We start from the raw sequence: 57150 nt of genomic DNA on the forward strand, positions 1-57150 counted from the left end.
GTTCCGTATCGTTGCGGCTGTACTGCATCTCGGTCAGACGGCGGATCAGCTCGCGCTGGTCGATGCGCTCGCCGCGGACCATGTGCAGCACCATGCGGAAGTATTCGTTCGGATCGCCGAGGCCGTAGATCGCCGAGACCGAGCACACCACGATCGCGTCGCGCCGCTCGAGCAGCGCCTTGGTCGCCGACAGCCGCATCTGCTCGATGTGCTCGTTCACCGAGCTGTCCTTCTCGATGTACGTGTCCGACGACGGCACGTAGGCCTCGGGCTGGTAGTAGTCGTAATAGCTGACGAAGTACTCGACCGCGTTGTGCGGGAAGAACGACTTGAATTCGCCGTAGAGCTGCGCGGCCAGCGTCTTGTTCGGGGCCATCACCAGCGTCGGCTTCTGAACCTGCTGGATCACGTTGGCGATCGTGTAGGTCTTGCCCGAGCCGGTGACGCCGAGCAGGGTCTGGTGCGCCAGGCCGGCCTCGAAGCCGCCGACAAGCTGCTCGATCGCCCGCGGCTGGTCGCCCGCCGGCTCGTAGGGCGCGACAAGCTGGAACGCGGCGGGGTGGATGACGTCGTTCATGGGCGGCACGGGTCTCGGGGGAGCCGGAAACATGGGGATGGATGCGGGCGCCGGCAAGGCGAAGCGCGTCCGGTTCAGGTCCGGTGCGCATCCGGGCCCGACGATAGCAGCCGGTAAATTCCGACCCGGTGATGCGTCCCTCACGCAGGGATCGGCCCGGCATGGCCACGCAGACTGCAGACTCCCGAACGGCAGGACGCCGTCATGTGGCAGATGCAGGGACGCCGACCCCACCCAGGATTCACCCTCGTCGAGAGCCTGATCGTGCTCGCGATCACGGCGCTGCTGCTCACGGTCGCCTATCCCTCGTTCCAGGGCACCGTCGCGCGCCTCCGCACCCAGACCGCGATGCATCTGGTCAGCGCCGACCTCGCGATGGCGCGCAATACCGCCATCATGCGCCGGGCCGAGGTGGTGGTCTGTCCGCGGACGGACACCAACCGCTGCCGCGACGATGTCGACTGGGGCAACGGCTGGATCGTCTTCGCCGATGCCGACCGCAACCGCCAACCGGACCTCCCCGAAGACCTGCTGCGCGTCGCCGACGCGCCTGCCGCGGCCGGGGGCGCGTTGCGGCTGGCCGCGACCCGCAAGTTCATCCGCTACAAACGCGACGGCCGCGCCGCTGGCACCAACCTGACGGTGCGCGTCTGCACTGGCGACCAGCTGCGTGGCGAAGTCGCCGTCAACAATCTCGGCCGCGTGCGCAGCCGGCGCCATGAGGCGGGGTCGGCCTGCCCGATGTGAACGTCGTGGTGGCTGCCGGAAGGTCCGGAAACTTCCGCTGTTACGGCCAGCGGGCAAAAGCCAGTCCGCGCATGCGCGCAGGACGCGGCACGTCGATCGTTGGCACGAAGCGCCGCTGCTACGTCTGATGCCGCATACGTCGGCACGCAGACCGACGACGTCTGCAGAGACCGATGCACGACAAGATGCTTGACCCGCAGACGGAAGCCACTAAAATGGCCGTCCCCAGCCCGAATAGCTCAGCCGGTTAGAGCACTTGACTGTTAATCAGGGGGTCGTTGGTTCGAGTCCAACTTCGGGCGCCAGGATTCAAGAAAAAAGCCGCGGATCGCTCCGCGGCTTTTTTCGTGGGTCACCAGCAGTCCATGCCGGGGCCAGTGGCGGTTTTCTGCCCCGCCTGATCGATTCGCAAGGTCATGCAACGCGCATCGTTGGCTTGGCCGCCTTGTGGGACCGCCTGAATGACGAATGTCGTTGTCGCGGAATCGCCGCCTTCGCGGGTCAGCAGATACCTTACTTCACCAGTACGGGGTGAATTCCGGTCGCCAGGCGGCACCGCGCGCTCCCAGAATCTGTCGTAGGACCCATTGATCGTCCGGTAGCGCTCCGCACGCTGCGCGAGCTCGACCATGTCCGCCTTGGCCTGGCCACGATGCCCCTTGCGCACCGCATCCTGGTACATCGGGAGCGCAATACCGACCAGGATCGCGACGATCGCGACGACGACCATCAGCTCGATCAGGGTGAAGCCGCGTTGTCGACCAGCCGCGCTGAGGGGGCGACGTTGAAAGTGCATCACTTGATCTGTCTCCATGATTGACGGCCACAAGGTCGGGGCAGGACGAAGGCACCCGGATACACGACGACCTGGCACTCCTCGAATGTCGGGCAGTCACCGGTGGCGGGATCGCAAACACTGCCGTCCGGATTGTTGATGACGGTATCGGTGGTGATGGCAGCGACCGAGTTGCTGGTCACCGGTGCGCCGCCGCCGTCGATCTGGATACCGCCGCAATCTGCTCCGGTGCAGGCAGGATCTTCGGACGGTTGCACCTGCACGTTGGCCAGTGCGCCCGACCCGGACAGCAGATCCAGACCATAGACGAAGTTGTCGCCACCCGGGTTGCAGCTGTCCTCCGACGGCGTGAACGTGGTGAAGAACACGCGGCCGCTCTGGATACGGGGGGTCGCAATGAAGCGCTCACCGATCGGACGGAAGCCGGGCTCGTCACCCGAATCATCGTAGACCTGGAGGTCGAGATACCAGCCTCGCTTCGAGCTACTGCCCGAGTAGGCCACCCGCGTTCGGCTGATACTGCGAATCACCTCGCCATTGTCACCTGCGCCCGTTCCGGTAATGGTCTGGGCCTGCAGTGCGTCCCGCCCGCCGTCTTCCAGATCGCTGCTGACCGCCGTGCCGTTGTCGAACACCGCATAGAGCGACTGCACCGACGGATCTTCCGGCACATCGTTGTCACCCGGCTGACTGCCGCGCTCGAACAGGTAGCGACCGGTTCCGAAATACACCATCACGCCGGTGCCAGGACCCGCCGCGACCCGGATACCACCGGTGATCGGCTGCGGCTCACTGTCGATCCGTGCTTCGAACAGCGGCTCGCCCGCATTCGCGACGCCCCAATCCGCTGCCAATGTCGAACCCAGATCGAACTTCCACAGATTGCCCTGCAGATCGCCACCGTAGATCGTGTCGACCTTGCCGTTGCCGGACTTGTCGATGGCCGTGATCTGGCCGAGGCCGTTGAACGGGGCCGCGCGCTGCGCACAAAAGTTGGCAACCAGCTCGAAACCGCTGGCGACCTGACAGAGCCACGCGGTAACCGGATTGGTCGCCGCGGCGCCCGAGTTGCCGTCGTTGGCCGTCAACTTGCGGACCACCGCACCCGTGTAGGCATCCAGCACGTAGAGCGAAGGATCGTTGAGATTGCCACCGTAGCCGTTGCCGAACAGCACGCCCCAGCTCCCATTTTCCAGCGGCACGATCAAGGGCTTGCCGTAGACATGGCCGATATCGTTGTCGACGCTGCTGTTGCGCTCCCAACGGATGCTGGTTTCATCCATGCTCGACGGGCTGCTGACGTCGAGCGCGAACACCGATCGCGCACCCGCACCTGTCGAACCGACCAGGATCGTCCGCCAGTCCTGGGCACCGCCCGTACCGACCTTGACGTCGCCGATGCTGATCTGCCCGTCGACGTAATACCGGTGATCGTAGAATTCGTCTGTCTTGGCCAGCAGCGCCATGTTCCGCAGCACCGCGTTGGGAACATAGGCGAACTGCTCAACGCCAGCCCCGGTTGCCGCGCAAGGCAGGCGCTCGCTGGGAATGGCACACGGCACGGTGCTGGCATTGAATCCGTGCAGCATGCCGTCATTGGCACCGACGAAGGCGGTCGTGGTACGGGTCGCCTTCAGGTCCAGGTAGCCCTCGCTGCCGCCAGCGGCCACATAGCCGGAAAACATCGGGTCGTCATGCATGCCGTAGCCAAGGTCGGCACGAGGCGACGACACCACCGGCTCGGAGTTGATGATGCTGCCGATCACCGAACCGCGTTCCCGGAGGTTCGCCGTGCTCCCGCCAGCGGACTCGTTCGACCGGTCACCGCGGAGATATGCGACGACATCCTCAGCGGACGTGTCCCGGCTGGTGCCGTAATGGCCATTGTCGATATCGGCATCGAACAAGCCGATGGCGCCTGCCTGATCCGCTTCGGTCGCGCCCAGTTCATCCGCCACGAAGGGCACACGGCGGTCCGCGGCGACTGCGCTGGTGCCATTGCCCGGGGACAGCAGGGTGACGATGTTCCGGGCCGCTGGCAGAGGCAGGTTTGATTGCGCATTCCACAGCGTGGCGCCAATCGAGCCGTTCGGGTTGATCGCCAATGCGCTCAGGTTGCCCGTCCAGTCCTTGCCATCGCGTTCGCGCTGGAACGTGGGCTGGAGCGTAAAGGATTCTGCGCCCACGCGCGCACCGTTCAACGTTCGGCTTCCCGCTACCACGTCACGGCTTGCGATGTCGTCAAACGCCTTGGACAGCTGGTTGCGCAGATTGAGCGGATTTGTGACCAGGAAGTAATTGTCGGGATCGCCTGCGCCCGGCGTGCCCGGCGCGCTGGTGTCCCAGTTGGCGGGATCCGGCGCACCGTACTTCGCCGCATACCAGAGCGGATCGCGCAGCTGGATCGCCGACGCATTGGCACTGGGCGAGAACTCGCGTGTCGAAGTGAAGCCAAGCCCCTGGTTACAAGGTGCGGACCCCATCTGGCCTACGCAACCGCCTGCCCACCGTATCGGGTTGCCTGACGGCGTATTGAGCTCGTAGGCCGACGACGCCTGATTGCCGTTGTCACGGTCGCGCACTTCAAGATACGCGCCATCGCGCGTCGTGCCGGAAATGACGTAGCCCATATTCTGGTTCGCGCTGCCTGCCGCGTATTCGGAGGTCAGGTTCACCGTCAGCGTATTGCCGGCGTTGGCGATGATTTCATACCGCACGATCGCGTCCATGTCGTGATCGTTGCCCTGCTCCACATCCTCGTAATTGATGCGGAAGACAGCGCGCGGACGGCCGCCATTGACCGTCGCGTTGATGGTCTGCCCTGGGAAGTTCTCGTACTCCTGGACGTAGAAGTCGACAATCGTATTGGTCGGCTTTCGCGTGGCCTCGCCAAAGGTGCCGCTGACCGTCTTGGCGAACGGAACCAAGGTCACCGTATTGCCGCCCACCGGGAACTCGATCCGCGGCAGAGGTGATGCCAGTGCGATCGAATAGGTATGGACGTTCTGATCTTCTGCCGCCGCGTTGATGTTCGTGGAATTGCGCGCAAAGCGGGCCACGCTTGCCGTGTAGTACGTGCCCATCTTGCCCGGCTCTTCTGGTGACAGACCTCGGATGTTGCCGAAGCTGGAGGCAGCCTTGACCGTCGGATTGGCGTCGTTAAGTGTGCCGACTTCGCCGATGAAGACGTTCCTCGCACCCGCACCGAATTCCGCATTCCAGATAGCCTGGCCTTCGGTAGCCGCGTTGAAACCCGAGATAGATGCAGGTGTATTGCCGGTAGTCGTAACTGCGCCCGTAAAAGCACTACCCGGAAGATCACCGTCATAGCTGGGATTGATGTCACTGATGATCGTCTGCACGGGACGCGAGCAGGCGGGATAGTTGAGCCCGGCGCCCGTGCTCGCGTAAGGATCGCGCCAGTCAGGCGTCGGCAGTCCAAGGACCTGGTCTTCGTTGCCGGCAGTACTGCCGCCCGTCGCGAAGCGAGGCGTGGCGCCGGTGGCGCCAGCAAAGTACCTCACGCTCTCGTAGAGCATTTCGGCAATCGGATTGCCCCACATCCGGCACTCGCCGTTGTTGATCGCGCGGTTACCGATTGACGGGCAGTTGCCGTTGCCGGCATTCCAGTTCCAGTTTTGGTCGCTGCTGATATTGTCGGTACCCGAGTTGTAGCCACCGCCGATCATCCGCAACCGGTCGATACTGCGGGCAATGCCTTCGACATCCGTTCGGAACACGCCTGAGGCAGGGTCGATCTCCGACGCGAAATTCGACACATTGCGGCGGAGTACACCACCTTCGAGATTGTTGCGCTGCGAGCCCGTGATCAGGCCGAAGTACATGCGCTGCGACTCGCCGTAATCGTGCAGGATGCCGGTGGGTTTCGCCTGGCCATTCGGGTAGACCTTGCACGTCGCATCCCGCAGCGCCTCGTTGGCCGGACAGGTCTCGACACGGACGAGGTAATCGTCGCGGGTCACACCACCCGTCGTTGGAGTAAGGGTATACGTGGACAGCGACAGATTGCGTAGCCCTGTCTGTCCCGAACCGTTACTGCTCGGGACGACCTCCCATCCTGACCAAGCTAGACCGAGCAGTCTGCGCCTGAAGCGCAGCACATACTTGTCGCCACCTGCCGCCTGCTCATGCCGGAACTTGATGTCGTAAGCAACACCCGACTGAAGACCCAAAACACCGGTCGCATACGTCTGGCAGTTGCAGACGTCGTGCCCGCCGTAATAGCCAGCCTGACCACCAGGCACCACCACGCCATTGCGTCGAATCTCGAAATCAACCGCATCGTCACCGTCGACAGCAAACTGGAATTCATCCGCGGTTCCCGCACTGTTACCAACCTGGAATCGGCCGGTGATGATGCTCATGTAATTGGTATTGGCGCCGACCGGATTACAGTTATTGCCAAGACAGTTGATATTGCTACGCGTCACATTGACGGCAAGCGCATTTGCGGAAATCCCGAAACTCGCCTCCCTGGTATCGAACTCGGCCCGGTTCGCCGGGTGCCCAGGATGCCCGGGCGTCGTGCCACCAGACGTGCAACTGACCCGCTGATCGGAGGCATTAAAGCAGTTGTTCCCCGCCACTGGCCCTTCAATCGACAGCCAGTTCCACACCCGATACGGCGCCTGATAGTTGGGGAACAGGAACGAGTTGCCAATGCCGGTCGTCGTTGTTACCGCAAACAGGTGATAGCGCCCGGTATTGGGAATCGTCAGTGGTGCGTAATTGCTGATGTCATAGCCGTCGCGCGCGACGCTCTGGTATTCCTTGCCCCAGCTGTGGGCATCCTGCGGGAAGAACGCGCCCTGCAGGATGGTCTGCGACGCGGTATCCGTCTGCCGCCAACCGCCCTACGGCACACGACGCAGCGCGTCCATGCGTGACGTGGTCAGGTAGTTGAGGAAGTCACCGCTCCATTCACCGGATCGGCCTCCGCAGGTCTTGTTTGGCGCTGCCTGACTCGGGATGAAGCGATTGCCGCCGGTGCCGGACGTGGACCAGCTGTAGCAGGCGTAGGAATTGAAGTAACCGTAATAGTCGATCTTGTAGCGGGACTCACCCGCCGCGGGATTTGCCTTCAGTTCCCAGCCGCGGTAGCCGACATCCAGGCTGCCGTCCCCATCCAGGTCCGACGCATCGTTGTAGGCCTCGTAATAGATCTTGTGATCCTTGCCCATGACCAGCATGTTCAGCGGCGGCACCGAGTCCCGCAGGTACAGCGGCGACTGCGCGATGGGAGGCGCGTCTCCCGCGACGAACAAGGGATCCGATCGCAGGGACAGACTGGCCAGACCCGCGGCAACGAGAACGACGCCGACGGCGCCGAAACGGATGAGCTTTCCTGATTTCATTCGAATCTCCTCGCGCCTCACGGGATGAACACGGTATCGACGGTCGCTTCGGATGTCGGAAGCAGGTCGCGGTCCCGCGAGAATGCAGTGATCTGGTAGATCTGGTCGGTGCGCTCGGCTTCGTTGGACGGCACGTCGAGCGCACCCCAGGCGAAGCAGAGATCGAGGCGGCGCACATGCTGCTGGTCGGAGGACCAGCCCTGGAAATCAGGCGTCGCGGTGCAGTTGGTGGGTGGCACATTGGTCGTGGGATTGCCACCCGCGAGCACCTGGTTCTTCAGCGCGATTTCCCGCAGGCGCGCACCCGACTCCGCGTTCTGGAACGCGATGTTCGTCGCCTGGTAGTTCGCGGCCATGCGCTCCTGCAGGCCCGCGACCTGCAACGCGATGATGCCGATCAAAGCCAGCAGGATCAGCAGGATCAGCGCGACGTAGAGCACGGCGCCTGACTGGGCGCGAGGGGACTGGAGTGGATGCATCATCGGATCAGTTCCCGAACAGTCGGTTGCGCAGCGCGATGCTGTCTTCGTAGACGGCGCGATAGCGTGTGTCCTCAGGGGGCGTCATGATCACGCCGAGCGCAGACAGGCGCATCGTCCCCGCTTCGCGCTGGGAGGCGGCCGCCGCATCCGGGCTGCGCGCGACGACACCGACCTGCACCATGCCCACACGGCGCCAGGCGTGGTCATAGTTGGCAGCACCCGCTGGCAGTAGCGCATTGGCGACAACGCTTGCGCCGATATTGCCGGTCGGGCGCCCCGTGGTGGTCGTGTTGCTATCCTGGCCGAACTGCAGCTGCAGCGATTCGACACCTTCGACCATTTCTTCTCGTTCGACCTCGATCGCGCCACCCGGGTCCGCCCGGTAACGCAGGCGATACAACGCGGGATTGTCGAAATCGTTGAGTCCAACGTAGTAAACAAAGCTTTGGGCTCGATACAGCATTGCCTGCCCAACGGTGAATTGCGGCGTCGTGTCGAACGTTGACTCGTTGAGTCCGCCCGTCGCCACCGTGATATTCGAACCTGCAACCGCAGATGCATTGAACACGCCGGCCTGCATGCAATCGGCGATGCCGAACAGACCTGGATTGGCGTCACCTTCCATCAACTGCGTCATCGTATCGACTTGGATGACGGTGTTGGCGCCTGGTGTGAAGGAGGTGACCTGCGCACCAGTCGGGGCGAAGAATCGCAACGCGATGACATCGCTACCCGCCACCGGTACGCCGGGACCGGTGCCGTCGCCAACCAGATCACTGTAGAGAGTTGCCGGAAGCGCCGGCTCCCATGCACTTGCGTCAGCGGCAAGACTCGGCACAGCCGCAAGGGCTAGGGCGTTGCCGCTCGATGTGCCGACCGCGTTGAAGCCTTCGATTCCGAGATCGAATCGCAGCGCGTCGGGAGCAGCTGCATAGTCGGACGTCGGTGAAGCGCCGGTACCGAACTGTTCGTCTGGCGTCAGGAAACTTGAAATCAGCGCAGGTCGCGATGCGGTGACATTCGCCGGCAAGAAGCGCGACTGGTCGTTGACGCAGCCCATATGGCCCGCCATGCGGATATCACGCTGCAGAATATCGATCGCAAAGCGACCGTTCTCCTGGGTGCGCGCCAAGCCGGTAGACAGCTGATAGGCCGTGCGCGAAGCACCGAAAACCTGCACCAGTGCCAGGATAAGCAGAGAGCCGATCGCAAGGGCAATCAGAATTTCTATCAGCGACAGACCCGCCGAGCGCGCGCGTGATTGCGGATTCATAGCGTGGTCACCAACTCGATCTCACCTTCTCCTGCCAGCTCCGCCATGTTTTCTTCGCTCCAGACGATGTTGACGCTTACCTCCGGATCGTTCACTACGACGATGGCAAAGGCATCAGGCCCCAATGATTCACGGACCTCGCACTGCCAGCGCTCGATATTGTTGGCGTTGGACGTAATCGGAAACGTGGCACAGCCTGTTTCCGGATCGGGCGCGACACCCGCGAAATCGGCTTCGGCCATCTCGTACGATGCGATCTGCGAACGATTGGTGCGGATGGTGTCGAGCAGCTCACTCGCGAGGTTGACCGCCATGGTGCGCTGCTGCGCGCTCTGCGTGTAACGGAGGTTGGTGGTCTGAAGCAATGCCAGGCCGAGCAGGCCGACCGCAAGTACGACCAGGGCGATCAGGACTTCGATCAGGGAGAAACCCGTCTGTCGACGGATACCTGCATGCGGGGAATACGCACGCCGGCGCGCCTTCAAGGAAAGATTCATGGGCAAGCACTCGGCGCGGTGGTGAGCTGACCGACCAGATTCACGGTCATTGTGCGGATCAACTCCTGCCCTGTCGGGCAGTCGACTGGTTCCAGTGTGATCTCGGCCCGCGCATCGGGACGACCACGCGCATCGAACGCAATCGTGTCGACTGCGGCGCCGCCACCGACGGGCTCGACGGACAGCAAGAGCTGCGGATGGGCATCGATGACACGGATGACCGTGTCACCTGCCGTGAACTCTTCATCCGCCGCGCCGACGTTCGCCCAGACCAGCCAACCCGCGTTCCAGTCATCACCACAGCTGGTGCCATCGTCGGTCGCGCACATACCGCCGCCGAGTGTCGTGCGGATGGCCTCGCTGCGCGCCAGCGCCACGCTGCCGATCATCTCGTTGGTCGTCGTCGCGATGCGGTTGCTCCGCAACGCGCCCTGAAAGCTCGGCAGTCCGATGGCAAGCAGGATCGCGACGATCGCAATCGTCACCATCAGCTCAACCAGCGTGAAACCCCTTATCCGCACGCAAGGCATGCATGTCCCCATTCCCCGGGCGCATTGCGGCCCACTCGCAGTCTAGGGGGCGTCCCCGGGGACGCAAGGCCGGGGCGGACGAGCGGTCGTTCAGGCGTGATGAGCGCATCAATGCGGGCGGTGACCGACCCTGAGCTGGAGACTCAGGCAGCATCAACAGATCGCCCGGCAAAACTACCCCAGCCGCAGGACCAGGTCGTAGCTCAGGCCACGACCTCGTAGCACGGTCGGTAATCCCCCGCGATCTTCATCCGGCGCTGCTCGACGAAAGCGCGCAACAGGGCGTCGAGCGATTGCATGATGTCGCGGTCGCCGTTGATGCGGAATGGACCGAACTCCTCGACACGACGCAGGCCGTCCTCCTTGACGTTGCCCGCGACGATGCCGGAAAACGCGCGCCGCAGGTCGGCGGCGAGTTCGTGCGGCTTGCGGCCGTGGTGCAGGTCCAGGGCGGCCATCGCTTCGTGCGTCGGCACGAACGGCTGCTGCAGATCCAACGGGATGGTCAGCGACCAGTTGAAGTAGAACGCGTCCTTCTGCGCGACGCGGTGCTCCTTAACCTTGCGGATGCCGGCAGCCATGCGGCGCGCGACGTGCTCGGGATCGGCGACGATGATCTCGTAGCGCGACGCGGCCTCGTCGCCGAGCGTCAGGCGGATGAACTGGTCGATCTGCTCGAAGTACGGCGCAGCCGCCGTCGGCCCGGTGAGGATGAAGGGAAACGGGATGTCGCGGTTCTCTTCCTGCAACAGCAGACCGAGCAGATAGAGAATTTCTTCAGCCGTACCGACGCCACCCGGGAACACGATGATGCCGTGACCGAGACGAACGAACGATTCGAGACGCTTCTCGATGTCCGGCATGATCACGAGGTGGTTGACGATCGGATTCGGCGATTCGGCCGCGATGATGCCGGGCTCGGTGATGCCGATATAGCGCGTCGGATGCTGGCGCTGCTTGGCATGCGCCACGTTGGCGCCCTTCATCGGCCCTTTCATCGCGCCCGGGCCGCAGCCGGTGCAGATGTCGAGTCCACGCAGACCGAGTTCGTACCCGACGAGTTTGGTGTAGTCGTATTCCGCGCGGCCGATGGAATGCCCGCCCCAGCACACGACCATGTTCGGGTCGCCCGGCTGCAGCAGCCGCGCGTTGCGCAGCAGACCGAACACGGCATTGGTGATGCCGGCACTGGAGTCGAGATCCCGCGCATTGTCCGGACCGAGTTCGATCGCGGTGTAGGCCAGATCGCGCACGACGGCGAACAGCAGTTCGGCGACGCCGCGGATGATCTGACCATCGACGAAAGCCATCGCCGGCGCATTGCGCAGTTCGATCCGGATGCCGCGATCCTGCTGCAGCACCTCGATGTCGAAGTCGGGATAGAGCTCCTGCGCCGCGCGCGGATCGTCGGACGCGCTGCCGCTGGTCAGCACCGCCAGCGCACAGCGACGCAGCAGATCGTGCATGCCACCGCTGGACGCATCCTTGAGGCGGGCCACCTCGTCGCGGGAGAGGATGTCGAGTCCGCCGCGCGGATAGATATAGGCGTTGGTCGTGGGCAGCGCCGTCGCCGCCCTGTCGCTGTTGCTCATCGTCGGGTCTGTCGTCATTTTTTTGGTGTCGAACTGTAGCGCGAACCCGCGCGCAAACGGAAACGGCCGGGTTTCCCCGGCCGTTTCGTCTCAAGCTTCTATCAAACGATCAGAACTTGTACTTGATACCCAGCATCACCGACCAGCGCGAAACGGCCGTGTTGACGCCATCGTTGTTCACTTCCTGCAGCGACTCGTCATCCGCACCGGTGAAGTTGTAGACGTACTTGCCGGTGTCGGGATCGATACCGGCATAGTTCGCGACACGTCGGGTGGCGAAGAACCCGTAATCGTTGATCTGACCCCAGTCGTCATTAAGCAGGTTGCCGATATTCATGATATCGAGCGACAGTTCCGCCTTGTGACCCTGCATGAAGCCCGGGAACTCCTGGCTTGCATTGGCAGACGCCACATTGCCCGCGTAGGCCTGCAGCTCCGGGTTCTCGGCAAGCCAGTCGAAGAACGCCTGCTCCATTTCCGCACCACCGGTAAACAGCACGTCACCCGGACCATTCGGCACATAGAACAGATCGTTGGTGGTTGCGCTGTCACCGTTGACGTCGTTGTAGAAGATGTAGCTGTACGGGCGACCCGCACGACCTTCGTAGAACATCGCGACCGTGGTCTTGTTGTTGCCGAACAGCTCCTTCTGCCACGTCAGCGTTCCCGTGAAGCGATCCTTGATCGCATAACGCGAATCGTAGGACACCGGATCGTTCGCCTGGAACCCGAGCGAATTGCTCCAGTTCGACGAGTTCTGCGAACTGGTCGCCGGGCTGAATTCCGTCGCACGCGTGTAGGTATAGCCGGCGGACCAGGACCAGTTCTCGATCAGCGGCTTGAACATGCTGAGCGTGATCTGGCGGCTGCTGCCGATATCGGTGTTGCGGATGACAATTGCCTGATTCACGTCAGAAGGCTTGTTGGCCCGATTGCCCGCCCCATTCGACCCGTTCTCAATACCAAAGCGACCGGCATTTGCGGGATCGAGACCTGCTGCGTTCCAGAAGATCTGGCGTCCGTCCTGACCGAAAGCCGTCGGCGCGCCAACGTCCAGACGATCGAACCACAACGCATCATTGTTTCGCGTCACCAGCAGCTCCGCCGACGCGGTGATGCCATACCAGGGCAACTCGTGATCGAACGCCAGATTCGCCTTCCAAGTCGACGGCAGTTTCAGGCCCGGCTCCATGATGTCGGCCACGATCAACGGCGTGCTGCCGGAACCGCTCGGGATCGTCGGTGGTAGCGTCGGATCGAATGCCGGCGCGTCATCACCGCGCAGGTTGTACTCAACAAAGTTCAAACCTGTGTTCTGAAACGCACCGGCCAGCCAGACGTTCGGGCTGGCACCTTGGAACAGGCCCACACCGCCGCGCAGCTGAGTAGGACGGTCACTGTCAAAGGTGTAGTTGAAGCCGAAGCGTGGTTGGAACAGGCCGTCATCCACCGTGTTGGTGTTATCGAGCCCGTACAACTCCTCGATCCGCGGGTTGTAAATCGGGCTGTCACCGAACGACGGCTTGTCGTAGCGCAAACCGAACAACAGGCTCAGATTGTATGTTGGATACCACGTGTCCTGCAGGAAGAAACCAGTGTTCTTGATCTCGTACGCAGCCGGAATATCGGCCAGCGAACCGCCCGGACGCGGCGCGCGCAGCTCGTACTGCGAGGGGATTCCGGCTTCAAAATCCTCGAGACTTGCGAACGTGTAGACGCCGTTGAGATTGCGGCCGTAGAAGTTCAGGACGTCATTGGTCTCATGATCGAAGCCGAACTTGAGCGTGTGGTCCCCGATGTACCAAGTCGCCGCACCGAACAAGCTCAGCTGCTCGGTCTCGATAACATTGACATGACGATTCTGCTCGGTGCCGAAACGCAGATTGCTGTTGTTACCGAAACCGTTGATACGGATATAGGGGAGGTTGGCATACGGCGCGGCGATCGCATCGTACTCGCGCTGCGAGATCTTGAACTCAGTGGAGAAGTTCTCGGTCCAATCGCTGAAGAGCTCACCAACGACACTCTTGAACGTCTTGTTCTGGTCGTACCAGTGCGTGCTCAGGGACACGTTGCCACTGCCGATGCCCGGGAATTTCGGCACCACTTCTTCCATCTCGCTGTAACGGAACGTCGCACGATGATTGTCATTGATGTTCCAGTCGAGCTTGATCGCGTACTCCTCGACATCGGTCTCGTTGGCCGGCGCGCTCAGCGCGCCCGCGTCAAAGCCGTAGCCCTGCGCTGCAGCTTGCACGCGCGCGATATCTTCGTCGGTGATGTCACCGTTGCCGTAAGGAGTCGAGGCATAACTCGTGCTCGGCGCGGTTCGCTTGGTGCGCTCGTAGTTGGCGAAGAAGAACAGGCGATCCTGGATGATCGGACCACCGAAGGTCGCGCCGTACGTCTCTTCCTTATCGAAGCCCGTGAACGGACCACCACCATTCTCTTCAAGATCGTCCGCCACCCAATCGGCATCACGCAGGTTGTAGTAGGTCGAACCGCTGAACGTATTGGTGCCCGACTTGGTCACCGCGTTGACGACCGCGCCCGTGCCGCCAGCAACTGTGACATCGTAGTTCGCGACGTCGATGCTGATTTCCTCGATCGCGTCCATCGAGACCGGCTGCCGGTTCGTCGGGAGGTTGTTGGCTTCCAGGCCGAACGGGTCGTTCGAGCTGATGCCGTCGATACGGATGACGTTGTAGCGCGGGTTCTGACCGCCGACCGAGATGGAGCCGTCGACCTTGTCGGTCTGGGTCACGCGCGGGTCCAGACGGATGTAGTCCTGAATGTTTCGGGTCGCCGAGGGCAGGCGTTCAATCGCGCCGCGGTCGACATTGGTGCCAGTGCCCATCTTGGTCGAGCTGAACAAATCGGAACCGGCAACGGCCGTGGCCGTCACGGTCTCCAGCGTCGTCATGTCGCCCGTCAGTGCAGCGTTGACGGTGTTGACCGCGTTGAGGTTCAGATAGACGTCGTCTTCGGTGCGGGTGCCCTCGCCGGCCTTGGTCACCGTGATCGTGTACGGACCACCAACGCGCAGACCGCGCGCGTTATAGCGCCCGTTTTCATCCGTGGTGACTCGGTTCACCGTGCCCGACTCGGTATGCAGAATGGTGACTTCAGCATTGGAGACCGGCTGACCCCCTGCGCCGAGCACTTGGCCGCCGACACCGGCAGAGGTGCTCTGGGCGAACGCGGGAGCGGCGGCGAGCGCGATGATCAGGCCGAGCGACAGCTTGGAAAGCCGGGCGCGATGCGAGTGGGTCATTTGAATAGCCTCGGTGCGTGGGTATTTGGGCGCGTGCACCAGCGTGTGCACGGCAGATGCGGAAACAGAGAAGGGGGAGCCCCACGGGGCGGCGCTGGCGGCCCCGGTTAACAACAGATTAACACGGTAACCAATCCCCATGACAGTACCGTGACACGCGATCTGCTTCGCAACTCACTGAACGGACTCGTTTTATGCCGGACCTGAGCAAGCACGCTAAGTGCTTGTCTCATCACGGTCACGTAACGATTGTTCAGCCGGCCAGGCCGGCGCGAAGGTAGCTGACCAAGCCGTCGAGCAGCATCTGTACTGAGATCGCCACCAGCAGCATGCCCATCAGTCGCTCGATCGCGGTCAAGGCCCGGGCACCGAGCAACTTGTACAGATAGGTCGCCGAGAACAGGATCGCCGCCGTCGCGCCCCAGGCGATCATCAGCGCCAGGCTCCATTCGCCGAGGCGGTCGGGCTCGTTGCTGCCCATCAGCATCACCGCGGCCATGCCGGACGGGCCGGCGACCAGCGGAATCGCCATCGGCACGATGAAGGGCTCGCCGTCCGGGATCTCGCCCATCAGGCCTTCGGGCGGCGGAAAGATCATGCGGATGCCGATCAGGAACAGCACGATGCCCCCGGCGATCGCCACCGACTCCTGCCGCAGGTGCATGACCTCGAGCGCGTATTTGCCGGCCCACAGGAACGCCATCAGCACCAGCAGGGCGATCAGCAGCTCGCGCGCGAGCACGATGCGCTGCCGCTCCGGCGTCAGGCGACGCAGCATGCTCAGGAACACCGGGATGTTGCCCAGCGGATCGAGGATCAGGAACAGCAACAGCGCGGCCGACGCAATCGTCATGCGCGTGCGCCCGCAGGAACAGCGGCCCCATCCGGCGATGGCGACGCCACTGCCGGCGCCCACAGCTGGCCGCGGTGCACCGCGCCCTCCGCGGCGAGCAGGGTCACGCAGTCGCGGGCGCTGTCCGCCGGATCGCGTGCCAGCGTCTCGTCCTCTTCCACATGCGCGCGGGCGCGCAAGGGCGTGCGCATCGGCGGTGGGCACAGGCCGCTGACCCGGACCGGGGTGGCGGCGAGTTCGGCATGCAGCATCGTCACCAGAGAGGCGAGACCGGCCTGCGCGATGCCGTATCCGCCCCAGTACGCGCGCGCGGTCCGCGACGGTGCGTCGATGGCGAACACCACCGCGCTGTCGGCCGCCTGGCGCAACAGCGGCAGGCAGGCCTGGGTCAGCCACCAGCGGGCGGTGAGGTTCACATGGATGGCGCGCGCGAAGGCGGCCGGATCGGTGTGCTCGAGCGGCGTCAGCGCCGTGAACTGGGCCGCGCAGTGCAGCACCCCATCGAGCCGACCGATCGACGATTCGATGCGCGCGGCGAGCTCGGCGTAGTCGTCGGCGGACGCACCTTCCAGATCCAGCGGATACAGCACGCTCGTCGCGCCGCGCGCGGCGAGTTCGTCGTAGAGACGATTGAGCCGCGGCACCTTGCGGCCGAGCAGCACCAGCGCCGCGCCGGCATCGGCGCAGGCGAGCGCAGCTTCGCGGCCCAGGCCGCCGTGCGCTCCGACGATCAGCACCACGCGGCCCGACAGGCCGTCGGCGCGTCGCGGCACGGCGAACACGGGGCCGCTCACGCCTTCTGCACCTCGGCGATCATCCGGGCCAGCTCGCCCGACTCGTGCAGCTCGAGGGCGATGTCGCAGCCGCCGATCAGTTCGCCGTGCAGGAAGAGCTGCGGGAACGTCGGCCAGTTGGAGAAGCGCGGCAGGTTCGCGCGGATCTCCGGCTCGCCGAGCACGTTGACGACATGGAAATCCGACGCGCCCGCCGCCTGCAGGGCCTCGACGGTCCGGCTGGAAAATCCGCACATCGGATACTCCGGCGTGCCCTTCATGAACAGCACGATGGCATGCCCGTCGATCTGGGCCTGGATGCGTTCGAGGATCGTCACGGTGGAGCTCCTGCAACTGCCATCGCCGGCGCGCCGGGATGCCGGGGCAATGGGGTTTAGAATCCGCACATTCTAACGCGTCGCCGTCCGCGCGAGCCGCGGGTGCGCCGCCGCCTCCATGCGTTGTCCAGGATGCCGCCGCCCATGCCTCTCGACCTGTCCGCCCTGCCCTACGACCACACCGCACTCGAGCCGCATCTGTCGGGCGAGACAATGGCGCAGCACCACGGGCGCCACCAGCGCGCGCACATCGACCGGTTGAACACGTTGCTGGCGGGCACGGACCTGGCGGATGCGCCGCTCGACACCATCGTCCGCAAGGCGCACGGCGAAGTGTTCGACCACGCCGCGCAGGCTTGGAACAACACCTTCTACTGGCACTCGCTGAAGCCCGCGGCGGGCGGTGGGGGCGGCATGCCCGGTGGCCGGCTGGCCGACGCCATCAGCAAGCACTTCGGCGATGTCGAGACCCTGCGCGCACGTTTCGATGCGCTGGCCTTGCGCCTGTTCGGCGCAGGCTGGGTGTGGCTGGTGCAGCGCCAGGACGGGCGCCTCGCGCTGGTGGCGACGGCGAATGCTTCGACACCGGTGACCGGCGACGACGTGCCGCTGCTCGCGGCCTGTCTGTGGGAACACGCGTGGTATCTCGACTACCGCGAGAACCGCACGCGCTATCTCGATGCGTTCTGGCATCTGGTGCATTGGGACAGCGTCGCCGCACGTCTGAAGTAAGGGGCTGCCCAGGTTCGGAGCGCCAGCAGGATTTCTCGAACCGTCAGGGTGGGCCGATCGCGCTGCTTCGAAGTCGCGCGAAAACGTCGAGGGGATCTGTTGGCGTTTCGTCGGGAGCCGCCTGCATGCGGACTCACCCTCGACGACTGGGCGCATTCGCGCTACGCGGATTGGGAATCACCGAAACGTGTGCGCCCCGAGCATCGGCGCTGACGGATCGGCCGACTGGCGCCATCGTCCGCGCGCCGGATCTCAGGCGCGCGCCTCGCGTAGACGCGCCACCACTGGGGCAACCTGGGTCACCCGGTCCAGCGCCGCCCCCACCGCGGCGAGTCGATCCGCGAGCGCAGGCGCATCGTCGGCCCGCAGCGTCGCATGGCCGACCTTGCGCCCGGTCCGCGCCGACTTGCCGTAGTCGTGCCAGTGGCCGCCTGCGGTGTCGAGGACGGCGCGCGCGTCGGGCATGGTGCCGATCCAGTTGAGCATGCAGGCCACGCCGCGCGCCGACGTGTCGCCGAGCGGCAGGCCGAGCACCGCGCGGAGGTGGTTCTGGAACTGCGACGTCTCGGCGCCCTCGATGGTCCAGTGCCCGGAGTTGTGCACCCGTGGCGCCAGCTCGTTGGCCAGCAACTCGCCGTCGCGGCAGAACAGCTCCAGCGCGAACACGCCGACATAGTCCAGCCGCGTCGCGATCGCCTGTGCGTAGTCGATCGCGGTCTTCGCGAGCGACGGGGCGACCGTCGCGGGCGCCAGGCTCGCCGACAGCACGCCGTCGACATGCCAGTTCTCGGTCAGCGGCCACGCCCGGAACTCGCCGTCGCGGCCGCGCACGGCCACCACGCTGAGCTCGCGTTCGAAAGCGACGAACCCTTCGAGGATCAGGCCGACGCTCTGCGCCTGCGCGCCCAGCGCGTCCCATGCCGCAGCGACGTCGGTCGGCGCCTTGATCCGGAACTGCCCCTTGCCGTCGTAGCCCAGGCGCCGCGTCTTGAGGATGCAGGGCGTGCCGATCGCGGCGACCGCGGCGTCCAGCGCTTCGCGCGTCGCGACATCGGCGAACGGCGGCACCGGGATGCCGAGCGTGCCGAACAGGGTCTTTTCCGCCAGGCGGTCCTGGGTCACCGCCAAGGCGTCCGGATTCGGGAAGACCGGAATGCGCGACGCCAGCAGCCGGGCGCTGTCCGCCGGCACGTTCTCGAAATCGAAGGTCGCCACGTCGACGTCGCCGGCGAAGCGCTGCAGTGCGTCCTCGTCGCGATAGTCGCCGACCAGCAGCGGCGCGAACTGGCCGGCGCAGGCCTCGTTCGAGGTGTCCATCACCAGGAACCGAAGGCCCAGCGGCGCGCCCGACAGCGCGAGCATGCGGGCCAGCTGGCCGCCGCCGAGAATGCCGACCGTCGTGGTCATGCGTGTATTCCGTCGAGCCGCATGCCAGTGCAGCTCATCGGCGCGGATCGTCGTTGCCGGCGACCTCGTCGGTCTGGTGCTGCCGGAACGCGGCCAGCGCCTGCGCGACGGCAGCGTCCTCGGCCGCGAGCATCGCGGCGGCGAACAATGCCGCATTCGCCGCGCCCGCGTTGCCGATCGCGAACGTCGCCACCGGAATGCCGGCCGGCATCTGCACGATCGACAGCAGCGAATCCATGCCATTGAGCGCTTTCGACTGCACCGGCACGCCGAGCACCGGCACCAGCGTCTTGGATGCGAGCATGCCCGGCAGATGCGCCGCCCCGCCGGCGCCGGCGATGATCGCGCGCAAGCCGCGCGCCTGCGCGCCAGCGGCGTAGTCGAACAACACGTCGGGCGTGCGATGCGCCGAAACGACCCGCACCTCGTGCGCGACGCCCAGCTGCTCGAGCTTCTGCACGGCGTGCTGCATCGTGTCCCAGTCGGATCGCGAACCCATCACGACCCCGACCAGCGGGCTTGCGGAATTGGCGGACATGGCCGGCCCCGTGGCGAAACGCGTATTCTACCGGTTCGATTTCGCGACGCGACCTGCCATGGACCGAAAGCTGCTCGACATCCTCGTCTGCCCCGCCAGCCGTCAGCCACTGGCGCTGCTCGACCAGGCCGGCCTCGACGCTCTGAACGCGGCGATCGCCGCCGGCACGTTGACCCGCGTCGACGACGCCGTGCAGTCGGCGCCGCTGCGCGAAGCGCTGGTGACGCACGACCGCAAGCTCGTCTACCGCGTCGACGACGGCATTCCGGTGCTGCTCGTCGAGGACGGCATCGCCACCGGTCAGATCGCGGACTTCCCGAAGGCATGAGTGGACCGGCCGCCGACCGGTTCGGCGTGCCGCACGCGGCGGTCGCCGCCAATGTCGCCGCGGCGCTGGCCGAGGACATCGGCAGCGGTGATGTCACGGCGGCGCTGTTGCCGGACACGGACGACGTCGCCTATCTGCTGTGCAAACAGGATGCGGTGATCTGTGGCCGCCCGTGGTTCGATGCCTGTCACCGCGCGCTGGATCCGGACGTCGCCATCCACTGGCGCGTCGACGAAGGCCAGCACGTCGCGGCCGGGACCGTGCTCGCGACGCTGTCCGGCCGGGCGCGCGCCCTTGTCAGCGCCGAACGTGCGTCGCTGAATTTCATGCAGACGCTGAGCGCGACCGCCACGGTGACCGCGCGGTTCGTCGTCGCCCTGGCGGGCACATCGACCCGGGTGCTGGACACGCGCAAGACGCTGCCCGGCCTGCGCCTCGCGCAGAAGTACGCGGTCCGTGTCGGCGGTGGCGACAACCATCGCCTCGGCCTCTACGACACGGTGATGCTGAAGGAGAACCACGTGCGCGCGGCCGGTTCGATCACCGCGGCGATCGCCGCCGCGCGCGCCCATGCGCCGGCGCTGCCGCTGGTGGTCGAGGTGGAATCGCTCGCGCAGCTGAGGGACGCACTGACCGCGGGCTGCACGCGCGTGCTGATCGACGATTTCGACGCCGAGCTGCGCCGTGAGGCCGTGGCGATTGCGCGGGCTGCGCCGTTCGACGGCCGGATTCCGCTGGAAGTCTCGGGCAGCGTCGATTTCGACGGCTTGCGGGCGATCGCCGCCGATGGCGTGGACATGGTGTCGATCGGCGCGCTGACCAAGCACGTCCAGGCGATCGACCTGTCGCTGAAGCTCGGTCCACCGCCCGCCTGATCGCACGCGCATGCGACGGCGCCAGCGCCGCTTGCAACCCGGCCGCCGGGCCGCCACATTGCGCGCATGCTCGATTTCCCGACGATGATCTTCATGATGCTGGCCGGCGGCGCCGCGTTCGCCTGGTGGAGCGCCTCGCGCGCCGCTGCCGAACGCGCGGGACAGCTGGGCCGCGACGCCTGCGAGCGCGCAGGCGTGCAATGGCTGGACCAGGCAGTGCATGCGCATTCGATGCGCTTCCGTCGTGGCGACGATGGCCGGCTGGGGGTGGAGCGCAGTTTCCGGTTCGAATATTCCGACGACGGAATCCAGCGCCATATCGGCCATCTGATCCTGCGTGGTCAGCGGCTGGTCGCGTTCAGCGGTCCGACGCGGCCCGACGCCGCAGCCCTGTACTGACGAGGCGACTTGGCGCGCCGCGGTGACGCGATCGCGCACGTTCGAATCGAAACCAGGACAAGGAACGACCGGCGCCGCACCGGCTGCGAACCGCGACCTACTTGACGACGCGCAGATGGCCGCGGCGCGGCTCGGTCGGTGGCGCGCCCTCGGGCGGATCGTCCGGCGTCTGATCGTCGTCGCCTGTATCGGCCATGCCGTCCTCGGCATCGTCGCTGGCGCCGGCGCCCATGTCGTCGGGCAGCGCCATACCCTGGCCGGTCTCGCGGGCGTAGATCGCCAGCACGGCGCCCACCGGTACCAGGACCGACTGGCTCACGCCGCCGAAACGCGCCGAGAACCGCACGCTGTCGTTGTCCATCTCGAGCTTTCCGACCGCACGATCGGCGATGTTGAGCACGACGCGTCCATCCTTGACCACGTGCGCAGGCACGCGCACGCCCGGATGCCTGGCGTCGACGAGGATGTGCGGTGTGGCGCCGTTGTCGGCGATCCACTCGTAAAGCGCCCGCAACAGGTACGGGCGGTGGCTGGTCATGGGGGGCGGGCGGTCCGACATGGCGACAGTTTAGCGACTCGTCCCGCGGCGTCACGCGTCAGACTGAACGAGAACCCGCCGCACGCACGCGCGCCCCGGATTCGTCCAACGGAAGCGGCTTATTCCGGCAGCGGCCGGAGTCCGCGTTCCTGGTGCGTCAGGCTGCGCACGAAGCCGGGGCTGCGGAAGATGCGGTTGCCGTAATCCTCGATCGCCTTCGCGCCGTCCTTGGGCAGGGGAATCTCGAGCGCCTGCAGGCGCCAGATGATCGGCGCCATCGCGCAATCGGCGAGGCTCATCTCGGGATTGAGGAAGAACTTGCTGGCCTTGAACAGCGGCACCGACGAGGTCAGCAGTTCCTTGAGGCGCTTGCGTGCGGCGTCGGCCTGGGTCTTGGCGCCGAACTGGATCGCCTGCACCTGCGGCACCCAGTCGTGCTCGATGCGTAACATCGCCAGCCGCAGGCGCGCCCGCGACAGCGGATCGACGGGCATCAGTGGCGGATGCGGATAGCGCTCGTCGAGGTATTCGCTGACGACACTGGCGGCATAGAGCACCAGTTCGCGCTCGACCAGGGTCGGCACCGAGTGGTACGGATTGAGGTCGATCAGATCCTCGGAGGGATTCTGCGGATCGACCACAACCATGTCGTAGGTCACGCCCTTGGCGGCAAGCACCAGGCGCGCACGGTGGCAGAGGACATCATCAACCGAGGAAAACAGTGTCAGGACGTTACGCATACGTGCACTCGCGGCCATCGTGGGCCTCTCCCGAGCCCGGAATCCGCCGGCCTCGTAAACGCCGTCTGCCCCTCGCAGCCGGTCGTCGCGGTTCCCGAGTCTCGCATTCCATCGGCCCGCCCGGCAACGGGGGCCGTCTCACGCGGAGCGCCCGACGCCTCCGCGACGGCGATCCGCGCGGATCAATGCTTCACGTCCCGCCAGTACTCCTGCTTCAGCAGCCAGGCCAGCAGGGTGAGCACGATCAGGAACAGCAGCACCCACACGCCCAGCTGCTGCCGCTTGAGGGCCGCCGGCTCGCCGGCGTACTCGAGAAATGCCGTGATGTCGCGCACCGTCTGATCGAACTGCTGGGCGTTCTGGCTGCCCGGCGAACCGAGCTCGAGATGCGCGACGGTGGGCTCGCCGGTGTCGTCGACTTCCCCGTGCACCGGACGCTGCAGGCCCTGCATCTCCCACAGCGGGTTGGGCATCGATGCGTTCGGGAACAGCGTGTTGTTCCAGCCGAGCGGACGGGTCTCGTCGAGGTAGAACGACTTCAGATAGGTGTAGACCCAGTCGGGGCCGCGCACGCGCGTGATCAGGCTCAGATCGGGCGGCGCCTGGCCGAACCAGCGCGCCGACTGTTCGGCGGGCATCGACGACAGGATGTGCTCGCCGTACGCGGCGCCGGTGAGGTTGAGATTGTTCATGACCTCGTCCTCGGTCAGGCCGAGGTCGTCGGCCATCCGCGAATAGCGGAGGAACTTCAGCGAATGGCAGCCGGCGCAGTAGTTCATGTACAGCTGCGCGCCGCGCTGCAGCGACGCGCGGTCGCCGATGTCGGTCCCCGACTGCTCGACGGGGCCACCGGCTGCGGCCAGCGCACCGAAGGACAGCAGCAGTCCGCCCGCGAAGACGGCGAGGCGGGCAATGAGTCGGTTAGTCATGCATCGTCACCCGTTCCGGCACGGCCTTGGTGCTGTCGATTTTCGTCCACAGCGGCATGGTGATGAAGAAAGCGAAGTAGAGGAATGTCAGCACGCGGCCGATGATCGTTTCGACCGGATCCGTACCCGGACCCGCGCCGATCTTGCCCAGCCAGATGAAGCAGACCACGAGCAGCGCCAGCATCACCTTGGTGATCGGCCCGCGGTAGCGATGCGAGCGCACCTTGCAGCGGTCCAGCCACGGCACCAGGAACAGGATGGCGATCGCCGCGAACATCACGATGACGCCGCTGAGCTTGTGCGGCACCACGCGCAACATCGCGTAGTACGGCGTGTAGTACCAGACCGGCTTGATGTGTTCCGGCGTGACCAGGTGGTTGGCCGCGGTGAAGTTGTCGTGCTCGAGGAACCAGCCGCCGAACGCCGGGGCGAAGAAGATGATGAACGCCGCGAGGATCAGGAAGCAGCAGACGTAGAAGCCGTCCTTGACCGTGTAGTACGGGTGGAACGGGATGCCGTCGGCGGGCGCGGTCTTGGACCACGCATTGCCCTTCGGCCCCTTCTTGATCTCGACACCGTCGGGATTGTTCGAGCCCACTTCGTGCAGCGCGCCCAGATGCAGCACGACCAGCAGCAGCAGCACCAGCGGCAGCGCGATCACGTGCAGGGCGAAGAAGCGGTTGAGCGTGGCGTCGCTGGGCAGGTAGTCGCCCATGATCCATTCGGTGAGACCGTTGCCGATGACCGGAATCGCGCCGAACAGCGAGATGATGACCTTCGCGCCCCAGAACGACATCTGGCCCCACGGCAGCACGTAGCCGAGGAAGGCTTCGGCCATCAGCACCAGGTAGATCAGCATGCCGAGGATCCACACCAGTTCGCGCGGCTTCTTGTAGCTGCCGTACATCAGGCCGCGGAACATGTGGATGTAGACCACGATGAAGAACAGCGACGCACCGGTGGAGTGCATGTAGCGGATCAGCCAGCCCCACTCCACGTCGCGCATGATGTATTCGACCGACGCGAAGGCCTCCGCCGCGCTCGGCTTGTAGTGCATCGTCAGGAAGATGCCGGTCAGGATCTGGTTGACCAGCACGACCAGCGACAGCACGCCGAAGATGTACCAGATGTTGAAGTTCTTCGGCGCGTAGTACTCGGTCATGTGCTTGCGGTACATCGGCATCAAGGCCGGTGCACGCTCGGTGACCCAGTTGAAGACGCCGTTGGCGCCGCGGACGAACACGTTGGCCATGGTCAGGCGGCTCCCTGCGGATCGACGCCGATGACGAGCGTGTTGTCGTCGGCATAGTAGTGCGGCGGCACCACGAGGTTGGTCGGCGCCGGGACGCCGTCGTAGACGCGGCCGGCCATGTCGAATTTCGACTTGTGGCAGGGGCAGAAATAGCCGCCCTTCCAGTTGGCGTCGAACGGCGCAGGCCGGATCTCGGCCACCATCTCCGGCGAACAGCCCAGATGCGTGCACAGGCCGACGAGCACCGAGATGTCGGGCTTCAGCGAGCGCAGTTCCGGGTTCGCCTCACGGATGTACGCGGGCTGCTGGTCGACGTTCTCCGACTCGGGATCCTTGAGCTGGCCGTCGAGCGTCGGCAGCGCATCGAGGATCGCCTGCGACCGCTTGACGATCCAGATCGGCTGGCCGCGCCATTCGGCGACCAGGCGCTGCCCTTCCTCGAGCGCGCTGATGTCGACCGTGACCGGGGCGCCCGCGAGCTTGGCGCGCGCGCTGGGATTCCAGGACTTGATGAACGGGACCGCCGCGACGCCCGCCCCCACCGCGCCGACGACCAGCGTGGTCGCGGTCAGGAACCTGCGGCGTCCTTCGTTGACGGAACCCTGATCCCCAGGCCCGATCGCTGCTTCATCGACCATCCGGTACTCCGTATCTCTTTGTCGGTAGCTGTAAGTGTGCTTGGCTGCCACGGCACACCCATCATTGCGGGTGACGGCCGTAAAAGACGTCCGAGTGTAACGGAAGCCTGAATCCAGCGACAATCTGTCGCACCCCGAATCCGTCGGATTGCGGGCTCAGCGGCTCGCCAGCTGGCCGCGATAGCGCTCGGCGAGCGTGCCGACCCGCACCACGTAGCGCTGGGTTTCGTTGTACGGGGGCACGCCCTTGTGCCGGTCCACCGCGCCTTCGCCGGCGTTGTAGCCGGCCGCGGCCAACGTCAGGTCGCCGTTGAACCGCTTCAGCAGCCACGCGAGATACTCCACGCCGCCGCGGATGTTCTGCTCCGGATCGAAGGCATTGACCACCCCGAACCGCTTCGCGGTGCCCGGCATCAACTGCATCAGGCCCTGGGCCCCGGCGCGCGACAGCGCGTTGGGGTTGAACGCCGACTCGGCATGCATGATCGCCCGCACGATCGCCTCCTCGACGCCGAAGTCGCGCGCCGCGCGTGCGACCTCGTCGCGGTAGGCGTCGTTGTTGAGCCGCACGTTGCCGAAATTGACGCCCGGCGCCGCGCCGCAGGCGTAGCAGGTCTCGAAGAAGCTGTAGTTGATCGTCCGCACCGCGGCCACGTCGGCGCCGCGCGGCCGGGCGCTGGTGTAGTGGCGCACGCCGTCCTTGACGTAGGAGTAGACCTGGCCCTGCTGCAGCCGGCGCTGGCCCGAGCCCGATGTGCGCGGCGTGGGAGCGGGCGTCGCCGCGCGGGGCGTCGGCGCCGCCTGCACGGTGGGCGTCGCCGATGCGATGGCCGTGCCGCCCATGAACGTGGCCGGCGCGTTGCTGTCGATGTTCGCCGGCGCCGCACGCGGCGTGGATGCGGCCGACGACGCGGCCCGCGGCGTCGGGGCGCGGCTGCCGCCGCCGGTGCCGCCGCGGCTCACCACGGCGCAGGTCGCGCCCGAGATCCGCTTGCTCACGTACTGCGGGATGCCGTCGCCGGTGTCGCAACGGTAGAGGGTGCCGGATACGGCCGGAAAGGCCGCCAGCACACCCAACGCCGCAATGAGTCCCCATCCCCGTTTCACGGCGGCAGTGTCCCGCGTTCGATGGCGCTTGCCAAGTCCTTGATTGCGCTCCCGGAAGCCGGCGGCCGCCCGCGCCCCGGTTTACACTTCCCGCCCATTCCAGCCATCCGGCCCGGCCTAAACGCCGCGCCCCGGAGTCGCCATGCACGACACGCCCGTTCCCGCCGGCCCTGCGCCGGCCCGCCCGTCCCCTGTGGCCCCGCCCGCGCCGGGCACCCTGCCGCCCCGCGGCAAGCTTTTCATCCAGACCCACGGCTGCCAGATGAACGAGTACGACTCGGCCAAGATGGCCGACGTGCTCGCCGCCAGCGACGGTCTGGAACTGACCGACAACGTCGAGGAAGCGGACGTCGTGCTGGTCAATACCTGCTCGATCCGCGAGAAGGCGCAGGAGAAGGTCTTCAGCCAGCTGGGCCGCTGGAAGGCGCTCAAGCAGGGCGGCAAGCCGGTGCTGATCGGCGTCGGCGGCTGCGTCGCGTCGCAGGAAGGCGAGGCGATCGTCAAACGCGCGCCCTACGTGGACCTGGTGTTCGGCCCGCAGACGCTGCACCGCCTGCCCGAGCTGATCCGCGCCAAGCGCGAGAGCGGCCTGCCGCAGGTCGACATCAGCTTCCCGGAGATCGAGAAGTTCGACCGCCTGCCCGAGCCGCGCGCCGACGGGCCCAGCGCCTTCGTGTCGATCATGGAAGGTTGCTCGAAGTACTGCTCGTTCTGCGTCGTGCCCTACACCCGAGGCGAGGAAGTCAGCCGGCCCTTCGAAGACGTGCTGGTCGAGGTCGTGCAGCTCGCCGGCCAGGGCGTGCGCGAGATCAACCTGCTGGGCCAGAACGTCAACGCCTATCGCGGGCCGATGGGCGAAGCCAGCGATGCGCCCGCGGATCTAGGCCTGCTGATCCGCACGATCGCCGAGATCGACGGCATCGACCGCATCCGCTTCACGACCTCGCATCCGCTGGAGTTCTCCGACTCGCTGGTCGACGCCTATCGCGACGTGCCGCAGCTGGCGAACTACCTGCACCTGCCGGTGCAGTCGGGCAGCGACCGCATCCTGTCGGCGATGAAGCGCGGCTACACCGCACTCGAGTTCAAGCAGAAAATCCGCAAACTGCGTGCGGTGCGGCCGGACATCTCGATCAGCTCGGATTTCATCGTCGGCTTCCCCGGCGAGACCGAGGCCGACTTCGAGAAGACGATGAAGCTGATCGAGGACGTCGGCTTCGACCAGTCGTTCTCCTTCATCTATTCGCGTCGCCCGGGCACGCCGGCATCGGACCTCGAGGATTCGGTCACGCAGGACGAGAAGCACGCCCGCCTGTCGCGCCTGCAGGCGCACATCAACGACCATGCCGCCGGCATTTCCGAGCGCATGGTCGGCAGCGTGCAGACCGTGCTCGTCGAAGGGCCGTCGCGCAAGGATCCGAACGAGCTGACCGGCAAGACCGAGAACATGCGTTCGGTGAATTTCGCCGGCGATCCGCGGCTGGTAGGCCAGTTCGTCGACGTGGTGATCACCGACGCGCTGCGCAATTCGCTGCGCGGCCGGGTCGTGGTGCGCGACGCGGCCTGAGCCGGGACGCGCAACATCGTGCACCGCGCGCGTCAGTGGTGCCGCTCGGACGCTGCGGTTGCGCCGCGCGCCGATAACGCCGCCTTTCGGTTCCAGCGCATAGAATCCGCCGCATGACGACCCCCCACGAACGCACGTTCCTGCTCGAGCCCGCCGATACCGAGCGGCTCGCCAACCTCGCCGGCCCCTTCGATGCCCATCTGCGCCAGATCGAGCTGCGTCTGGGCGTCGAGATCGCCAACCGCGGCAACATCTTCCGCGTGACCGGACCCGATGCGGCGCTGCTGTCGCGCACCGAGCGCCTGCTGCAGGCGCTGTATGGCGAAGCCGAAACCGAGGTCTTCGACAGCCACGCGATCAACCTGCGCCTGAGCAATGCGAACGTCGAGCCGGTCGACGATTACGCGCCCCAGGACGTGGCGGTCAAGGTCAAGCGCGGCACCGTGCGCGGCCGCGGCGCGAACCAGGCGAAGTACCTGCACCGGATCACCGGCCACGACATCAACTTCGGCATCGGCCCGGCCGGCACCGGCAAGACCTTCCTCGCGGTTGCGATGGCGGTCGATGCGCTCAACGAATCGCGCGTGCAGCGGCTGATCCTCGTGCGGCCGGCGGTCGAGGCCGGCGAGAAGCTCGGCTTCCTGCCGGGCGATCTGAGCCAGAAGGTCGACCCCTACCTGCGCCCGCTGTACGACGCGCTGTACGAGATGCTGGGCGTGGAGAAGGTCGCCAAGCTGCTGGAACGCAACGTCATCGAGATCGCGCCGCTGGCCTACATGCGCGGCCGCACGCTCAACGATGCCTTCGTGATCCTCGACGAGGCCCAGAACACCACGATCGAACAGATGAAGATGTTCCTGACCCGCCTCGGCTTCGGCTCGACCGCGGTGGTCACCGGCGACCTGACCCAGATCGACCTGCCCAAGCACCTGAAGTCCGGCCTGCGCGACGCGATCGACGTGCTGCACGAGGTCGAAGGCGTCAGCTTCACCTTCTTCGAGGCGCGCGACGTCGTGCGCCATCCGCTGGTCGCCCGCATCGTCAGCGCCTACGAGCGCCGCGACGCCAGCGACAGCGCGACCGGCCCGGCCTGATGGAGACGCGATGACACAGGGACCCGTCCGCCTCGATGTCGCCGTCGGTTACGCGATCCCGCGCAAGGGCGTTCCGGCGGCGGCGAGTTTCCGGCGCTGGGCCGCGGTCGCGCTCGACGGCCGGATCCGCGACGCCGACCTCGCGATCCGGCTGGTCGGCGAGGACGAGGGCCGGGCGTTGAACCGGCATTACCGCGGCAAGGACTACGCGACCAACGTGCTGAGCTTTCCTGCCGAGCTGCCGGAAGGCCTGCCGCCCGGCATCCACCTGCCGCTGCTCGGCGATCTGGTGATCTGCGCCCCGGTCGTCGCCCGCGAGGCCGCCGAACAGGCCAAGCCCTTGACGGCCCATTACGCCCATCTGACCGTCCATGGCGTGCTGCACCTGCTGGGCTGGGACCACGAGGACGACAAGGAGGCCGAGGCGATGGAGCAGCTGGAGCGCGAGATCCTGGCCAGCCTCGGCATCACCGACCCCTACCGGATCGCCTGACGCCGCGCGTTGCGTGCGCCCGCTGCGCATCGCCTAGGACCCGCCTGCACGGGCGTTTACGCCACCCTGATAGACTTCTCCCGCGACCCGTGTGGGCGCTTATCGATCAAACACTTGCACCATGTCCGAGGACGATAGTAGTACCCCCCCGAGTTCCGATCCCCAGGATCGCCGTCGCAGCTGGCTCGAACGCCTGAGCTCCGCGATTTCCGGCGAGCCCAGCAACCGCGAAGACCTCGTCGAGTTGCTGCGCGACACCCACGCCGATGGCCTGATCGATGCCGATACCCTGCGCATGTTCGAAGGCGCGCTCGGCATTTCCAGCAAGACCGTCGGCGACGTCATGGTGCCGCGCGCGCAGATGGTGGCGCTGCATGCCGACACGCCCTTTCTCGAGCTGATGAAGCAGGTCGTCGAATCCGGCCATTCGCGCTTCCCCGTGCACGGCGAGGACAAGGACGAGATCCTCGGCATCCTGCTGGCCAAGGACCTGCTGCGTGGCGTCGTCGCCGACAACGGGCCCGGCACGGTGCACGCGCTGCTGCGTCCCGCGGTGCTGATTCCCGAATCCAAGAAACTCAACGTGCTGCTGCGCGAGTTCCGCCTGTCGCGCAACCACATGGCCGTGGTCATCGACGAATACGGCGGTGTCGGCGGCCTGGTGACGATCGAGGATCTGCTCGAAGAGATCGTCGGCGAGATCGACGACGAACACGACGACGCCGAAGACCCGAACGCCTTGATCGCCGCGCAGGCGGACGGCCAGTTCGCGGTCAGCGCGCTGACGCCGATCAGCGACTTCAACCAGCGCTTCGGCACCGATTTCGACGACGACGAGTACGACACCATCGGCGGCGTGATCATCGGCGCGATCGGCCACCTGCCCGAGATCGGCGAGGAGCTGACCCTGGGCCGGTTCTCGTTCCGGGTCACCGATGCCGATTCGAGGCGCCTGCACGCGCTGCACGTCAGCGTGCATGCCGACGCCTGATCGCCGGTCCCGCGCCGCGGCCTCTCGCGCCGTGGCGTCCTGGATCACTGCCCTGCTCTGCCTGCTGGCACTGTGCGCCGCGCCCGTCGCGGCGCAATCGCCGTCGGCAGCGGAAACCGGCCTGCGGATCGGCGTGGCGACGATGCAGCCCGGCGAGGTGTTCTTCGAGCGTTTCGGCCACAACGCGGTGGTCGTCGTCGATCCGGCGCTGCCCGAGCCGATGTCTTACAACTTCGGCTTCTTCGATCCGGCCGAACCCGATTTCGTCGGCCGCTTCATCCGCGGCGACATGCGCTACCGGCTCGTCGCGCTGCCGCTGGCCGAGGACCTGGCGTATTACCGCCAGGTCGGACGCGGCGTCAATCTGCAATGGCTCGATCTGACGCCGGACCAGGCCCGGCACATCGCCGATGCGCTGGCCGAGAACGCGCGGCCCGAGAACGCGCAGTACCGCTACGACTACTTCACCGACAACTGCTCGACGCGCGTGCGCGACGTCATCGACAGCGCGCTCGATGGCGCCCTGCGTCGCCAGCTGCAGGGACGCTCGCGCGGCAACACCTACCGCAGCGATGCGGTGCGGCTGGCATCGCCCGCGCCGTGGATGTGGCTGGGCTTCGACGTCGGCCTGGGGCCGGCGGCCGACCGGCCCAATGCGCTGTGGGAAGACAGTTTCGTGCCGATGCGGCTGGCCGATGCGCTGCGCGGTACGCGCAATGTCGACGGCACGCCGCTGGTCGCCGACGAGATCGTGCTGATCGAACACCGGCAGGCGCCCGAACCGGTCGAGCAGGCGCGGCGCCTGTGGCCGTGGCTGCTGGCCGGGCTGTTGCTCGCCGCTGCGCTGCTGGCCGCGGCCCGGTCCGCGCCGGCCCGGGTCGCGGCCGTCGCCCTGCCGTTCTGGCTCGCATGCGGCCTGCTCGGCGGCGTGATGCTGTTCCTGTGGTTCGGCACGGCCCACGGGTTCGCGTGGCGCAACCACAACCTGTTGCTGTTCAACCCGCTGTGCCTGCTACTGCTGCCCGGCGGCTGGCGCATCGCGCAGGGACGCGCCGCGGGCCGGCTGTTCGTCGCGACGTTGTGGGCGCTCGTCGCCTGCGGGATCGCCGCGCTGTTCCTGCACTGGCTGCCGGTGCTGCCGCAGCGCAACGCCGCGTGGCTGGCGCTGCTGCTGCCGGTGCATGTCGCGCTGCTGCTGGCATTCCGGATGCGACGCCTGCGCTGACGCGTCGCCGGGCCTTTCGGCTTGGGCAAACGACGCGCCTCCGCGCCCCTGCATACGTATGCGCCCGCAGCGCGTGGAATCCGCGTGCAAGAATCCGGACGAACGCACGACAGACCGCGTCTGGGAGGGCGCCGCATCATGTCGAACCGTCTTGCCGGACTCCTGGCCGCCCTGCTGCCGCTCGCCACCCTCGCCGCGTCCGCTGCCGAGCCGCGCACTAGCGCGCGCATCGCATCGCCCGATGCGCGCATCACCGTCGAGGTCGCGACCGACAACGAAGGCCGCGCGAGCTACGCCGTCCGTCGCGACGGACGCCCGGTCATCGCGCCGTCGCGCCTGGGCCTGATGTTCACCGATACGCGCAAGTTCGAACGCAACCTGGCGATCGTCGACCAGGCCACGCAGGCGCACGACGAACGCTGGGAGCAGCCCTGGGGCGAGCGTCGGCAGATGCGCGACCACCACAACGAGCTCCGCGTCACGCTGGCCGAAACCGCGGGACCGAAGCGCCGCTTCGACGTGGTGTTCCGCGTGTTCGACGACGGCGTCGGCTTTCGTTACGACGTGCCGACGCAGCCGGGGCTGGAGCGCCTGTCGATCGCCGAGGAGCTGACCGAATTCGACATCGCCGATGCGGCCAACGCGTGGTGGATTCCCGCATTCGAATGGAACCGAGAGGAATACATCTACCATCGCACCCCGGTCGAGGAAGTCGGCCTGGCGCAGACGCCGATCACGCTGCGAACCGGTGACGGCCTGCACCTGTCGATCCACGAGGCGGCGCTGGTCGACTACGCGGGTATGAATCTCACGCGCGCGGAAGGCCGGCGCTTCAAAGCCGCGCTGACGCCCGGCATCGGCGCGGCCAAGGCCGAGGTCGCCACGCCGTTCGCGACGCCCTGGCGCACGATCCAGATCAGTGACCGCGCCGGCGGCCTGGTCGAATCGGGCCTGATCCTCCACCTCAACGCGCCCAACGCGCTCGGCGACGTGTCGTGGGTGCGGCCGATGAAGTACGTCGGCATCTGGTGGGAAATGCACCTCGACCGCAAGACCTGGGCGTCCGGCCCGAAGCACGGCGCGACCACCGCGCACGCGCTCCGGCACATCGCCTTCGCCGCGGCGAACGGCATCGGCGGCGTGCTGGTCGAAGGCTGGAACGTCGGCTGGGACGGCGACTGGTTCGGCAACGGCGAGACCTTCAGCTTCACCCGGCCCTACCCCGATTTCGACATCGAAGCGGTCACCCGCCACGCGCGCGAGAAAGGCGTGACCCTGATCGGCCATCACGAAACCTCGGGCCATGCGGCGCATTACGAAGCGCAGCTCGACGACGCGATGGCGCTCTACGGCCGCCTCGGCGTGCAGGCGGTCAAGACCGGTTACGTCGCCGACGCCGGTCAGGCCAAGGTGCGGGGCGATGACGGCGTGCTGCACTACGCCTGGCACGAAGGCCAGGCGATGGTGCGTCACCACCAGAAAGTGGTTGAGACCGCGGCGGCGCAGCACATCAGCGTCAATCCGCACGAGCCGGTCAAGGACACCGGCCTGCGCCGCACGTACCCGAACCTGGTCACCCGCGAAGGCGCGCGCGGCATGGAATACAACGCCTGGGGCCAACCGGGCAATCCGCCGGAACACGAGGCGACGCTGGTCTACACGCGCCTGCTCGCCGGGCCGATGGACTTCACCCCCGGTATCTTCGGCATGGACACCAAGTCCGGCACCCCGATGGCGACGACGCTGGCCAAGCAGCTGGCGCTGTACGTGGTGATCTACAGCCCGCTGCAGATGGCGGCCGATCTGCTCGAACACTACGAATCGCGGCCCGAGGCGTTCCAGTTCGTCCGCGACGTGCCGGTGGACTGGGAAGAAACGCGCGCGCTCGACGGCGCGATCGGCGAGTTCGCGGTGATCGCGCGGCGCGAACGTGGCGGCGACGACTGGTTCCTGGGCGCGGTGACGGACGACACTCCGCGCACAGTCGCCCTGCCGCTGGACTTCCTCGAACCCGGCCGCCGCTACACCGCGCAGATCTACCGCGACGGCGACGGCGCGGGCTGGCGCACGGATCCGCATGCGATCGCGATCGAATCGCGTGAGGTCGGCTCCAGCGACACGCTGTCGATCGCGATGGCCTCGGGCGGCGGACACGCAGTGCGTTTCGTCGCGCATTGACCTGTCGGCGCGCGCTCGCGCGCGACGCGGCGTTTCTGCTGCAGCCCCATGGCGCGCGAGCGCGCGCCTGGCAGACGTCGGTGCTTGTCCGAGCGCGTCCGCTGGCGGACGATGACGTGATGCAGACCTCTCCCGATTCCGTGCCCGCCGCCGATACCGCCAATCCCACCTGCGTGGTCAACTGCGCGGTCTACGGCCCCGAGGGCAAGCGCGACATCCTGCTCGACGACATCAGCGACGTGCTCGCCGTCGACGACGGCAGCTTCGTCTGGATCGGCCTGTTCGAGCCCGCCGCCGACGTGCTGGCGCAACTGCAGGGCGAGTTCTGCCTGCACGATCTGGCGATCGAGGATGCGGGCAAGGCGCACCAGCGGCCGAAGATCGAGGCCTACGGCGATTCGCTGTTCATCGTCGCCAATACCGCGCAGGCGATCGACGAGCGCATCGCCTACGGCGAGACCCATATCTTCCTCGGCGCACGCTATCTGGTGACCGTGCGTCACGGCGCGTCGCTGTCGTACGCGCCGGCGCGCCAGCGCGTCGAACGCGAAGCGGAACTGCTGGACATGGGCGCGCCTGCGGCGCTGTACGCGGTGCTCGACGCGATCGTCGACAACTACCTGCCGATCGTCGACGACTTCAAGGCGACGCTCAATGCGCTCGAACAAGACATCATCAGCGAGCAGTTCCACCGCGGCATCGTGATCCGGCTCTACCAGCTCAAGCGCGAACTGACCTACATGCGCGTCGCGGTGACGCCGCTGCAGGACGTGCTGTCGCAACTGGTGCGCAGCAGCAGCCCGCTGATTCCGGCCGAGGCCAAGCTCTACATCCGCGACGTGCTCGACCACTCGGTGCGCATCAACGAGACCATCGATGCGATCCGCGACATCCTCGGCACCGCGCTGGGCGTCAACCAGGCGCTGGTGACGCTGACCCAGGGCGAGATCGTCAAGAAACTCGGCGCCTGGGCCGCCCTGCTGGCCGCGCCGACGCTGATCACCAGCTGGTACGGCATGAATTTCCACGACATGCCCGAGCTCGACGACCGTTACGCGTACCCGCTGCTGATCGGCGGCGTGGGCGTGGTCATGGTCCTGCTCTACCGGATGTTCAAGCGCGCACGCTGGCTCTGAGCGGCGGCACGGTCACAGCAGGGCGGCGAAGCGCGACAGCGCCGCGTGCCCGGTGACCTCCACCGCCTGCAGCGGAATTTCCTGCACGGGAATGCCGGGCAATGCGTCGCCGAGCATGCGCAGGTAGTCGTCCTCCTGCTGGCGACGCCGCGCGAGGAACTCGCCCGCATCGCCGGGCGCCCGCTTGTTGACGACGAGGCCCGCGACGACGATGCCCGCGCGTCGCAGCTGCGTTTCGAGCTCGATGGTCTCGAGCACCGGCAGCCGCTCGGCGGCGAGCACGGCGACGAAGGCTGTCGTGGCGGCATCCGACAGCACGCTGCGCAGGTGTTCGAAGCGGTGCCGGCGGCGATGCAGCAGCTGGCGGATGCGCTGGTCGCGCTCGCCCGCCGAATCGGTCCGCGCCTCACCGCCCAGCGCACGCTGGGCGACGCCGTCGTCACCGCCCAGTCCCTGCAGCAGACCGCCGAAGCGCTCGCTACGCGCCTGCCGGTGCAGCAGGCCTTCGGTCCACGCCGACATCATTTCCGGCAACGCCATCAGGCGCGCGGTGTGGCCGGACGGCGCGGTGTCGAAGACCACCAGATCGTGCGCCTGCAGGCCGGTGTCGACGAGTTCGGCGATCCGCTCCAGCAGGGCGGCTTCGTGCATGCCGGGCGCGTCGCGAGACAGCGCCATGTGCTTGTCGACCTCGCCGGCCAGGTGCGGCGGCATCATCCGCCGCAGCGCGCCGCCGACTTCGGCCAGATGCGCGTCGACGGTCGCGTCGGGATCCAGCTCCAGCGCATCGAGGTTGGGCGCGACGCGGACCGGCGTCGCGCCCACCGGCCGCGCCCACAGATGGCCGAGGTTGTGGGCGGGATCGGTCGAGACCAGCAACACCCGGCGGCCGGCTTCCGCCTGCGCCAGCGCGACCGCCGAGGCCATCGTGGTCTTGCCGACGCCACCCTTGCCGCCGAAGAACAGCACCCGGCGCGCGGCGGCGAGCGTCAGCAGCACCCGATGTGGTCCAGCGGCGAGCGCTCCATGCCCATGCGCCGGTGCCAGGCGTGGAAGCGGTCGTACATCGCCGGCATCAGCTCCAGCGTGTAATAGGTCGCCGGGTTCGGCACGCCCAGCGATTCGGAGAAGACCATCAGCATGAACAGGTCTTCCTCGTCGCGCTGGGCGCGGGCGAAGGTGCGCCGGTACGGCGCCATGTAGAACTCGCGCAGGCCCGCCGACAGGCGGGCGAGCACGCCGGGCGCCACGGGTGCGCCCGGCCCGGTCACTTCTCTTCGACCAGGTCGCGGCCCTCGCGGCCCTGGCGCATCGCGACCGCGGCCTCGAAGGCGACCCACACCGCGGCGACCAGGATGACGATGTCCATACCCAGCAGCAGCCACTTGCCGTCGTTGTAGAACGTGCCCAGCTGCACGACCAGCGCGTAGACCGACATGATCATCAGGAACACCATCGGGATGCCGGTCAGCCAGGGATTGCGGCCCTTGCGGATCAGGATGACGGTGATGATCGCCAGGGTCAGCGCCGCCAGCAGCTGGTTGGTGGTGCCGAACAGCGGCCAGATCACCATGCCACCGCTACCGCCGCTGCCGGCGCCGAAGGCCAGTGCCAGGCAGACGGCCAGCGCGATCACGGTGCCGAGGATCGTGCCGACCTTGAAGCCGGCCAGCTCGGCCGCTTCCTGCACGACGAAGCGCTGCAGACGCAGGCCGGTGTCCATCGTGGTGGCGGCGAACAGGATCGCCATCGTCGCCAGCAACGTGGAGCCGAGGTTCTGCGGCAGGCCCAGCCCGGCCGAGATCAGCGCTTCACCGCCGTTGACGAACGCGGTGACGTTGCCGCTGCCGAAGCTGCTGTAGACCATTTCCCAGTCGACCAGCGTGGCGAAGCCTGCGGTGCAGCAGATGATCGCCGCCAGCGACAGCATGCCCTCGCCGACCGCGCCGAAGTAGCCGACGAAGCGTGCGTCGGTTTCCTTGTCGAGCTGCTTGGACGTGGTGCCGGAGGCGACCATGCCGTGGAAGCCGGAGATCGCGCCGCAGGCGATGGTGACAAACAGCAGCGGCACGATGCTCGGGGTGCCCGCCGGCACCGCCGTGTTGAAGGCCGGCGCGACGATGGTCGGCGAGGCGATCAGCACCGCGGCGTAGAGGATGCCCAGGCCGACGAACAGCTGCAGGCCGTTGATGTAGTCGCGCGGCTGCAGCAGCACCCACACCGGCAACAGCGAGGCGATGCCGGCGTAGAGGAACAGCAGCACGATCCACGTGGAATTCGCGCTCATGCCCAGCACCGTCTCGGGCAGCACGATCGGATACAGGCTGCCGAGCCAGATCAGCGCGTACAGCACGGCGACGCCGATGATCGACGGCCACAGCAGGCCCATCTTGAAGCGGTAGATCGCCTGGCCGATGAGCAGCGCGACCACGATCGCGCCCCAGACCGGGATCACGGAGGTCGGCGTGGAGACCAGCAGGTTCGAGATCACGACCGCGAACGCGGCGTTGACCATCAGCAGCAGCAGGAAGATCACCACCAGGAACAGGTTGCGCCCGCGGCGGCCGATGTAGCTGCCGCTGAGCATGCCCATCGACTGGCCCTTGTTGCGGACGCTGGCCCACAGGGCGCCGAAGTCGTGCATGCCGGCGAAGAACACCGTGCCGAACACCACCCAGAGGAATGCGGGGCCCCAGCCCCAGATGACCGCGATCGCAGGTCCGACGATCGGCGCCGCGCCGGCGACCGACGTGAAGTGGTGGCCCCACAGGACGAACTTGTTGGTCGGCACGTAGTCCACGCCGTCGCGCAGCGTGTGCGCCGGAGTCCGGAACTCGGCGTCGAGCCGGTAGATCTTCTCGGCGATGAACTTCGAGTAGAAGAAATAACCGAGCGCCATGATCGTCAGACCGACGACGAGCAAAATGATCGCATTCATCTGTCGCACCTCCCCTGCACTTGCCGCGGTGGGAACACCGCCATGCAGGAAGGATCGCCGCTGGGGGACAGGGAGGGAACCCCTGCGGGGACGATAAGTCCCCCGGCTACGACTAAAGTCTGATCCGCGCGCGAACGTCGCGCGCGTGCGCGCATGTACTTGTTTTTATGGGTATCCCTGCGAGGGCTCGCTATATAACAAGCGTCGTTCGACGCGGCATGCGAAAAATCCCGTTGACGGTGTCGGGCGACGGCGCGACGCTTCGCGCCATCAACGAGGGCTGAGCTATGAACGGTGTTGCAAAACATGCCCTCTGGGGCGCGGTGGCGCTGCTGGGCGCGACCTGTCTGGGCGTGATCGCCCTGCGCCAGGGCGAGCAGATCAGCGCGCTGTGGATCGTCGTCGCGGCGGTGTCGATCTACCTGGTGGCCTACCGCTACTACAGCCTCTTCATCGCCGACAAGGTGATGGGCCTCGACCCGCGCCGGGCCACGCCCGCGCACGTCAACAACGACGGTCTGGACTACGTGCCGACCAACAAGAACGTGCTGTTCGGCCACCATTTCGCCGCGATCGCCGGCGCCGGTCCGCTGGTCGGTCCGGTGCTCGCCGCGCAGATGGGCTACCTGCCCGGCATGCTGTGGCTGATCGTCGGCGTGGTGCTGGCGGGCGCGGTGCAGGACTTCATGGTCCTGTTCGTGTCGACGCGCCGCAACGGCCGTTCGCTCGGCGATCTGGTGCGCGAGGAGATGGGACCGGTCGCCGGCACGATTGCGCTGTTCGGCGCCTTCATGATCATGATCATCATCCTGGCGGTGCTGGCGATGATCGTCGTCAAGGCGCTGGCGGAAAGCCCCTGGGGCATGTTCACGGTGATCGCGACGATGCCCATCGCGATCTTCATGGGCGTGTACATGCGCTACATCCGGCCCGGCAAGATCGGCGAGATCTCGGGCGTCGGCATCGCCCTGCTGCTGTTCGCGATCTGGTTCGGCGGCAAGGTCGGCGCGGATCCCTACTGGGGTCCGGCCTTCACCTTCACCGGTATCCAGATCACCTGGATGCTGATCGGCTACGGCTTCGTCGCCGCGGTGCTGCCGGTGTGGCTGCTGCTCGCGCCGCGCGACTACCTGTCGACGTTCCTGAAGATCGGCGTGATCGTCGCGCTGGCCATCGGCATCGTCATCGCCAGCCCGGAAGTCACGTCGCTGAAGATGCCGGCGTTCACCGAGTTCGCCAGCAGCGGCGACGGTCCGGTGTGGAAGGGCGGCCTGTTCCCGTTCCTCTTCATCACCATCGCCTGCGGCGCGGTCTCCGGCTTCCACGCGCTGATCGCGTCGGGCACCACGCCCAAGCTGCTCGCCAACGAAGGCCATGCCCGCTACATCGGCTACGGCGGCATGCTGATGGAATCGTTCGTGGCGATCATGGCGCTGGTCGCGGCCTCGATTCTCGATCCGGGCATCTACTTCGCGATGAACAGCCCGGCCGCCGTGCTCGGCACCGACGTGCAGAGCGCGGCCGCGGCCGTCAGCCAGATGGGCTTCGTGATCACGCCCGAAGTGCTGGCACAGACCGCGCGCGACATCGGCGAAGGCTCGATCATCTCGCGCGCCGGTGGCGCACCGACGCTGGCCGTCGGCATCGCGGTGATCCTGCATGACGCGATTCCCGGCGGCGACGGCATGATGGCGTTCTGGTACCACTTCGCCATCCTGTTCGAAGCGCTGTTCATCCTGACCGCCGTCGATGCGGGCACGCGCGCCGGCCGTTTCATGCTGCAGGACCTGCTCGGCAACTTCGTGCCGGTGCTGCGCAAGACCGAGTCGTGGACCGCCAACTTCATCGGCACCGCCGGTTGCGTCGCGCTGTGGGGCTACTTTCTCTACCAGGGCGTGGTGGATCCGCTCGGCGGCATCAACACGCTGTGGCCGCTGTTCGGCATCGCCAACCAGATGCTCGCGGGCATCGCGCTGATGCTGTGCACGGTGGTGCTGTTCAAGATGAAGAAGGGCCGCTACGCGTGGGTGACCGTCGTGCCGGCGGTCTGGCTGCTGATCTGCACGACCTACGCCGGCCTGATCAAGCTGTTCGACCCCAAGCCGGCGCTGGGCTTCCTCGCCCAGTCGCGCCACTACCAGGCGGCGATCGCGAACGGCGAACTGCTCGGTGCGGCCAAGAGCGGCGGCCAGATGCGCCAGCTGGTGATCAACGGCTACGTCAACGCCGGCCGGACGGGCCTGTTCCTGTTCGTGGTCTTCAGCACGCTGTTCTTCGCGGTCCGCGCGATCCTGCGCGCCCGCCGCAGCGCGCAGCCGACGGTCCGCGAATCGCCCTACGTCGAACTGACGCCCGAACAGCAGCAGGCGTGGCTGTGAGCCGCGTCGCTGCCGGAGGGCGACGCTGATGGCCGGGGCGCTCGTCCCGGTCGCCTACTTCGCCACGCACAAGCGGGTGTGGCGCCGGGTCGTGCAGACCGCGCGCCTGTGCTGCGGCGTGCCGGATTACGACAACTACGTCCGGCACGTGCTCGAGAAACATCCCGACCGCGAACCGATGGACTACAAGACGTTCTTCCGCGAACGCCAGGAAGCCCGCTTCGGCGGACGCAGCGGATTCCGCTGCTGCTGAGCGGACGGCTGGACCAGAAACGAAAACGCGCCCTGGTGGCGCGTTTTTTTCCGGGTGGGTCCGCGCCGCCCGCGACGGGATCGCGATGGGCATGGGACATGCGCGGCGGACCGGGAGGCGTCGCTGGATCGGCATCCCCTGCAGCATCCGCAGGCCGTTGACGCCCGCGGGTCAGGGCGTCGGGGCGAGCCCTTCCGCGTACTGGTACGACAGCAGCGCCTTGACCAGGAAGTCGACCTGGGCCGGCTGCCGCGCATCGACCCGCAGCACGGGAATCTTCCAGCCGCGCGCGAGCAGCGCGTCGCGGAATACCGACAGGGTGAAATCGCCGGTCAGGTCGGTCCGCGTCACGCCGACGGCGAAGCAGGCCTGCGGCGCGAGTTCGCGGAAGCGCCGCAACAGCACGTCGGCGCTCTCGATGCGATCGGGCGTCTGCGCGTTGACCAGCACGATGATCCCCATCGCCCCTTCGGCGACCACCGGGCACGCCGTAGACGTGCAGCAGCTCGCCGCTGTCGAGTTCGATCGAGCTGTAGTCGAGCGCGACCGTCGTGTGCGTCTTCTCCGACGTGGCGTCGTCGCTCAGCGGCATTTCGGTGCTGATGGGCTCCTGGTCCGAGATGGCGCGGATCGCGGTCGTCTTGCCCGCCCCCATGTCGCCGACGAACACCAGCTTGGTAGTGACATTAGCCACGGCTTCCTCCGAATTGCATTCCGAACCGGCGCGCGACGCGCGCCAGGAACCCGCGTGCGGGCGCAGCCGCGATCTCCGCCGGACGCGGGACCGCGACCGGGGCGACGGGCCGGGTATCGATGACGGCGAGCCCGCTGCACTTCGCCGCGGCGAGGATGCGCGTCGCGTCCTCCAGGCCGAGCCCGGTGGCCCGGGCGAGCGACTGCCGCGTCCAGCTGTGCTGCAGCAGGCAGGCGATCGGCAGCAGCCACGGCAAAGGCAGCGTCGCCACGTCGACATCGGGCCAAGCCCGCAGCGCGAGCCGCTGGGCGGCCGGCACCCGGGTCAAGGCAGGACCGCTCGCGATCGCCGCGCGCCAGACGAAGGCGTCCAGCGGGACGCCGGCACCCAGGCCGAGCGCGGCGGGATCGAACGTCCCCGACAGCATCGCCACGGGTTGCCAGCCCGGCTGCGCGCCGGCGCGCGCGAGCACGGACGGGGCGTCGTCCGTCGTCGGCGGGTACAGCAGGCCCGCGCGGGGATCGATCGCGACGCGCACGCCGTCGCGTTCCAGCAGCATGGACGCGTCGCGCGCGGCGAGGTGATCGAACAGCGTCGCCTCCACCGGGGCCGCGACCGGCGCAGGCGCGACGGCCGCCACCGCGTCGGTGACCGGCGCCACGTCCAGCAGCGTGTCGCGCAGGCGTTCGAACAGTTCCTTGACCGTGGCGCCGTGACGCAGCCCGTCGCGGTCGTCGTCGAGCTGCCGGGCGATGCGCACCACGGCGATGCCGGCGTCGCGCCCCTCGGCCGCGGCGGCGTGGCCGTGGGCGTCGTCGACGTTGGCGATCAGCAGGCGGACGTCGGAATCCGGCCAGGTCAGCAGGTCGGCCGAGACCCGCTCGGCCATCAGCAGCGAGCAGGCGACCTTCAGGCGGGTCATGTGCAACAGGTCGAGCCCCGCCGAGGCGATCCGTGCTTGGAGAAATCTGGGCGTGGTCATCGGGACGGGAGCCAACGAGACGATCCCCGCCGATGACGGCGGAGACCGGAGCCGCGTGCAGCGGGCGGGGTTACTTGAAGTCGAGCGTGCGCTCGAACGACTTCAGCTCGTGCCGGGCCATCGCGAGGTTGGACTTGGCGCGGTCGAGGACGACGTAGAGGAACAGCGCCTCGTTGCTCTCGAGCGGGCGGATCATGTGGTACTGGTGGTCGAGCGTGATCAGGATGTCCTCGATCCGGTCGGTCATGCCCAGCATCTTGGCCACGTTGCGCTTGGCGCGCACGACTTCGGTGTTGCCGGCCGCCGCCACGTCCAGATCGAGGCTGCCGCCGCCGAGCGTGCCGAGTGCCATGCCGCTGTCGCTGTCGACCAGGGCCGCGCCGATGAAACCGGTGATGCCGTTGAGCTGATCGAGACTGAAATTGCCGGCCATGTGATGTCCTTGTCTATCGAGTGGGTGGAGGGAGCGCGGATGCGGACGCGTCGCCGGGAAGGCGGCACGCCTGCGGAAACGGGGTGGAGCGGCGCTCAGAGCAGCGCGCGGATCCGGGTGGCGCATTCGCGCGCCGCGAACAGCAGCACGGCGAGCGTTGCTTCCTGGCCGCCCATCGCGGCGAGCGTGTAGGCGCGGGCGCCGTGGATCCGGATCACGACGAGACTGCCGTGGACGGTCGAGATCGTCGCGTGGTCGGCCGACGTCATGCCGATTTCCTTGGCCAGCGTCTCGCCCAGGGTCAGGAAGGAATTGGTCATCGCCGCGACGCGGCGCGGATCGAGGCGCGCGTGCGACCACTCGGTCACCGCGCGGCCGTCGGCCGTCGACAGCAGCAGCATCGTGACGCCGCGGGCGCGGCCCTGGACGCGTTCGAACTCCTGCCGGATCGTGTCGACGTCGATACGCGCGGCGGTCTCCTGCCCACGCTCGCCCATGCGGACGACCTGCTCCATGGTTCCCTGCTGCACGATCGGTGGCCTCTGTCAGAACGGCACACCATTCCGCAATTCGCGTGCCAGCATCGCCAGTCGCGTCGTGACGGGATTCTCATTCCATCGGCGCAGACAAGGCCGACACCCCGCGTCAGAAAGCGACGCGACGCGCCGCTGCGCGTCGCATCGGCGACGCGGTCCGGGTTGAAGGATCGCCCCGACGCTGTGTGACGCCGCCGGATGGGCGGCGCGCACATGGCCGCAAAGGCCGGCGCGTTACTGCCCCGCCATGACCCGCAGGATCTGCCCGACGAAATACGCGATCAGCGTGCCGGTCGCATAGCCCACCGTGCCCAGCAGCACGCCCACCGGCGCCAGCGACGGGTGGAAAGCCGCGGCGATCACCGGCGCGGACGCGGCGGCGCCGACATTGCCCATCGAGCCGACGCCGACGTAGAACATCGGCGCGCGTACCAGCCGCGCCGCGCCCCAGATCACCAGCACGTGCACGCCCATCCAGATCACGCCGATGGCGAGCAGTTCGGGGCGGTCGGCCAGCTTGAGGAAATCCATCTGCATGCCGATGCAGGCGATCAGGAAGTACAGGAACACCGTGCCGATCTTCGAGGCACCCGCGCTCTCGAGCCGGCGCGCGCGGGTGAAGCTCAGCAGCAGGCCGGCCAGCGTCGAGATCACGACGACCCAGACGAAGGCCGAGTCGAGGCTGAAACGCGCCGACCAGGCGTAGCGCGCGAACCATGCCGCCAGCGGGTTGGAGATCGCATGCGCCAGGGCGACGAGGCCGAAGGCCACCGCGATGATGACCATCAGGTCGGTCAGCGTCGGGATGCGCGCGTTCTGGGCCTCGTAGGCGGCGATCCGCGCCTTCATCTCGTCGATCGCGCGGGTGTCGGCGCCCGAGCGCGCGTCGATCTGCGCCGAGCGGTTGGCGAGGAACAGGAGCGTCGCCATCAGCGCGCTGGCCATTGCCACGTCGACGACGGCGAACTGGCCGAACAGTGTGGCGTCGACCTCGTAGACCTCGCGCATCGCGACCATGTTGGCGCCGCCGCCGATCCAGCTGCCGGCGAGCGCTGCCATGCCCTTCCAGGTATCGCCGGCCACGGCCGGCGGGTGCACCCACTCCATGACCTGGAAGGAGACGATCGCGCCCAGCACGATGCCGACGGTGCCGGCGACGAACACGAACAGCAGCTTCGGCCCGAGCCTGACGATGCCCTTGAGATCGATCGACAACGTCAGCAGCACCAGCGCCGCCGGCAGCAGCACGCGGCTGGCGATCGGGTTGTAGAGGCTGTTGTTCTCGCCGTCGATCAGGCCGACGGTGTTGTAGAACGCCGGCACGAAGTAGCACAGCAGCAGCGCCGGCACCCAGGTGAAGAACTTCTTCCAGAACGGCGTCGGCCCGCTGGCCAGCCAGAAGATCGCGCCCAGCGTCGCGGCCAGCAGGCCGAACATCACGATGTCACTGGTGATCAGCGCGGTGGAGGTGTCGAGGGTTTCGGGCGCCATCATGGCGGTACTCCGGTTGGATGCCTGGATGCAACGCAGAACGGCCGGCTTGCGCCGGCCGTCCGCTCAGTGCCGTTTACTCGCCAATGTGCTGCTTGAGCCAGGCGTTGACGGTGTCGTGCCACAGCACGCTGTTGTGCGGCTGCAGGACCCAGTGGTTCTCGTCCGGGAAGTACAGCAGCTTCGACTCGATGCCCTTGCGCTGCAGCGCAGTGAACGTCGACAGGCCCTGGTCCACAGGCACGCGGTAGTCCTTCTCGCCCTGCACGACCAGCATCGGCACCTTCCAGTTCGCGACGTGGTCGACCGGGTTCCAGCGCTCGTAGTTTTTCGGCTGGTCGAACGGCGTGCCCTTGTTCTCCCATTCGGTGAACCAGAGTTCCTCGGTCACGTAGCCCATCGAGCGCGTGTCGAACACGCCGTCGTGATTGACCAGGCACTTGAACGGCGCGTTGCCGCGACGATCGAACCAGTTGCCGGCGATCCAGTTGATCATGTAGCCGCCGTAGCTCGCGCCGAGCGCGCAGGCGCGGTCGCCGTCGAGGAACGCGTACCTGTCCTGCGCGGCGGCCCAGCCCTTCTGCAGATCCTCGAGCGGCTTGCCGCCCCAGTCGCCGCTGATGGCATCGGTGAAGGCCTGGCCGTAGCCGGTCGAGCCGTGGAAATCGACCATCACCACCGCATAGCCCTGCCCCGCATACGTCTGCGGATTCCATCGGTAGCTCCAGCCGTTGCCGAAGCTGCCCTGCGGGCCGCCGTGGATCAGGAACGCGACCGGATAGGTCTGGCCTTCCTGGTAGTTCCACGGCTTGACCACGTAGCCGTAGACAGTCTCGTTGCCGGCGCCCTTGAACGAGAACTGCTCGTAGTCGCCGAACGCGACATCGGGCAGGCGCTCGGCCGCGGTCGGCGTGATCTGGCGCAGCTGCGCATCGGCGCCCAGCGACTGCAGCGAACCGGTGTAGAGCGTGTCGCCGCTCTGGATCGAGTTGCGGGTCAGCGCGACGGTGTCGCCCGCGATCGCGAACGAGGAGATCGAGCCATCCGCTATGAGCTTCGTGACTTCGCCGTTGGCGACGTCGACGCGGAACAGCGGGTACTCGCCGGTGTCCTGCGCGGCGACGTACAGCACGCGGCCGTCGGCGGACGGCGTGACGCTGCTCGGCGAACGGTCCCACTGCGGCGCGATTTCGCGGGCCTGGCCGCTGGCGACGTCCATCGCCATCAGCGCGTAGCGGTCTGCCTCGAAGCCGGGGCGTTTCATCGCGCGATAGAACAGCGTCGCGCCGTCCTCGCTGAAGACCGGGCCGGTATCCCATGCGGGGTTGGCGCTGGTGAGATTCACCGGCGCCGCCTCGCCCACCGCATCGATGCGGTAGAGGTCGAAGTTGGTCGACCACGGCGCCTCGCGCCCGGCCACCTTGACGCTGGCGACGACCGAGCGGCCGTCCGGCGCCCAGGTGTAGTCCTCGGCGCCGCCGAAGGGCTTGGACGGGATGTCGCCGTCGAGCGTGTGGCCCAGCGCGCGCACCGTCGTGACCGCGCGGCCCCGTGCGGCCGGGAGGTCGGCGACAAACAGACGGCTCATCGTGCCGTCCTTCCAGGTATCCCAGTGGCGTACGAAGAGCTGGTCGTAGACCACGCCGCTGGCCTTGGCGTCCTTGCGTTCGGCGTGACGCTGCTTCGTGCATGCGAGATCGGCCGCGCAGTCACCGAAGGTGTCGGCGCTGAAGGCCACGCGCGCGCCCTCGGGCGAGAGCTGGTAGCTGGTGATGTCGATCGCCAGATCCGTCAGCTGGCGCGGGGCGCCGCCGGCGATCGGCATCGCATAGAGCTGCGCCGTGCCGTTCTTGCCGCTGAGGAAATACACCGTCTGGCCGTCCGGCGACAGCGCCGGTGCGCTGACGTTCCAGCCGGCCGGCGTGATCCGCTTCGGCGGCGCCATGTCGCGCGTCAGCAGGTTGCGTGCATAGAGCGCGGTCTCCGCCTTGCCGGACTCGAAGTCCAGGGCCCGCTGGGCGAACACCAGCTGGCGACCATCTGCGGTCAGCAGCGGTGAGGACACGCGGTCCAGCTTGACCAGATCGCGAACGTCGAGCCCGCGCGCGGCCTCACGGTCCTGGGCGACGGCCGGCAATGCGGCGAGCAGGCACAACGGCAACAGCGCAAGGCGCAGGGACATGGCAGGGCTCCGTACAAAGAGCCCGAATGGTAGGCCGGCGCCGCGATGCTGGCAAAGCGGCGCCGGCGTCCCTCACTGCGCGGCGCGTTCACCGCCCAGGTGCGTGGCGAGGAAGTCGAGCAGCTTGGTGTAATAGGCCCGCTTGTTCTCGGGCTGGTAGAAGCCGTGGCCCTCGTTCTTGACGTACATGGTCTCGACCGGCACGCCGGCGCTGCGCAATGCACGCTCCATGCGCTGAGTGTGCTCGACCGGCGCGACTTCGTCCTCGCCGCCCGCGACCAGCAGCACCGGCGCCTTGATCCGGTCGGCGATCCGGTTCGGCGACGCGTCGGCGAGCTGCTGCGTGTCATCGCCGACCCACTCGTCGGACCAGGTACGCGTCCACCGCGCGACGCGGCCGTTGTCGCTGCGCATCATCTGCAGATCGTAGACGCCCACGTAGCCCACGGCGCACCGGTAGAGGTCGGGTTCCTTGGCGACGCCCATCAATGCGGCATAACCGCCGTAACTGCCGCCGTAGATGCAGATCCGCTGCGGATCCGCATGGCCCTGCGCGATCGCCCAGCGGGTCGCGTCGGTCAGATCGTCCTGCATCGTGCCGCCCCACTGCCGCGCGCCCGCCTGCTGGAAGCTGCGCCCATAGCCGCCCGAGCCGCGAAAGTTGAGCCGCAGCACCGCATAGCCCGCCTGCGCGAGCAGCTGGGTGTCGCTGTCGAAGTCCCATTCGTCGACGATGCCGAACGGACCGCCGTGGGGCAGCAAGACCAGCGGCAGCGCCTGTCCTGCCGCCGCATCCTTCGGTCGGGTCAGCCAGCCGTGCAGTTGCAGACCGTCGCGCGCCGGCAGCGCGATCGGCTGCATCGTCGCCATGCGCTCGGGATCGACCTGGTCGCGACGGCCCAGCACGAAATCGGCGCTCTTCAGCCCGGCGTCGTAGGTATAAAAGCTGCCGGGATCGACGTCGCTGGTCGCGAGCAGCAGCTTGTTGCCGGCATCGCGCGTCGCCGATGCCACCTCGACGGCGTGCCCCGGAAACGCCTCGGCCAGCATGCGCTGGAACCTGGCGTCCTCGGAGGTCTCGTCGAACATCACCGTGCGCGGTGGCGCGCCGGGGAAGCGCGCGCCGACCGGGATGGAGGTGCCGGGGCGATACAGCACTTCGGGATCACGGACCGCGTCGCGCAGCACGTCGCGCTTTTCGCCGGAGGCCACGTCGAACGCGACGATCGCATCGGGACCCGTGGGTTGGGTGGCCTGCAGATACGCGGTCGTGCCGTCCTCCGAGAATCCGAGCGGCGTCTCGACCCGTCCGGAGTCGCTTTCGCGGTTGATCAACCGCCAGTCGCTGCCGCGTGCGTCCCGGTAGTAGAGCTCGCTCAGATTGTCGCCGCGCGAGCCTCGGGCGAAGCGTACTTCGCCGCTGTTGTCGGTGACGAAGTCGGCGCGCGGCACCGGCACCGTCGCCACGGTCGAGCGTCGACCTGACTGGATGTCCATCCGGTCCACGCGGGTGAACGCATCGCCGCTGAACGGCGAGATGCCGACGAGGATATGCCGGGGGTCGTCGCGCAGCATGTCGATCGGCCACGCGAAGACCCGCTCTTCCTTCGGGCCGGTGCGGATGTTGGTGCCCAATGTTTCGGTACGTACGCGCTGGCCGACCAGCAACTGTGCGCGGCTGCCATCGACGTTCATTGCATACAGCTCGCCGGTCGGTTGCGGAAAATCACGCGCACCCCACTGTTCGCTCAGACTGAACAGCAGGCGGTCATCCGCGGCCCACCAGAAATCCGCGATATGGGTGTTCTTGGGCAAGGCAAAGCTGCCGACCACCTTGCGATCGGACCGACCGAGTACCGCAATGACGGTACGTCCCTCATTCGGCAATGTCGCCGCAAGATAGGCCCCGGTCGGCGAAATCTTGATGTTCTGGATATTGTCTTCCGCGACGAACGGCGCCAGGTCGACCTGCGCGCGTACGTCCATGCCCACGGCGCACGTCAGCGCCACACAAATGCCAAGCAGTCCCTTGCGGACCATCGTCGTCTCCCCTGTCGAGTAGTGGTCACCCGATCGTCAAGGCACACACCGGCGCAGCGATCCTAGCCGCGAAACGGACCCTGCGTCACCCGCGCGCATCGCGATCCCCCGATCGCATCACGCGCCTATACTCGCGCCTTCGCCACCGGGACGCCCGGCCATGCCCGCCGCCATCGCACGTGCCGCCGCGCCACACGCGGATTTCCTCGGCCATCCCAAGGGCGTTTTCGTCTGCTTCTTCACCGAGATGTGGGAGCGCTTCTCGTTCTACGGCATGAAGGCGCTGCTGCTGCTCTACATCCTCAAGTACCACCTGTTCGGCGACGATGCGGGCTTCGATCTGCTCGGCGCGTATGGCGGCCTGGTGTACGCGGTGCCGGTGATCGGTGGACTGCTGGCCGATCGCTATCTGGGCATGCGCAAGGCGGTCGTGCTCGGCGGCGTGCTGCTGGTGCTCGGACATCTGGGCATGGCCTACGAGGGCGAGCAGGCGCGCATCGTCGATGGCGCCGTCATCCGCGATGCAGCCGCGCTGCAGGTGTTCTACCTGTCGCTGGCCCTGATCATCATGGGTGTCGGATTCTTGAAGCCGAACATCTCGACGATCGTCGGCAAGCTCTATGCGCCGGACGATCCGCGGCGCGATTCGGGGTTCACGCTGTTCTATGCCGGCATCAACGTCGGCGCGCTGTTCGCGAGCCTGGTCTGCGCGTTTCTGGGCGAGACCTACGGCTGGAAGTACGGCTTCGGCGCGGCCGGTATCGGCATGATCGCCGGGCTGATCGTCTTCATCTGGGGCCAGAAGTATCTCTACGGCCTCGCCGAGCCCAACGACCCGGCGAAGCTGCGCGAACGCGTCGGCCCGCTGTCGCGCGAATGGTGGATCTACATCGGCAGTTTCGCCGGGGCCGCACTGGTCTGGCAGCTGATCCAGCGTACCTGGACCGTGCACGGCGCGATGCATCTGATCGCCGCCGCGCTCGCGGTGTGGTTCGTCTGGTTCCTCGTGCGCCACTGCACCAAGGTCGAGCGCCAGCAGATGCTGGCGCTGGTGCTGCTGATCGTCGGCGTGCTGATCTTCTTCACCCTCTACGAGCAGACCTACGGCGCCTGGGTCACGTTCACCGACCGCATGCTGACCAAGGACCTGTTCGGCCTGACGCCTGCCGATTACCAGCCCGGCATTCCGTGGGCGATGTTCGCGCTCGGGGCCAGTCCGATCCTCATGGTCACCGCGTTGCGCGCCAGCGACCGCGGCCATGGCGGGCTGGCGAAAACGGCCGTCATCGCGATGGTGGTCGGCCTGGCGATCGCACTGGTCCACGACGTGGTGCTGGTGCCGCAGACCGCCGGCTCGCTGACCTTCCACGGCGCGTTCTTCATCGTCGTGCTGGCGCCGATCTTCTCGTGGCTGTGGCCGTGGCTGGACCGTCGCGGCCTCAACCCGAGCAAGCCGGCGAAGATGGCGATCGGCCTGGTGTTCGCCGGCCTCGCCTTCGTGCCGCTGATGCTGGCCGCGCAATCGGCCGGCACCGGCGTGCTCGCCAGCGTGTGGTGGCTGGTGCTGGCGTATTTCCTGCTGGAACTGGGCGAAATGTGCCTGTCGCCGATCGGCCTGTCCGCGGTGACCCAGTTGTCGGTCGCGCGCGTCGTCGGCCTGATGATGGGCGCATTCTGGCTCGCGACCGCGTACTCGGAAGTGCTGGCCGCGCAGTTCGGCAAGCTGACCTCGATGGACGTTCCCGCGGGCGAGGCCTTCGACATGGCGGCGGCTGCGGCCAAGTACGGCGAACTCTTCCAGCTGATGCTGTGGCTCGGCGTCGGGTCAGGCGTTGCCTACTTCGTGCTGGCGCCGCTGGTCCGGCGCTGGATGCACGGCGTGCGTTGAGACGTCGCGCAGCCGTGTACACAAAAAAGGCCCGCTTCCGCGGGCCTCTTATTGCCGCCGGATTGACGGTCAGAACGGGATGTCGTCGTCCGAGAAATCGTCCATCGGCGCAGGCTGCTGCTGCGGCGCCGGGCGACGCTGCTGCTGCGGCGGGGAATCCGGGCGGTCCTGGCGCTGCGGCCGGCTGCTGCGCTCGTAATTTCCACCACCACCACCACCGCCGCCACCACCACCTTCACCGCGGCCACCGAGCATCTGCATCTCGTCGGCGATGATGTCGGTCGAGTACTTCTCCACGCCGTCCTGTCCGGTGTACTTGTCGTAGCGGATCGAGCCTTCGACGTAGACCGAGCTGCCCTTGCGCAGGTACTCGCCGGCGATCTCGCCGAGCTTGCCGAAGAACACCACGCGGTGCCATTCGGTGCGCTCCTGCTGGTTGCCTTCCTTGTCCTTGCGCACGCTGGTCGTGGCCAGGCTGATGCGCGTGACGGCCATGCCGCCCTGCGTGTACTTGGTGTCGGGATCGTTGCCGAGGTTGCCGACCAGGATCACTTTGTTGATGCCACGGGCCATGAAGATGCGTTCCTTGGATGGGCGCCGGCGCGGAATCCGGCGTGGGGCGACATTGGCCGTGAAGTATACCGTCCGCCCCGCCGGGGTTCCGGCCCGGGATCCGCCGCGCGGCGGCGTCGGCAGTCTCCTATAATTCCGGGCCTGCACCGCCCCGGACCCCGCATGAATCCCGCCGCCGCCACGCCCGCAGGGCTCGACCTGCCGGCGATCCAGTCACTCGCCGCTCCGGACATGGCCGCGATCGACGCGCTGATCCGCGACCGGCTGGCGTCCGACGTGGTGCTGATCAACCAGGTCGCCGAACACATCGTCTCGGCCGGCGGCAAGCGCCTGCGTCCGATGCTGGTTGCGCTGGCGGGCCATGCGACCGGGCGCGTCGGCGCTGATCACCACCAGCTGGCGGCGATCGTCGAATTCATCCACACCTCGACCCTGCTGCACGACGACGTCGTCGACGAATCCGACCTGCGCCGCGGCCGGCGCACCGCGAACGCGATCTGGGGCAACGCGGCCAGCGTGCTGGTCGGCGATTTCCTGTATTCGCGCAGCTTCCAGCTGATGGTCGAGCTCGACCGCATGGACGTGATGCGGATCCTCGCCGACACCACCAACCGCATCGCCGAGGGCGAGGTGCTGCAGCTGCTGCACGTGCGCAATCCCGACACCGACGAAGCCGCGTACCTCGACGTCATCGAGCGGAAGACGGCGGTGCTGTTCGCCGCCGGCACCCAGCTCGGCGCGCTCGCCTCGGGCGCGGACGCAGCGACGGTCCAGCGCCTGTCCGACTACGGCATGCAGCTGGGCTACGCGTTCCAGATCGCCGACGACGTGCTCGACTATTCGGGCGACGCCGACGCACTGGGCAAGAACCTCGGCGACGATCTGGCCGAGGGCAAGATGACGCTGCCGCTGATCCACGCGATGGCGCATGCCGCGCCGGAGCGCCGCGCGCGCCTGCGCAGCATCGTCGAGCAGGGCGAGGTCGATGCCCTGCCCGAGGCGCTGGCGGCGATCGATGCGGCGGGCAGCATCGACTACAGCCGCGCGCGGGCAACGGGCTATGCCGAGGCCGCGGAACGTGCCCTCGACGGATTGCCCGAGAATCCGGCACTCGCCGCGCTGCGCGGCTTGGCGCGTTACGCGGTCGATCGCGGGCACTGACGGGTCCCGCACCGCGCGAAGTCGTCCAACAGGGACGCATCTCCTGCAGGAGCGCGCTGGCGCGCGACCAGGCGTTTCTTCCAGACCATGTGCGATCGCGTGTGACAGCTTTTTTGCCGAGAAGCGCGGTCGCGCGCGAGCGCGCTCCTGCAAGCGGGCTGACGCGAAGGCGGTCGTCGATTGCAGTGATCGCCCCCGGCCGACTCAGGCGATACCGATGCCCGGAATCGCCGTGATCGCGTCGGGATCGAAGCCGCCCAGCGCGGCGAAGTGGCGGCCGCGCGCGGTGTAGTCGCGATACGCGCCGAAGCTCGGCGCGCCGGGCGACAGCAGCAGCACGCCCTCGCCGTCCAGCGCCGCGCGCGCCTGCCCGATCGCCGATTCGAGATCGTCGGCTGCCGACAGTGGGAAGCCGGCGTCGCGTGCGATCGGCGCGAGCAGGTCGAAGATGCGCGGGCCGTTCTGGCCCATGGTCACGATCGCGTGCGGCGCGCCGCTGCGCATCGCGTCGGCGAACGCCTGCCAGTCCAGCCCGCGGTCATGCCCGCCGACCAGCAGCGCGACACGCCGGTCGCGATAGACATCCAGCGCGGCGAGGCTCGCGTGCGGCGTCGTGCTGATCGAATCGTTGACCCACAGCAGACCGTCGTGCGTGCCCAGCGGCTGCAGGCGATGCGGCAGTGGCACGAAACCCGCGGCGGCCGGGGCCAACGGCACGGCGTCGAGCCCGAGCGCCTCGATCGCCGTCAGGACGCCGCAGAGATTGCCGCGGTTGTGACGCCCCGGCAGCGGCAGGCCGGCGGTGTCCATGACGGCCGCATCGCCGCGATGCAGGACGTCGCCGCGCAGGTGCCAGCCCTCGGGCGTGCCGAACCAGCGGATCTCGCTGTCGGGCAACACCAGCGCGACGAGCCGCGGGTCGGCCGCATTGAGCACGGCGATGCGCGGGCGCGCGGCCGTCAACAGGGCGAGCTTGTCGTCGATGTAGCGCTGTTCGCTGCCGTGCCAGTCCAGGTGCTCGGGGAACACGTTGGTGACGACGGCAATCGCGGGGCGCACACCGCTGCAGGCGACGTCGCGCGTCTGGTAGCTCGACAGCTCGATCGCCCAGGCCTCGGCTTCGACGTCGAGCAGTTCCAGCAACGGCAGGCCGATGTTGCCCGCCAGCGCCGTGCGCAGGCCGTGCGCGCGCAGCAGATGCGCGAGCAGTGCGGTCGTCGTGCTCTTGCCCTTGGTGCCGGTGACGCAGACCGTGCCGGACGCGACGCCGCCGGGGGCGGCGCGCTCGGCGAACCACAGCGCGGTGCCGCCGATGAAGCGCGTGCCCTGCGCGGTGGCCGACCGCGCGTCGGGCGCATACGGGCTGATGCCCGGCGACTTGATCACGACGGCGCAGGCGGACAGCTGCGTGGCATCGACCGTGGTCGCGATCCGCAGCCGCGGATCGCCGAGCGACGCCGCATCGGCGACTTCATCCGCGCTGCAGAACAGCGTCAGCGGCAGCGCCGGCACCCGCGCGCGGATCGCCCGCCACGCCGCGCGGCCTTCGCGGCCCCAGCCCCACAGCGCGATGCGGCCGCCGCCGGCCGCGATCGCCTCAAGCTGCGAGATGCGCACGCAGACCGTCCCACAGCGCGGGCGGAATCCGGTGCTCGTCGTCGACGACCAGCAACGACGCGATGTCGGCCACGTCGTCGCCGAGCTGCGGCAGGATGTCGCGCGCGAAGCGGACGACGACGGCGTCCTCGCGCCACTCCGGCCGCTGGGCGAGCGCGGCCAGCGCCGCGCGCGATTCGCGCCCTTCGCCGACGCACTCGAACGGCTTGTGGTCGCGGTATTCCAGCAGCGCATCGAACCCCGGGATCTGCGCCGGATCGTCGAGCAGGTTGCGGCCGAAGATCGCCACCAGGCGCGGCTTGGGCATGAACGGCGCCAGCGCCAGGAACACGAAATGGCACTTCGGGCAGATGCCGCACCAGCGGTTCACCGGCCGCTCGCCGAGCAGATGGAAATTGCGGTTGCAGCTGGAGAAATACGCGTCGTAGCGGTCGGTCTTCGCGAACTGGCGGGCCACCGCGAGTTCCGACAGCGGCCGCAGCAGCGAGTAGTAGTGCAGGTCCGCGGCGACGTGTCGCTGCACGTGATCGCCGAACGCCCGCTCGAACGCCCAGCCCTTGGACCACTGGTGGTTGACCTCGCGCGTCGTTGCGCCGTCGGCATCGACGATCAGGCTGCCGTAGCTGGCCGAACGTTCGTTGGAGAACACCACCTGGTCCACGCCGTGCAGCACAGCGGCCAGCACGAGGATCGCCGAATTGATCGCGGTCACCGGGATGTGCCCGTTCCACGCGCCCTGGCGGTTGTAGTCGAACAGCTCCGGCGCCAGCTGGCGGCCGATGTTCAGCGTCGGAAACCCGGTGCGCTCCGCGCAGACGCGGATCAGCTGCGAGCCGCCGATCCAGCTGACGGTCTGCTCGATGCCCAGCGCGCGCAGCGCCTCGATCGAGACCAGCGAATCCTTGCCGCCGCCGATCGCGACCAGCGCATGCGTGCGAAGACCGAGCGCGGTTGCTTCTGCATCCGCAGGTGCGTCATGCGGAAAGCGGATCTTGCCGTGGAGATCCAGGCCGTTGCGGTACGCGAACTCGCCGAGTCCGTGCACGTACACGTCCTCGAGCAGCGCCGCGGTGTCCGCATCGATCGCGTAGTCGTCGATCCGGATGTCCGCCGGCACCGCCGCCTTGTAGTAGCTGACGCCGGCGATCAGATGCAGCAGGCGCAGCGCGCGGGTCACCGCGGCCCCGCGCGGCGCGTCGAGCGCGAACGGCGCTCCGGGCACCGTGACGGTCTCGACGAGCTCGGCGCCGTCGTCGAAGGCGTAGACGAGTTGCGCGATGCCGGTGGCGGCATCGAAGCCGCACCGGACGAAATGGAAAACGCGCACCGAATGCTTGTCGAAAGTGGTCATGCCCGGCCTGCAGCTGTGTCGCCCGCGCGCCGCAGATGGCGACGGCAGGCGACGTAGTGAAGGAGCAGCGCGGGCACGAGCCCGACGCCGATCGAAATGAGGGCGACGTACGCCATGACGAAGGCGACGTTGCCCAAGGGCGGCGCCGACAGGAACACGTCGCCCGCGAGCGGCGCGCCGCGGAAGGCCTGGTCGAGGGTCACCAGCACCACGGCGACGCCGAGGAACAGCAGATAGGCGATGCCGACGACCCGCAGGGCCATGCCGAATGGCCGTCCACCCGACCGCGTCGTGTCGTCGCGGCGTGCCACCCGGGCAGCCGAGAACGCCGCCACCGTCACCGCGGCGAGTGCCAGACCCGCCCAGGTCAGCGGCCAGTCGATGACGTCGCCGTCCGACGCGACCGCGAAGCCGATCGCGGTCGGCACCGCGAGCGTGGCGGCGATCGCCGCGCTTTCCAGCACGAAACGCCGATCGGCGCGCATCGCGCCTCCGCCCGCCTGCCGCTGGCGCTCCGGATCAGACATCCAGCACGTCTTCCTGCGGCAATCCGCGCAGGTTGTAGTTGTTCGCGATGACGTAGCCGTAGGCGCCGGCATCCGCGACCAGCATCGCGTCGCCTTCCGCCGTGGCCTCGGGCAGCAGGCGTCCGTGGCCGAAGACGTCGCTCGATTCGCAGATCGGACCGACGATCTCGAACGCGGAGTCGGCGGGCGACGCCCAGCGCGCCAGGTTGTGGATGCCGTGCCAGGCGTCGTACAGCGCGGGGCGCATCAGCGAATGCATGCCGGCATCCAACCCGACGCGGCGCACGCCCTGCTTTTCCACCACCTGGGTCACCTCGGCCAGCAGGACACCGGCTTCGGCCACGAGGTAGCGACCCGGCTCGATCGCCAGCCGGTAACGCGGCCACGCCGCCTTGATCTCGGCCAGTCCCTCGGCCCAGGCGTCGAGGTCGAACGGCGCATCGTCCGGCCGGTACGGAATCGTCAGGCCGCCACCGATGTCGATGGTGTCGACGGTGCCGATGCCGTCGGCGACCGCCGCGAGTTCCGCATACACCTCGCGCCAGTGCCGCGGCTGGCTGATGCCGCTGCCCAGGTGCGCGTGGATGCCGGTGATGCGCACGCCGAGATCGTGCGCGGCCGCGACGAAGGTCTCGACCGCTGCCACCGGGAAGCCGAACTTCGACGCGGTGCCGCCCGTGATCACCTTGGCGTGATGGCCGTCGCCGCGCCCGAGATCGATGCGCAGCCACAGGTCGCGACCGCGGAAGGTCGCCGGCCAGTTGCGCAGCGCCTCCACGTTATCGAGCGTCACCGTCGCACCGCGTGCATAGGCCGCCTCGTACTCGCGGCG

Annotated in this window: 50 protein-coding genes, 1 tRNA gene and 2 pseudogenes (2 of these 53 only partly in view); 17 read left to right on the top strand and 36 right to left on the bottom strand. The window is 67.3% G+C overall.

Annotation, left to right across the window (positions count from 1 at the left end; translation table 11 throughout):
- Positions 1 to 577, bottom strand: partial view of an excinuclease ABC subunit UvrB gene (gene uvrB / locus CJ022_RS06630; RefSeq protein ID WP_101925870.1) — the start only. 1457 nt of this gene lie to the left of the window's left edge; only the first 577 of its 2034 coding nucleotides appear in the window; its start codon is at positions 575 to 577; the stop codon falls past the left edge of the window.
- Positions 578 to 781: 204 nt separating this feature from the next.
- On the opposite strand from uvrB, the gene CJ022_RS06635 reads away from it, so the two are divergent.
- Together CJ022_RS06635 and CJ022_RS06640 are read left to right on the top strand one after the other, a co-directional pair.
- Positions 782 to 1324, top strand: a complete 543-nt coding sequence (locus tag CJ022_RS06635; protein WP_101925981.1) for a GspH/FimT family pseudopilin — start codon at positions 782 to 784, stop codon at positions 1322 to 1324.
- Positions 1325 to 1552: 228 nt separating this feature from the next.
- A tRNA-Asn gene (locus CJ022_RS06640) sits at positions 1553 to 1629 on the top strand.
- A 47-nt stretch (positions 1630 to 1676) separates the two neighbouring features.
- Here the strand turns inward: CJ022_RS06640 and CJ022_RS06645 are convergent.
- The 12 genes from CJ022_RS06645 to grxD form a co-directional block, all read right to left on the bottom strand.
- A complete protein-coding gene (locus CJ022_RS06645; RefSeq protein ID WP_101925871.1) occupies positions 1677 to 2120 on the bottom strand; it encodes a type IV pilin protein in 444 nt (147 codons plus the stop codon).
- The gene (locus CJ022_RS06650; RefSeq protein WP_143703901.1) at positions 2120 to 6757 is read right to left on the bottom strand and encodes a pilus assembly protein; all 4638 of its coding nucleotides are present in this window, start codon (positions 6755 to 6757) and stop codon (positions 2120 to 2122) included. The genes CJ022_RS06645 and CJ022_RS06650 overlap by 1 nt, the downstream gene beginning before the upstream one ends.
- Before the next feature lie 237 nt (positions 6758 to 6994).
- Positions 6995 to 7495, bottom strand: a complete 501-nt coding sequence (locus CJ022_RS06655; RefSeq protein WP_101925873.1) for a hypothetical protein — start codon at positions 7493 to 7495, stop codon at positions 6995 to 6997.
- Positions 7496 to 7512: 17 nt separating this feature from the next.
- Positions 7513 to 7977: a pilus assembly PilX family protein gene (locus CJ022_RS06660; protein ID WP_101925874.1), complete on the bottom strand. Its 465-nt coding sequence runs from the start codon at positions 7975 to 7977 to the stop codon at positions 7513 to 7515.
- A 4-nt stretch (positions 7978 to 7981) separates the two neighbouring features.
- Complete coding sequence (locus CJ022_RS06665; protein WP_101925875.1) at positions 7982 to 9250, bottom strand: PilW family protein; 1269 nt, start codon at positions 9248 to 9250, stop codon at positions 7982 to 7984.
- The gene (gene pilV, locus CJ022_RS06670; RefSeq protein ID WP_101925876.1) at positions 9247 to 9747 is read right to left on the bottom strand and encodes a type IV pilus modification protein PilV; all 501 of its coding nucleotides are present in this window, start codon (positions 9745 to 9747) and stop codon (positions 9247 to 9249) included. Before pilV ends, CJ022_RS06665 begins: the two co-directional genes overlap by 4 nt.
- Positions 9744 to 10289, bottom strand: coding sequence for a GspH/FimT family pseudopilin (locus CJ022_RS06675; protein ID WP_343125131.1), 546 nt, complete (start codon positions 10287 to 10289; stop codon positions 9744 to 9746). Before CJ022_RS06675 ends, pilV begins: the two co-directional genes overlap by 4 nt.
- 191 nt (positions 10290 to 10480) lie before the next feature.
- Entirely contained in the window at positions 10481 to 11869 is a 1389-nt protein-coding gene (ppnN, locus tag CJ022_RS06680) for a nucleotide 5'-monophosphate nucleosidase PpnN (protein WP_101925878.1), read from the bottom strand.
- 109 nt (positions 11870 to 11978) lie between these two features.
- Positions 11979 to 15143 carry a TonB-dependent receptor gene (locus CJ022_RS06685; protein ID WP_101925879.1) on the bottom strand — a complete coding sequence of 1055 codons (3165 nt, stop codon included), beginning with the start codon at positions 15141 to 15143 and terminating at the stop codon, positions 11979 to 11981.
- 253 nt (positions 15144 to 15396) lie between these two features.
- A complete protein-coding gene (locus CJ022_RS06690) occupies positions 15397 to 15996 on the bottom strand; it encodes a YhgN family NAAT transporter (protein WP_101925880.1) in 600 nt (199 codons plus the stop codon).
- On the bottom strand, positions 15993 to 16790 hold the full coding sequence (locus CJ022_RS06695) for an SDR family NAD(P)-dependent oxidoreductase (protein WP_233198634.1): 798 nt from the start codon (positions 16788 to 16790) through the stop codon (positions 15993 to 15995). Before CJ022_RS06695 ends, CJ022_RS06690 begins: the two co-directional genes overlap by 4 nt.
- A complete protein-coding gene (grxD, locus tag CJ022_RS06700) occupies positions 16787 to 17107 on the bottom strand; it encodes a Grx4 family monothiol glutaredoxin (RefSeq protein ID WP_101925881.1) in 321 nt (106 codons plus the stop codon). The genes CJ022_RS06695 and grxD overlap by 4 nt, the downstream gene beginning before the upstream one ends.
- A 144-nt stretch (positions 17108 to 17251) precedes the next feature.
- On the opposite strand from grxD, the gene CJ022_RS06705 reads away from it, so the two are divergent.
- Complete coding sequence (locus CJ022_RS06705; protein ID WP_101925882.1) at positions 17252 to 17839, top strand: superoxide dismutase; 588 nt, start codon at positions 17252 to 17254, stop codon at positions 17837 to 17839.
- A gap of 252 nt (positions 17840 to 18091) precedes the next feature.
- Here CJ022_RS06705 and CJ022_RS06710 read toward each other — a convergent pair whose 3' ends face one another.
- Entirely contained in the window at positions 18092 to 19246 is a 1155-nt protein-coding gene (locus CJ022_RS06710) for a 5-(carboxyamino)imidazole ribonucleotide synthase (RefSeq protein WP_101925883.1), read from the bottom strand.
- A gap of 34 nt (positions 19247 to 19280) precedes the next feature.
- Complete coding sequence (gene purE / locus CJ022_RS06715) at positions 19281 to 19784, bottom strand: 5-(carboxyamino)imidazole ribonucleotide mutase (protein ID WP_101925884.1); 504 nt, start codon at positions 19782 to 19784, stop codon at positions 19281 to 19283.
- Between the two features lie 58 nt (positions 19785 to 19842).
- Between purE and CJ022_RS06720 the strand changes: the two genes are divergently transcribed.
- From CJ022_RS06720 to CJ022_RS06730, 3 genes are all read left to right on the top strand, one after another.
- On the top strand, positions 19843 to 20112 hold the full coding sequence (locus CJ022_RS06720; protein WP_101925983.1) for a Trm112 family protein: 270 nt from the start codon (positions 19843 to 19845) through the stop codon (positions 20110 to 20112).
- Positions 20109 to 20987 (top strand): carboxylating nicotinate-nucleotide diphosphorylase, encoded by an 879-nt coding sequence (gene nadC / locus CJ022_RS06725; protein ID WP_101925885.1) that lies wholly within the window; start codon positions 20109 to 20111, stop codon positions 20985 to 20987. The genes CJ022_RS06720 and nadC overlap by 4 nt, the downstream gene beginning before the upstream one ends.
- 66 nt (positions 20988 to 21053) lie before the next feature.
- Positions 21054 to 21386 carry a DUF3301 domain-containing protein gene (locus tag CJ022_RS06730; protein ID WP_101925886.1) on the top strand — a complete coding sequence of 111 codons (333 nt, stop codon included), beginning with the start codon at positions 21054 to 21056 and terminating at the stop codon, positions 21384 to 21386.
- 97 nt (positions 21387 to 21483) lie between these two features.
- Here CJ022_RS06730 and CJ022_RS06735 read toward each other — a convergent pair whose 3' ends face one another.
- From CJ022_RS06735 to CJ022_RS06760, 6 genes are all read right to left on the bottom strand, one after another.
- Entirely contained in the window at positions 21484 to 21945 is a 462-nt protein-coding gene (locus tag CJ022_RS06735) for a ClpXP protease specificity-enhancing factor (RefSeq protein WP_101925887.1), read from the bottom strand.
- Between the two features lie 98 nt (positions 21946 to 22043).
- Complete coding sequence (locus CJ022_RS06740) at positions 22044 to 22682, bottom strand: glutathione S-transferase N-terminal domain-containing protein (RefSeq protein WP_101925888.1); 639 nt, start codon at positions 22680 to 22682, stop codon at positions 22044 to 22046.
- A 164-nt stretch (positions 22683 to 22846) separates the two neighbouring features.
- Positions 22847 to 23593, bottom strand: coding sequence for a cytochrome c1 (locus CJ022_RS06745; protein WP_101925889.1), 747 nt, complete (start codon positions 23591 to 23593; stop codon positions 22847 to 22849).
- Positions 23586 to 24845: a cytochrome b gene (locus tag CJ022_RS06750; protein ID WP_101925890.1), complete on the bottom strand. Its 1260-nt coding sequence runs from the start codon at positions 24843 to 24845 to the stop codon at positions 23586 to 23588. The genes CJ022_RS06745 and CJ022_RS06750 overlap by 8 nt, the downstream gene beginning before the upstream one ends.
- A 2-nt stretch (positions 24846 to 24847) precedes the next feature.
- The gene (petA, locus tag CJ022_RS06755) at positions 24848 to 25483 is read right to left on the bottom strand and encodes a ubiquinol-cytochrome c reductase iron-sulfur subunit (protein ID WP_101925891.1); all 636 of its coding nucleotides are present in this window, start codon (positions 25481 to 25483) and stop codon (positions 24848 to 24850) included.
- Between the two features lie 156 nt (positions 25484 to 25639).
- On the bottom strand, positions 25640 to 26590 hold the full coding sequence (locus tag CJ022_RS06760; protein ID WP_101925892.1) for a lytic transglycosylase domain-containing protein: 951 nt from the start codon (positions 26588 to 26590) through the stop codon (positions 25640 to 25642).
- A 142-nt stretch (positions 26591 to 26732) separates the two neighbouring features.
- Between CJ022_RS06760 and miaB the strand changes: the two genes are divergently transcribed.
- From miaB to CJ022_RS06795, 7 genes are all read left to right on the top strand, one after another.
- Positions 26733 to 28157, top strand: a complete 1425-nt coding sequence (miaB, locus tag CJ022_RS06765) for a tRNA (N6-isopentenyl adenosine(37)-C2)-methylthiotransferase MiaB (RefSeq protein ID WP_101925893.1) — start codon at positions 26733 to 26735, stop codon at positions 28155 to 28157.
- 113 nt (positions 28158 to 28270) lie between these two features.
- On the top strand, positions 28271 to 29251 hold the full coding sequence (locus CJ022_RS06770) for a PhoH family protein (RefSeq protein ID WP_101925894.1): 981 nt from the start codon (positions 28271 to 28273) through the stop codon (positions 29249 to 29251).
- A gap of 10 nt (positions 29252 to 29261) precedes the next feature.
- On the top strand, positions 29262 to 29744 hold the full coding sequence (gene ybeY / locus CJ022_RS06775; RefSeq protein WP_101925895.1) for an rRNA maturation RNase YbeY: 483 nt from the start codon (positions 29262 to 29264) through the stop codon (positions 29742 to 29744).
- A gap of 121 nt (positions 29745 to 29865) precedes the next feature.
- Complete coding sequence (locus tag CJ022_RS06780) at positions 29866 to 30735, top strand: HlyC/CorC family transporter (RefSeq protein ID WP_101925896.1); 870 nt, start codon at positions 29866 to 29868, stop codon at positions 30733 to 30735.
- Positions 30722 to 31960: a lipoprotein N-acyltransferase Lnb domain-containing protein gene (locus CJ022_RS06785; protein WP_101925897.1), complete on the top strand. Its 1239-nt coding sequence runs from the start codon at positions 30722 to 30724 to the stop codon at positions 31958 to 31960. Before CJ022_RS06780 ends, CJ022_RS06785 begins: the two co-directional genes overlap by 14 nt.
- A gap of 138 nt (positions 31961 to 32098) precedes the next feature.
- Positions 32099 to 34138, top strand: a complete 2040-nt coding sequence (locus CJ022_RS06790; protein WP_101925898.1) for a glycoside hydrolase family 97 protein — start codon at positions 32099 to 32101, stop codon at positions 34136 to 34138.
- A gap of 119 nt (positions 34139 to 34257) precedes the next feature.
- On the top strand, positions 34258 to 35274 hold the full coding sequence (locus CJ022_RS06795; RefSeq protein ID WP_101925984.1) for a magnesium and cobalt transport protein CorA: 1017 nt from the start codon (positions 34258 to 34260) through the stop codon (positions 35272 to 35274).
- A gap of 12 nt (positions 35275 to 35286) precedes the next feature.
- On the opposite strand, the gene CJ022_RS06800 is transcribed toward CJ022_RS06795, so the two are convergent.
- Genes CJ022_RS06800 through CJ022_RS06810 form a run of 3 tightly spaced genes read right to left on the bottom strand, consistent with a single transcriptional unit; the run spans position 35287 to position 38212 of the window.
- Complete coding sequence (locus CJ022_RS06800) at positions 35287 to 36273, bottom strand: ArsA family ATPase (RefSeq protein ID WP_101925899.1); 987 nt, start codon at positions 36271 to 36273, stop codon at positions 35287 to 35289.
- Positions 36264 to 36545: a cory-CC-star protein gene (locus CJ022_RS06805; protein ID WP_101925900.1), complete on the bottom strand. Its 282-nt coding sequence runs from the start codon at positions 36543 to 36545 to the stop codon at positions 36264 to 36266. Before CJ022_RS06805 ends, CJ022_RS06800 begins: the two co-directional genes overlap by 10 nt.
- Positions 36542 to 38212, bottom strand: coding sequence for a carbon starvation CstA family protein (locus CJ022_RS06810; protein ID WP_101925901.1), 1671 nt, complete (start codon positions 38210 to 38212; stop codon positions 36542 to 36544). The genes CJ022_RS06805 and CJ022_RS06810 overlap by 4 nt, the downstream gene beginning before the upstream one ends.
- A 287-nt stretch (positions 38213 to 38499) precedes the next feature.
- On the opposite strand from CJ022_RS06810, the gene CJ022_RS06815 reads away from it, so the two are divergent.
- A complete protein-coding gene (locus CJ022_RS06815) occupies positions 38500 to 40590 on the top strand; it encodes a carbon starvation CstA family protein (protein ID WP_101925902.1) in 2091 nt (696 codons plus the stop codon).
- Positions 40591 to 40618: 28 nt separating this feature from the next.
- Complete coding sequence (locus tag CJ022_RS06820) at positions 40619 to 40843, top strand: YbdD/YjiX family protein (RefSeq protein ID WP_101925903.1); 225 nt, start codon at positions 40619 to 40621, stop codon at positions 40841 to 40843.
- A 171-nt stretch (positions 40844 to 41014) separates the two neighbouring features.
- Here CJ022_RS06820 and CJ022_RS17700 read toward each other — a convergent pair.
- The 7 genes and pseudogenes from CJ022_RS17700 to CJ022_RS06860 all read right to left on the bottom strand — a co-directional run bounded on the left by CJ022_RS17700 (position 41015) and on the right by CJ022_RS06860 (position 49147).
- Positions 41015 to 41498: pseudogene (locus tag CJ022_RS17700) on the bottom strand (GTP-binding protein).
- 31 nt (positions 41499 to 41529) lie between these two features.
- Positions 41530 to 42519 (bottom strand): hypothetical protein, encoded by a 990-nt coding sequence (locus CJ022_RS06835; RefSeq protein WP_143703902.1) that lies wholly within the window; start codon positions 42517 to 42519, stop codon positions 41530 to 41532.
- A gap of 70 nt (positions 42520 to 42589) precedes the next feature.
- On the bottom strand, positions 42590 to 42952 hold the full coding sequence (locus CJ022_RS06840; RefSeq protein ID WP_101925905.1) for a roadblock/LC7 domain-containing protein: 363 nt from the start codon (positions 42950 to 42952) through the stop codon (positions 42590 to 42592).
- A gap of 95 nt (positions 42953 to 43047) precedes the next feature.
- Complete coding sequence (locus tag CJ022_RS06845; RefSeq protein ID WP_143703903.1) at positions 43048 to 43482, bottom strand: roadblock/LC7 domain-containing protein; 435 nt, start codon at positions 43480 to 43482, stop codon at positions 43048 to 43050.
- A gap of 240 nt (positions 43483 to 43722) precedes the next feature.
- Positions 43723 to 44979, bottom strand: a complete 1257-nt coding sequence (locus tag CJ022_RS06850; protein ID WP_101925986.1) for a DUF819 family protein — start codon at positions 44977 to 44979, stop codon at positions 43723 to 43725.
- 76 nt (positions 44980 to 45055) lie between these two features.
- On the bottom strand, positions 45056 to 47161 hold the full coding sequence (locus CJ022_RS06855) for a S9 family peptidase (protein WP_101925907.1): 2106 nt from the start codon (positions 47159 to 47161) through the stop codon (positions 45056 to 45058).
- A 72-nt stretch (positions 47162 to 47233) separates the two neighbouring features.
- Positions 47234 to 49147 carry a S9 family peptidase gene (locus CJ022_RS06860; RefSeq protein WP_101925908.1) on the bottom strand — a complete coding sequence of 638 codons (1914 nt, stop codon included), beginning with the start codon at positions 49145 to 49147 and terminating at the stop codon, positions 47234 to 47236.
- Positions 49148 to 49361: 214 nt separating this feature from the next.
- Here CJ022_RS06860 and CJ022_RS06865 point away from each other — a divergent pair, with 214 nt between their 5' ends.
- On the top strand, positions 49362 to 51089 hold the full coding sequence (locus CJ022_RS06865) for a peptide MFS transporter (protein WP_101925909.1): 1728 nt from the start codon (positions 49362 to 49364) through the stop codon (positions 51087 to 51089).
- 69 nt (positions 51090 to 51158) lie between these two features.
- Here CJ022_RS06865 and ssb read toward each other — a convergent pair whose 3' ends face one another.
- Positions 51159 to 51662 carry a single-stranded DNA-binding protein gene (gene ssb / locus CJ022_RS06870; protein ID WP_101925910.1) on the bottom strand — a complete coding sequence of 168 codons (504 nt, stop codon included), beginning with the start codon at positions 51660 to 51662 and terminating at the stop codon, positions 51159 to 51161.
- Between the two features lie 162 nt (positions 51663 to 51824).
- Between ssb and CJ022_RS06875 the strand changes: the two genes are divergently transcribed.
- Entirely contained in the window at positions 51825 to 52823 is a 999-nt protein-coding gene (locus CJ022_RS06875; protein ID WP_101925911.1) for a polyprenyl synthetase family protein, read from the top strand.
- 204 nt (positions 52824 to 53027) lie between these two features.
- Here CJ022_RS06875 and murD read toward each other — a convergent pair whose 3' ends face one another.
- The 4 genes and pseudogenes from murD to CJ022_RS06895 all read right to left on the bottom strand — a co-directional run.
- Positions 53028 to 54440 carry a UDP-N-acetylmuramoyl-L-alanine--D-glutamate ligase gene (gene murD, locus CJ022_RS06880; RefSeq protein ID WP_101925912.1) on the bottom strand — a complete coding sequence of 471 codons (1413 nt, stop codon included), beginning with the start codon at positions 54438 to 54440 and terminating at the stop codon, positions 53028 to 53030.
- Positions 54421 to 55791, bottom strand: coding sequence for a UDP-N-acetyl-alpha-D-muramoyl-L-alanyl-L-glutamate epimerase (gene murL / locus CJ022_RS17435; protein ID WP_101925913.1), 1371 nt, complete (start codon positions 55789 to 55791; stop codon positions 54421 to 54423). The genes murD and murL overlap by 20 nt, the downstream gene beginning before the upstream one ends.
- Positions 55788 to 56318: a hypothetical protein gene (locus CJ022_RS06890; RefSeq protein WP_143703904.1), complete on the bottom strand. Its 531-nt coding sequence runs from the start codon at positions 56316 to 56318 to the stop codon at positions 55788 to 55790. The genes murL and CJ022_RS06890 overlap by 4 nt, the downstream gene beginning before the upstream one ends.
- Positions 56311 to 57150: pseudogene (locus CJ022_RS06895) on the bottom strand (bifunctional aspartate kinase/diaminopimelate decarboxylase) (it continues 1748 nt past the right edge of the window). The gene CJ022_RS06890 and the pseudogene CJ022_RS06895 overlap by 8 nt, the downstream one beginning before the upstream one ends.

The organism is Luteimonas rhizosphaerae (genome assembly GCF_002849595.1).
GTDB lineage: Bacteria > Pseudomonadota > Gammaproteobacteria > Xanthomonadales > Xanthomonadaceae > Luteimonas > Luteimonas cellulosilyticus.

What these genes read in the sequence shown, in the direction of transcription:
- purE (WP_101925884.1), bottom strand. Translation starts at nt 19,784, where the DNA reads ATGTCCGCCAATTCCGCAAGCCCGCTGGTCGGGGTCGTGATGGGTTCG.
- CJ022_RS06705 (WP_101925882.1), top strand. Translation starts at nt 17,252, where the DNA reads ATGCCTCTCGACCTGTCCGCCCTGCCCTACGACCACACCGCACTCGAG.
- ssb (WP_101925910.1), bottom strand. Translation starts at nt 51,662, where the DNA reads ATGGCCCGTGGCATCAACAAAGTGATCCTGGTCGGCAACCTCGGCAAC.
- CJ022_RS06710 (WP_101925883.1), bottom strand. Translation starts at nt 19,246, where the DNA reads ATGACCACGACGGTCGGCATTCTCGGCGGCGGCCAGCTGGCCCGCATG.
- CJ022_RS06810 (WP_101925901.1), bottom strand. Translation starts at nt 38,212, where the DNA reads ATGAATGCGATCATTTTGCTCGTCGTCGGTCTGACGATCATGGCGCTC.
- CJ022_RS06745 (WP_101925889.1), bottom strand. Translation starts at nt 23,593, where the DNA reads ATGACTAACCGACTCATTGCCCGCCTCGCCGTCTTCGCGGGCGGACTG.
- petA (WP_101925891.1), bottom strand. Translation starts at nt 25,483, where the DNA reads ATGGTCGATGAAGCAGCGATCGGGCCTGGGGATCAGGGTTCCGTCAAC.
- CJ022_RS06815 (WP_101925902.1), top strand. Translation starts at nt 38,500, where the DNA reads ATGAACGGTGTTGCAAAACATGCCCTCTGGGGCGCGGTGGCGCTGCTG.
- CJ022_RS06665 (WP_101925875.1), bottom strand. Translation starts at nt 9,250, where the DNA reads ATGAATCCGCAATCACGCGCGCGCTCGGCGGGTCTGTCGCTGATAGAA.
- CJ022_RS06795 (WP_101925984.1), top strand. Translation starts at nt 34,258, where the DNA reads ATGCAGACCTCTCCCGATTCCGTGCCCGCCGCCGATACCGCCAATCCC.
- CJ022_RS06645 (WP_101925871.1), bottom strand. Translation starts at nt 2,120, where the DNA reads ATGCACTTTCAACGTCGCCCCCTCAGCGCGGCTGGTCGACAACGCGGC.
- CJ022_RS06850 (WP_101925986.1), bottom strand. Translation starts at nt 44,979, where the DNA reads ATGGCGCCCGAAACCCTCGACACCTCCACCGCGCTGATCACCAGTGAC.
- CJ022_RS06780 (WP_101925896.1), top strand. Translation starts at nt 29,866, where the DNA reads ATGTCCGAGGACGATAGTAGTACCCCCCCGAGTTCCGATCCCCAGGAT.
- pilV (WP_101925876.1), bottom strand. Translation starts at nt 9,747, where the DNA reads ATGAATCTTTCCTTGAAGGCGCGCCGGCGTGCGTATTCCCCGCATGCA.
- CJ022_RS06890 (WP_143703904.1), bottom strand. Translation starts at nt 56,318, where the DNA reads ATGTCTGATCCGGAGCGCCAGCGGCAGGCGGGCGGAGGCGCGATGCGC.
- CJ022_RS06635 (WP_101925981.1), top strand. Translation starts at nt 782, where the DNA reads ATGTGGCAGATGCAGGGACGCCGACCCCACCCAGGATTCACCCTCGTC.
- CJ022_RS06875 (WP_101925911.1), top strand. Translation starts at nt 51,825, where the DNA reads ATGAATCCCGCCGCCGCCACGCCCGCAGGGCTCGACCTGCCGGCGATC.
- CJ022_RS06740 (WP_101925888.1), bottom strand. Translation starts at nt 22,682, where the DNA reads ATGGCCGCGAGTGCACGTATGCGTAACGTCCTGACACTGTTTTCCTCG.
- CJ022_RS06655 (WP_101925873.1), bottom strand. Translation starts at nt 7,495, where the DNA reads ATGAAATCAGGAAAGCTCATCCGTTTCGGCGCCGTCGGCGTCGTTCTC.
- CJ022_RS06685 (WP_101925879.1), bottom strand. Translation starts at nt 15,143, where the DNA reads ATGACCCACTCGCATCGCGCCCGGCTTTCCAAGCTGTCGCTCGGCCTG.
- CJ022_RS06720 (WP_101925983.1), top strand. Translation starts at nt 19,843, where the DNA reads ATGGACCGAAAGCTGCTCGACATCCTCGTCTGCCCCGCCAGCCGTCAG.
- CJ022_RS06835 (WP_143703902.1), bottom strand. Translation starts at nt 42,519, where the DNA reads ATGACCACGCCCAGATTTCTCCAAGCACGGATCGCCTCGGCGGGGCTC.
- CJ022_RS06660 (WP_101925874.1), bottom strand. Translation starts at nt 7,977, where the DNA reads ATGATGCATCCACTCCAGTCCCCTCGCGCCCAGTCAGGCGCCGTGCTC.
- nadC (WP_101925885.1), top strand. Translation starts at nt 20,109, where the DNA reads ATGAGTGGACCGGCCGCCGACCGGTTCGGCGTGCCGCACGCGGCGGTC.
- ppnN (WP_101925878.1), bottom strand. Translation starts at nt 11,869, where the DNA reads ATGAGCAACAGCGACAGGGCGGCGACGGCGCTGCCCACGACCAACGCC.
- CJ022_RS06690 (WP_101925880.1), bottom strand. Translation starts at nt 15,996, where the DNA reads ATGACGATTGCGTCGGCCGCGCTGTTGCTGTTCCTGATCCTCGATCCG.
- CJ022_RS06790 (WP_101925898.1), top strand. Translation starts at nt 32,099, where the DNA reads ATGTCGAACCGTCTTGCCGGACTCCTGGCCGCCCTGCTGCCGCTCGCC.
- CJ022_RS06820 (WP_101925903.1), top strand. Translation starts at nt 40,619, where the DNA reads ATGGCCGGGGCGCTCGTCCCGGTCGCCTACTTCGCCACGCACAAGCGG.
- CJ022_RS06865 (WP_101925909.1), top strand. Translation starts at nt 49,362, where the DNA reads ATGCCCGCCGCCATCGCACGTGCCGCCGCGCCACACGCGGATTTCCTC.
- miaB (WP_101925893.1), top strand. Translation starts at nt 26,733, where the DNA reads ATGCACGACACGCCCGTTCCCGCCGGCCCTGCGCCGGCCCGCCCGTCC.
- CJ022_RS06860 (WP_101925908.1), bottom strand. Translation starts at nt 49,147, where the DNA reads ATGGACGTACGCGCGCAGGTCGACCTGGCGCCGTTCGTCGCGGAAGAC.
- CJ022_RS06770 (WP_101925894.1), top strand. Translation starts at nt 28,271, where the DNA reads ATGACGACCCCCCACGAACGCACGTTCCTGCTCGAGCCCGCCGATACC.
- murL (WP_101925913.1), bottom strand. Translation starts at nt 55,791, where the DNA reads ATGACCACTTTCGACAAGCATTCGGTGCGCGTTTTCCATTTCGTCCGG.
- CJ022_RS06785 (WP_101925897.1), top strand. Translation starts at nt 30,722, where the DNA reads ATGCCGACGCCTGATCGCCGGTCCCGCGCCGCGGCCTCTCGCGCCGTG.
- CJ022_RS06750 (WP_101925890.1), bottom strand. Translation starts at nt 24,845, where the DNA reads ATGGCCAACGTGTTCGTCCGCGGCGCCAACGGCGTCTTCAACTGGGTC.
- CJ022_RS06840 (WP_101925905.1), bottom strand. Translation starts at nt 42,952, where the DNA reads ATGGCCGGCAATTTCAGTCTCGATCAGCTCAACGGCATCACCGGTTTC.
- CJ022_RS06675 (WP_343125131.1), bottom strand. Translation starts at nt 10,289, where the DNA reads ATGGGGACATGCATGCCTTGCGTGCGGATAAGGGGTTTCACGCTGGTT.
- CJ022_RS06730 (WP_101925886.1), top strand. Translation starts at nt 21,054, where the DNA reads ATGCTCGATTTCCCGACGATGATCTTCATGATGCTGGCCGGCGGCGCC.
- CJ022_RS06855 (WP_101925907.1), bottom strand. Translation starts at nt 47,161, where the DNA reads ATGTCCCTGCGCCTTGCGCTGTTGCCGTTGTGCCTGCTCGCCGCATTG.
- CJ022_RS06735 (WP_101925887.1), bottom strand. Translation starts at nt 21,945, where the DNA reads ATGTCGGACCGCCCGCCCCCCATGACCAGCCACCGCCCGTACCTGTTG.
- ybeY (WP_101925895.1), top strand. Translation starts at nt 29,262, where the DNA reads ATGACACAGGGACCCGTCCGCCTCGATGTCGCCGTCGGTTACGCGATC.